Here is a 55006-nt window from a genome sequence, read left to right on the forward strand (position 1 = left end):
TTTTTCACTTTCCATATATTTCATATCATTATTTTGATATTTTATTTTTATTTTACTACATTTTTTTTCTTTATTTAGCATTACTTCTTTATCTATTGCTATTATTTTATTTACCATTGCTGTTCTATTTAAATCTTTAATTTCTTCATTTAATAAATTTTCAATTTCTATATCTTTTTTCCCAATAATATATTCTTTATCTTTTTTATAATATGCATTAGCAAAAGCGCTATTACAGTCTATGTATTTTCCATTTATGTCTTTATAAAATATACAATCAGGAAGAGCATTTATTATTGTTGTTAATAATTCTTTTTGTTTTATTATTTCTTCCTCATATTTTTTTCTTGGTGTATGATCTTGTAAAATCCCAAGAAACATTTCTATATTTCCATCATTTTTTATAGGAGCTATATAACATTCTATAAAAGATTCCTCTAAGTATCCGGAAAATACTTTAGCTCTTTTTTCTTTAATAACTTCTTTATAGTTAGATTCATATTCATGTGCCATTTCTTTTGGATATAAATCTGATAGCGTTTTTCCTAATATTTCATCTTTATCTAAATTTAAAGTTTCTGCATAATACTTATTAACAAAAATAAATTTTCCATCTATACTTCTTAGCCATAAACAATATGGTATATTATCTAATAAAACTTCTAATAAATTATCCTTCATTTATTTCCTCCATCATATATTCAAACAATTTAATTTTACATATAATATACCTTTTTTACAAGTTTTAAGTGTATTATATAATATATATTTATATAATATTATTATAAACGGAGGAATTGATGATGGAAATTAATATAAAAAAATTATTTAAAGACTATAAGCCTTATATAAATGATCATAAATCTATGAAGAAATATGCAGTTTTAATACCTATAGTCAATATAGATAATACAAATTTTATATTGTTCGAAGTTAGATCTAAAACTTTAAACTCTCAGCCTAATGAAATTTCATTTCCTGGTGGAAAAATTGAATACGGTGAAACCCCTAAATCTGCATGTATAAGAGAGACTTGTGAGGAACTTGGAACTATCAATGCAAATATAGAAATCATAAGTGAACTTGATCTATTTGTAAATCATGCTCAGATGATTATTCATCCATTTATTGGTGTTGTAAAAAATTTCAGTTCTCTAGTTCCAAATCTAGATGAAGTTGATCATGTGTTTTTAGTTCCCCTAACACATTTAATACAAAATAATCCTGTTACATATAAAAATGAAGTTAAAGTTATTCCTAATAAAAACTTTCCTTATGAATTAATTCCTCATAAAGAAAATTATAAATTTCAATCTGGATACTATGACTCTTTATTTTATACTTACAAAAACTATGTTATCTGGGGAATAACAGCAAAAATACTAGAAAACTTTCTGAATATAATTTCCCCAATATAAAAAGAACTCCATAAATTACGGAGTTCTTTTTATGTTTAATTATGCATTTGTAATTTCAGTATCTTTATTTTTTAAATATTCATTTATAGCTTTTGCTGCTTTTCTACCTGCTCCCATAGCAGATATAACTGTAGCTGCACCAGTAACTGCATCTCCTCCAGCAAATACACCATCTTTAGAAGTTATTCCGTTGTCATCAGCTACTATACATTCCCATTTATTTGTATCTAACCCTTCAGTAGTAGATGTTATAAGTGGGTTTGGAGATGTTCCAAGAGCCATTATAACTGTATCTACTTCCATTATAAACTCTGAGTTTTCTATAGCTTGAGGTCTTCTTCTTCCAGATGCATCAGCTTCACCTAATTCCATCTTAACGCATACCATACCTTTAACCTCACCTTTTTCATCAGTTAAAATTTCAACTGGATTAGTTAAAGTATCAAATATTACACCTTCTTCTTTAGCATGATGAACTTCTTCAAGTCTTGCTGGAAGTTCCGCTTCTCCTCTTCTATATACAATATGTGTTTCAGCACCTAATCTAGCTGCAGTTCTTGCTGCATCCATAGCAACATTTCCTCCACCTACTACTGCAACACTTTTTCCAGATCTTACTGGAGTCATATAATCTTCTTTATACGCTTTCATTAAGTTAACTCTTGTTAAAAACTCATTTGCAGAACATACTCCGTTAGCATTTTCCCCTGATATACCCATAAACTTAGGAAGTCCAGCACCTGAACCTATAAATACAGCTTCAAATCCTTCTTCATTTAATAATTCATCTATAGTTATAGTTCTACCAATTATTATATTTGTTTCTATTTCAACACCTAAGTTTTTGATATTTTCTATTTCCGGTTTAACAACATCATCCTTAGGTAATCTAAATTCAGGTATTCCATAAGTTAAAACTCCACCTGGTTCATGCATAGCTTCAAATATAGTAACATCATATCCCATTTTAGCTAAGTCACCTGCACAAGCAAGTCCAGCAGGTCCACTACCTACAACAGCAACTTTTTTATTATTTGCATCTTCTGTTACAGCTAAATCAAAGTTATGTTCTCTAGAGTAATCAGCAACAAATTTTTCTAATTTACCTATTGCCACTGCCTCTGATTTTATTCCAAGTACGCATACTCCTTCACATTGACTTTCTTGTGGACAAACCCTTCCACATACAGCTGGAAGTGAACTATCTTTAGCTATTGCTTTCGCAGCTCCTTCTATATCTCCTTGCTTTAACTTTCCAATAAATCCTGGAATATCTATTTCTACTGGACATCCAGATACACATCTTGGTTTTTTACACTCTAGACATCTGCTTGCTTCTTTAATCGCTTCTTCTTTGTTATATCCTAGACAAACTTCATTGAAATTTTTAACTCTAACTTCAGCTTCTTGGTGTCTAACTGGTACTTTAACTTTACTCATGATTAATTACCTCCGCATCCGCATCCGCCATGATGATGCGTATCCCCTTCTTCTATTTTTAACGTAGCTCTTCCTTCTTCTGTTTTATACATAGTCTGTCTTCTCATAGATTCATCAAAGTTAACTAAATGTCCATCAAATTCAGGTCCATCTACACATGCAAATTTAATCTCTCCCCCAACATTAACTCTACATGCTCCACACATTCCTGTTCCATCAACCATTATAGGGTTTAAACTTACAGTTGTCGGTATATTTAATTCTTTAGTTAACATACACATAAACTTCATCATTATCATAGGTCCTATAACTACTGCATGATCATATTTTTTACCTTGATTTTCAACTAAATCTTTTAAACAGTCAGTAACTCTACCATTAAATCCATATGTACCATCATCTGTACATACATAAAGGTTTCCAGCAACTTCTCTCATTTCATCTTCTAATATTAATAAATCTTTTGTTCTAGATCCCACTATAACATCTACATCTATACCATTTTGCTTAAACCACTTAACTTGTGGATAAACTGGAGCAGCCCCAACTCCACCTGCTATAAAAATTATTTTCTTATTTTTTAATTCATTTATATTTTCTTCGATAAACTCACTAGGCATGCCTAATGGTCCAACAAAGTCAGCTACACAGTCTCCTTCTTCAAATGTTTCAAGTTGCTTTGTACTAGCTCCAACAGTTTGAAACACTATACTTACAGTTCCCTTATCAGTGTCATAGTCAGCTATAGTAAGAGGTACTCTCTCACCTTTTTCATCATTTTTTACAATAACAAATTGTCCCGGTTTAGAAGCTTTTGCAACTCTTGGAGCTTCTATATCCATTAAATAAATGCTATCTGTTAGATTTTTCTTTTTAACAATTTTACTTCCCATAACTCTATCTCCATTCTGCCAAATAATTTATATTTTAATTTTAAATACCACCGCATATAATATCAATTCCCCAATTGATAACATTTTCCTGTTATACATATACGATTTCATGTATATAAAATTAATTAGCTTATATATCATTTACATCTATATTATACATAAAAAAACAGCCTTTGTGGCTGTTTTTTTAAAATATTTTCCTATTTTTCTATTATTCCATTTAATGAGAATGTTTTTGACTCTATAATCTTAACATTTACAAGAGTTCCTATTACATCTTCACTCTCACATTGGAAGTTAACTAGTTTATTTTGTCTAGTTCTTCCTGTAAATCTATTATCATCTGTTTTACTTTTTCCTTCAACTAAAACTTCTACTGTTTTTCCAACATAAGAATCACTTATTTCTCCACAAATTTTATTAACTTCTGCTAATACCCTGTTAAATCTTTCATGCTTTATATCTTCAGGTATTTGGTTATCCATTATAGCAGCAGGTGTTCCTTGTCTCTTTGAATATATAAATGTAAATGCTGCATCATATCTTACTTTCTTTACAACATCTATAGTATCTAGTAAATCATCTTCTGTTTCTCCAGGGAAACCAATCATTAAATCAGTAGAAAATGCTATTTCTGGTACTTCCTTTTTAGCCTTTTCTATTATTTCTAGATAATAATCTTTAGTATAGTGTCTATTCATTTTCTTTAATAATCTAGAGCTTCCACATTGTACTGGAAGATGTAAATATTCACATACTTTATCACAATCTCTAATAGCATATATAACTTCATCTGATATGTCTTTTGGATGAGATGTCATAAATCTGATTCTTTCTATACCTTCTATGTCATTTACCATTCTTAATAACTGGTCAAATCTTATTGGATTTTCTAATGTTTTCCCGTAAGAATCCACATTTTGTCCAAGTAGTGTTATTTCTTTTGTTCCATTAGCTACTAATTCTTTTATCTCATTTAGTATATCTTCTGGAGTTCTACTTCTTTCTCTACCTCTTGTGTATGGTACTATACAATAAGTACAGAAGTTATTACATCCATACATTATATTTACAAATGCTTTAAGTTCAAACTTTCTATTACTTCTAAGTCCCTCTACAACTTCTCCATCTACATCCCATACATCAACTAATGTCTTTTGAGAGTCCATAGAGCGCGCTAACAATTCTGGGAATTTATATAAATTATGTGTTCCAAAAACTAAGTCAACATGTCTATATTTTGTTTTTATTTCCTCAACAACATGACTTTGTTGCATCATACATCCACATACAGCTATCTTTAAATCTGGGTTTTTTCTTTTTAAGAACTTTAATTGACCTAAATTACCATAAACTTTAAGTTCTGCATTTTCTCTTACTGCACAAGTATTATATATAACTAAATCACATTCTGCCGCTGTTAATCCTTGTGTATATCCCATTTCATCAAGCATTGCACATAATTTTTCAGAATCATGTTCATTCATTTGACATCCAAAAGTTTGTATCATATATCTTGGTTTTCTTCCGTGTATTGCATAGAATCTATTAGTTGTTTCAGATATAGCTTCTATAAATCTATCTTGTTCTTGTATTTTCTCTATAGGAACGTGTACTTGTTTTCTTTTAGCCACAACTAGCCCTCCTTAAAATTACTTCATTAATATCATATTATCGATTTTTTGAATTTAAAATTAATTATACCAAATTTACAATGTATTTTAAAGATATCATTCAACATTTATTAGTATATATTTTTATTAAATACAAATACTATTATATAACTGTTCTAAGCATTAATAAATAATAAAGGATGAAAAATTATGATTGTAGTTTTAATTAGAAGCATATTTTTGTATATAGCAGTTTTAATTGCACTTAGAGTTATGGGAAAAGGTGAGATAGCTGAAATGAATTCTTTTGATTTAGTTATAACACTGTTAATTGCTGAAGTAGCTGCTATCCCAATGCAAGACAATGAAATTCCAATAATTTATGGAATTTCATCTATTACAGGTTTAGTTTTTATGCAAATTATAATCTCCTATCTTACTTTAAAATTTAGAAGTGTTAGATTATTGTTAAATGGAAAACCTGCTATATTAATAGATAAAGGCAAAATAAATTACAATGCTTTAAAACTAGAAAGAGTTACTATGGATGAGCTTCTAGAACAACTTAGAGTTCAAGGTTATTTTAATTTAAAAGATGTTTATTATGCCATACTTGAAACAGATGGAAATCTTAGTATAGTCCCTACTCCTAGCTACGAAAAAGTTCCTAAAAAAAACTTTAATCATTTACCTATACCTTTGATTTTAGATGGTCAATTAATAAAGTCCAACCTTGATAGTATAAATAAAAATACAGATTGGCTTTTGTCAATTTTGAAAAAATATAATATTGATTCTATTTGTGATACTTTAATTTGTATACTAGACGAAAAAGATAGTTTTTTTATACAAAAAAAATAACTTCTTAAGAGGTGATATATTGAAATCTATTATATTCACTGTAATTTGGACTATCTTATTAGTTTTATTTGGAATTTTTTTATCTTTTCAAGCCGAAGAATTTGCAACTAAATATATACATTCTCTTGATAAACTTGAAATGTATGTAAAAGATGAAGCTTGGGAAACATGTAGCGATTATACTAATAAATTAAAATCCAATTTTGAAAACGATTCTAAATATTGGTTTAAACTCTTAAATCATTGTCATCTAGGTGATATTGAACTCTCTTTTAATATATTATCTAATGGTATTTATTTAAAAGACATAGGTACATGCTTAGATGAAATAGAATCTATAAAAATATATCTTCATCGTATGATAGAATCTGAAAAACATAACCTTGACCATATATTATAAAAATAAGGTGTCCTGAATTTTAAAATTCAAGACACCTTATTTTTATTTACTCATTTCTTTTGATTTTTCTATACAATCGCCTATAGCTTTTATAATCGCACTTCTAAATCCTTCTGCTTCTAAAGTTTTAACTGCTTCTATTGTAGTTCCTCCTGGAGAACATACCATATCTTTTAACTCCCCTGGATGTTTTCCTGTTTCAAGTACCATTTTAGCAGACCCCATAACAGCTTGTGCTGCAAAAGTATATGCTTGGTTTCTTGGCATTCCAGCTACAACTGCAGCATCTGCCATAGCTTCTATAAACATAAATACATATGCAGGTGCTGATCCACTAGCACCTATTACTGCATCTATTAAGTATTCATTTACTACTTCTGCTTTTCCAAATGAACTAAATATATTTTTAACCATAGTTAATTCTTCATCTGTTATATTTTTATTCTTACAAAGAGCACTCATACCTTCATTTACAAGAGCTGGTGTATTTGGCATAGTTCTTATAACTTTTTTGTCCTTACCTATAACTTGCTCTACTGATGCAATAGTTTTTCCTGCTGCTATAGTTACTATTATCTTATTATTATCTATTAACTCTTTTACTCCTTCTAAAACCAAATCATATATATTTGGTTTAACCGCTACTATAACTATGTCACTATTTTTTACCACTTCTTTAGAATCTGTAGTTACATTTATTTTATATTCATCTTTAACACTTTCAAGCGCCATAGTATTTAAATCCGAAGCATACACACTGCTTCCTTCTACTAATCCTGACTTAACTATTCCACCTATCATAGCCTTGGCCATATTTCCAGCACCTATAAATCCTATTTTCTTTTCCATCTTTTTCATTCTCCTTTTGTGTTATAATTTTATCATCTTGATTAAATAAATATAGGGTTTGTTTAAAAGATTATTTATCCTAAAAACATACCCTATTTATAAACTATTTTAAAAAGTTTGCTCAGTTCTTCCTATTATTTCATCTTGAAGAGCCCTACTTAAATTATTAAAATGATCACTATATCCAGCAACTCTTACTATTAAATCTTTGTATTCATCTGGATTTTTTTGTGCTTCTAATAATATTTTTTTATCAAATACATTAAATTGTATATGATGTCCATCCATGTTAAAATAAGCTCTAACTAAATTCGCCATATTATCAAGTCCTTGTTCACCTTCTACCACAGCTGGAGCAAATCTTTGATTCAATAATGTTCCGCCTGTTTTTAAGTGATCCATCTTAGAACAAGATTTTATAACTGATGTAGGTCCAAATGTATCTGCACCTTTTTCCGGTGAAATCCCTTCTGATAATGGTTTTTGACTCAATCTTCCATTAGCACTAGCTCCCATAACTTCTCCAAAATATACATGACAAGTTGTAGGCAACATATTTATTCTATATTCAGCCCCCATAGGAGATTTTCTTCCTGTAACTTCATTATAAAACGTATTAAATACATCTTGCATTAAATCATCTGCATAATCATCATCATTACCATATTTAGGAGTTTTATTAACTACCATATTATATATAGCTTCATGACTTTTGAAATTATCGCTTAAAGCATTTAATAACTCATCCATACTAAATTTTTTCTTATCAAATACATTATATTTTATAGCCGTTAAGCTATCTGTTATAGTTCCAATTCCAACACCTTGAATATATTTAGTATTATATCTTGCACCACCTGCATTATAATCTTTAGCATTTTTAATACAATCATCTACTATAACACTCATTAGCGGTGCTGGCATATGTTTTGAATATATTCTTTCTATTACATTATTACCCTTTACTTTTATATTTACAAAATGGTTCAGTTGTAATTTAAAAGCTTTAAATAATTCTTCATAAGATTTAAATTCTTTAGCATCACCAGTTTCTATTCCTAATTTTTTATTAGACATAGGATCTGTACCATTATTTAATGTTATCTCAAGTATTTTAGGTAAATTCAAATATCCAGTAAGTATATATGCTTCTTTTCCATAACATCCAGTTTCAACACAGCCACTAGTTCCGCCACATCTAGCATCTTCTATAGTTTTACCTGCTTCTAGTAGCTCTTGTATAACTGCTTCTGTGTTGTAAAATGCCGGTTGTCCCCATCCTTTTCTAGATATTTCGCAAGCTCTTTTTAAAAACTTACTAGGAGTTTTTCTACTTATCTGAACATTTGAACTAGGCTGCAATAATTTCATTTCATCCATTACATCTAGTATTATATAACTAACCTCATTTACTCCATCTTTTCCATCTTCTGTTATACCTCCTGTGTTTATATTTGCAAAGTCAGTATAAGTTCCACTTTCTTTTAATGTAACTCCAACTTTTGGAGGTGCTGGTTGATTATTAAATTTAATCCATAAACATTCTAGTATTTCTTTTGCAGTATCTCTATCTATTTTATCATTATCTACATCATTTTCATAAAAAGGATTTAAATGTTGATCAAATCTTCCAGGACTAAAAGCATCCCATATATTAAGTTCTGTTGTAACTCCAATGTGTACAAACCAGTACATCTGAACTGCCTGATGAAAAGTCTGTGGTCTATTAGTTGGAACAACATCACAGTTTGCTGCTATTTTTAATAAATCAGCTTTTTTAGATTCATCGACTTCTTTAGATGCTAATTCTCTAGCATATTCAGCATAACGTTTTCCGTAAATCATTATTGCATCACAAGCTATAGACATACCTTCTAACTGAGCTTTTTTATCATAAGCTTCTTTATCATTTACAAAATCTAATTTATTTATTTCTTCTTTTATTTCATTTTTAAAATCTAAAAATCCCTTCTTATATATATTGCCTCCACAAACAGTATGTCCTGGTGCTCTTTGCTCCATAAATTCAGTAAATATACCATTCTCATAACATTCTAACCATTCTTTTTCCATAGAATTAACTATTTTTTGTCTTACCTGTCTATTTTTCCAAAACGGTATTATTTCATTCTCATGTATTTTTTTCACATCATCACTAACTTTAAAAGATATAATATCTCTCTTATCCATTATGTCTAAATCTTCCATAGTATGACAACATAATTCAGGATAAGTAGGTGTACTTTGTGGTGAATCTCCTTTTTCCCCAACTATAAGTTCCCCTTCATTTATACAAAGTGTCCTATTTTCCATGTAATGTTTAAATGCTAAAGCTCTAAGTACTGGAATTTCTACACTACCTTCATATTTTTTATATCCTTCAGTCATAAGTATAGCTCTTTCAATAGTTATAAATGGTTGTGTGTCTACACTCTGTTTTCTTAATTTTTTAGTTCTTTCAAAGCTTCCTCTTTCCATACAATTATCCCCCAATCTTTGTATCAAAGTTATTTTTTTTAAATAAGTCTTTAATTTCCTCTAACTTTTCATCTGAAGGCCTACTTAAATTTGCTCCTTCATACTTCATATAAAGCTTTTTATATTTATGCATCCCTATATTATGGTATGGCAATAAATTCACTTTAGTTATATTTAAAGGTTTTATAAAATTTATTATTTTAATAATTTCCTCATTATTTTTATCTACATTAATACCTTCAATTAAAGGTATTCTTATATTTATATTTGCACCATTTTCGCTTAATTTAATTAAGTTATTTAAAATCAATTTATTGGATTTCTTAGTAAATAATTTATGTTTTTCATCATCTATTAATTTTATATCATATAAAAAAGTATCTACAAAAGGTAATAAAACTTCGTAATTTTCAAATTTTGCATACCCACAAGTATCTACTACAACATTTATACCTTTTTCTTTACAAGAAATAGCTATTTTTTTTACATAATCTATATCTTGGGTCATTACTTCTCCTCCTGATAATGTAACTCCCCCACCTGATTGTTCATAAAATGCCATATCTTTTACTAATTCTTTCATTAAATCTTTTACGTCATAAGTCTTGCCTACTATTTCCCTAGCATTGCTTAAGCAATAGTCTAGACAAGTTTCACAAAATTCACAATTTTTTTTATCTAAACATATTGTACTACATTCTTTATATATAGCTTTATGAGGACATTTTTCAATACATACTTCACACTTTACACATTTCTCCTCATTATATAATACTTCTTTATTATAACTTTGACTTTCAGGATTGTGACACCATATGCACTCTAATGGGCACCCCTTAAAAAATACAGTAGTTCTTATTCCATCCCCATCATGTAAACTGTATTTTTGTATATTTAAGATTAATGGATTTTTCATTTAATCACCTGCAAATATTATTTTTAATTATCATTGAATGGATTAGGTGTTGCTACAACTAATATTTTCACCATTTTATTTGTATAATTTGCCCAATTATGATTTCGCGAAGAATTGTAATGTATGCTATCGCCAGGATAAAGTTCATGCTGTTCTCCCTCTAAAAATAAAGTTAGCGTTCCTTCTAATACGTATAAAAATTCTTCACCTTCATGCATATAAGCCTGTATATCTTCATCTGTATTATTTGGAAGTATATCTATAAGTCTAGGTAGCATTTTCTTTTCTTTTAAGTTGTTTGATAAATTATATTGAATACATCCTGATGTACATATATTAAATACTTCTTTTTCATAACTTCTAATTATTGGCTTTTTTTTGGTTCTTGGTTTTAAGAAGAAGTATGATAGTTCAACTTCAAATACGTCAGCTATAGTCCCTAATGTATCTGTTGCAATACTTGTTAAACCTCTTTCTAATTGTGATAAAAATCCAATAGATAAACTAGTCTTTTCACTTAAATCTTTCAGTGTCATTTTTCTTTGTGTTCTTAAATGTTTTATCTTAGCTCCTATATGTTCATTCATATTTAACCCCTCCTTAGCAAACCATTTCCTTAATTTAAATATACTATATTGTTATAAAATTGTCTATCTTTTTTTATTAGTTGATGAAATTTTTTTAGTAATATTGAATTTATCAAATTTTGATTACCTTGCTATTTATTTGGGAATATATATTTAAATGAGAGGTGATTCTATGAACGATAATTTTAAAGATGCAAGCCTTGTACAAGCTATAGCTGTTTTTATAATTTTAATATTCAGTTTGGTAGTTGGAGTTGTTGTTTTAAAAATTGATTTAACTATTGTATTACTTATATCATTATTCCTTGTAATTTTATTTTCAATGATAAATGGTTATTCCTTCGATTATATAAAATCAGGTATGGCAAATAGTATACATAGAACTTATGATGCATTACTTATTTTTATACTAATAGGAGCTAATATAGGAATTTGGATATTATCAGGTACTATTCCTAGTCTAATATATTATGGTCTTAATATATTATCTCCTAGAATTTTTCTACCAGCAGGTCTATTAATATGTAGCTTAACTTCACTTGCTACAGGCACTTCTTGGGGTACAGTATCAACGGTTGGAATAGCTCTTTTAGGTATAGGGCAAAGTTTAGGTGTTCCACTACCACTTACTGCAGGCATGATTGTTTCTGGAGCTTTTTTCGGTGATAAAATATCCCCTATGTCTGATACTACAAACTTAGCTGCAGCATCAACTAATACTAATCTTTATGACCATATAGAATCCATGTTATATACAACTATCCCGTCATACATATTAGCATTAATTTTATATACTATCATTGGACTTAATTATAAATCTACTAATATAGATTTTACTCAAGTTAACTTAATTCAAAATACGCTTAAATCCACATTTAATATATCTTTTTTAACACTTATTCCAATTTTAGTGGTTGTAATTCTTAGTATATTAAAAAAACCAGCTATAATTTCTATGTCTATAGGTATATTAGCCGGTTTAATAGTAGCAATATCTATTCAAGGTAGTTCTTTAAAAGATGCCTTCACAACTTTAAATTTAGGATATACAACCCCTACTCATATAGATATTGTTGATAAGTTAATACTTAGAGGTGGTATTCAAAGTATGATGCCCACTTTTTCATTAGCATTTATAGCTCTATCTCTTGGTGGAATATTAGATGAAGTTGGTTATCTTAAAGTATTGGTTGAAAAATTTTTATTAAAAGTCAAACGTATAGGAAGCTTAATAAGCATAACTATATTATCTTGTATATTGAGTAATACTATAATGGGAGAAGCTTATCTTTCAATAATCTTAAACGGAAGGTTATATAAATCTAAATATGATGAGTTAGGTCTTCAAAATCGTATGCTAAGCAGGTCTTTAGAAGAAGGTTCTACCTTAACTACTGGACTTATACCTTGGACAACTGCTGGAGCATTTATTAGTGGTACCTTAGGAGTTTCAACTTTATCTTATGCTCCATTCGCATTTTTTAATTTATTAAATCCGTTAATATCTATTTTATTTGCTTATTTAGGATTATTTGTTTTTAAAATAAATACTGAAAATAAAAAACTATAGGATAATCATCCTATAGTTTTTATTTTATTTGAATCTTCTTTTTTCATACTACAAACTATAAATCCTATAATAGTTATTACAATCGAAAGTATATATAATATTTCAAGACCAAATACATCTATTCCAAGACCTACTGGTAATTTTATAACCGCAGATGATATCCCTATAGCCATTGAAGTTATAGTTAATGCAGTTGCTTGTATTTCGCTTGAAAATTTTTCTTTTATATACCCAATATAAGCTACTAGCATAATTGAAAATGCAAGAGCTGTAAGTGGCGCTGTAAGTATAAACATAGTTGGAGAAGTTGCAAATAAGCAAGTTACCCATCTAAGTAAAAATGTTAATATACCTATTTTAAATACTTTTTTATATCCATATTTTAAAACTAACTTATTAATTTTTGCCATAAAGAATATTTCAGGTAAAGCTGTAAAAATTACTAATGTTCCAATATCCCCTTGACTTGCTCCTAGATCTATTAAATATAAACCTTGATATGCATTGGTAACCTCACTAATACTTATAGTACATATAACTATAGCCAATAGCCATAGATATGATTTATCTTTTATTAATTCTTTTAAATCTTTTTTTAATGTAGAACCTTCCATTTTTTCTACTTCATCATACTTTTTAGAATTCAAAAATGGAAGTACTAATAACGATGCTACAAATAAAACTATATAAACTAAAAATATTATTCTAGAATTTGAACTTACTTTTATAAGCTGTCCTGTTAAAAAGCTTATTAACGCGAAACCTACAGAACCTCCACTTCTTATTATTCCATAATTTATATTATTATGTTTACAATAATCAGTGGTTATATTATCAGCTAAAGGTGATATCGCATATCTAAATGCTTCAGCCAAAGTAGCTACTAATAGTAAAACTGGAAATAACTTAACACTAGAGTACATTCCCATTATCAAACAATTTATAGCTATACATATTCCAAGTATTTTTTTATCTTTTTTAGTCACGTCTGTTATAATTCCCCATAGTGGAACTACTAGTATACCTATTATCGATGGTATAGATGTTATGATTCCTATTTGTGCCACTGATAGGCCTAATGATCCCTCTAAATATGGAACTATATATGGTATGAATGCTCCTAGTCCACCATATATAAGTACATAATATAAGTAATATTTTGTCATGTCTTGCTCCCTTCAATCTGTTAAATACACTCCATTATACCATATTTTTATCAATAAATGCTAAAAAAGACCTATATATAGGTATAAACCTCTATATAGATCTTTTTACTAATTAGATTTAGCTTCTAACCAGTTTTTACCTTCAACTAATCTGGCAACTACCATAGCGCATACAGTATTTCCTGCTGAGTTTAATAGTGTTGCTGGTGCATCTATAACTGTACCTAAAACAGTTACTATAGGTAACATTTCTGGAGAAAATCCAAATACACTTAAAATTAGCATCTCTCCTATTACTCCTCCACCCGGAATAGCTCCTACAACAGCACCTACTAAAAACGATACAACGACTATACTTACTAATGTAGAAGGATTAGTAATATCCATTCCAAATATTCCCATTAAAAATGTAATTTTTAATACTCCACCTATTACAGAACCATCTTTATGAATATTTGCACCTAATGGTATAACTGTTTCTGCTATATCATCTGGTACTCCCATATTTTTAGCTGAAACTAAATTTACTGGTATACATGCAGCACTTGAGCAAGTTGCTATTGCTGTAACTGTTGGCCCAACTGCATTTTTCCAAAATATCTTTATTCCATCCACTCCACCTGCAAAATATGCATATAAAGTATAGAATCCAAAATAATATATAACTGTTATTCCTAAATATAATAAAAACGCAGTTACATATCCTGAAAGTATTTGAGCTCCCAGTTCACCTATAATAGATGCAAAATAGCATCCAAGTCCTATTGGAGCATAATACATTACTATTTTAATTATATTACCAATAACTACAGATCCTTCTTCAACAAATTTAGCTATACCTTTAGCTTTTTCTCCTGCCATTGCAGTTGCTAATCCAAATAATACAGCAAATACTATAAGTTGTAACATATTTGATTTTGAAAATAATAGATTGAAATCACTTACTGTTATAGTTTTTACTATTTGATCTAAGAAACTAACTTTTTCAGTTTCTATAATCTCTGTACTTCCTGCTATAGAAGTAAACATACTTGAATCTAATCCTTTAGTTGGATCTAATATTACCGCTCCTATGATACCAATTACCGCCGCTATAAATGCTGTTATTAAAAATACTATAACTATATTGCCCATTATCTTACCAAGTCTTTTCATAGTGTTCATGTTAGCTATTGCTGATGATACACTGAAAAATACAAGTGGTACTAAAGACATAAATAATAGATTTAAGAATAAATCACCAAATGGCTTTAAGACTGTAGCCTTAGGTCCTAAAACTACACCTACAATTCCACCTAATAATATCGCTCCAAGCAATATTAGTGATGATTTGTAATTTTTAAAAAAATTTTTCATTTGTTTTCTCCTTCTGCTTTTCTCTCTTAATGACACAATGAGTTCCATTATATTATTTTTTTACAATGTACATTACTTAAAATGCTTTTAGTATTGTAAAAAATGCTATACTATATATAGTATATTACAATTTAGTCTATTTGAGGTATATTTAATGGTAAATATTTAAAATTTATTAATTATAAATATGAAAGGTTGTTTTTTATGGATATAAATAAAGAAAATATATATAAAATTGGATACTTAAATGATAATTTTAAAATATTTCACATAAAAGATATGAAAGATATTAAATTTGATTATCATCATCATGATTTTAATAAAATAACAATTTTAATTTCTGGAGATGTTGATTATTTAGTAGAGGGTAAATCATATAAATTAAAACCTTGGGATATTTTATTTATAAGCAATACTGAAGTTCATAAACCAATTGTAAATCCAGATAAATTTTATGAGCGAATAGTAATTTGGATTAATCCTGAATATATAGAAAAACATAATATATATGGTGATAATTTATTTACTTGTTTTAATATATCATCACAAAATAAGTCTAACTTGCTTAGACTTAATCAATGTGACTTAGAGAATGTAAAAAATATATTATTTAAAATTAAAAATGCTGATACTTCTGATGATTTCGGCCATATTATACTTAAAAATTCTTTATTTATACAATTTTTAGTACTTATAAATAGATTATTTTTAAAAACTGATAGTACATCAGATGATGTTGAATATGATGAAACAATTCAGCAAATATTTAATTTTATAAATGATAACTTAAATAAAGATTTATCAATAGATACTATAGCTAATACATTTTTTATGAGTAAATATTATCTTATGCGCAAATTCAAATCTCAAACCGGTAGTTCACTACATAGTTATATAGTTCAAAAAAGGCTAATCTATGCTAAATCCTTAATTAAAAAAGGCTATCTTATGAGTGATGCATGTATTGAATGTGGATTTAAAGATTACTCTAGCTTTGTTAGAGCTTTTAAAAAAGCTTATGGAGTTTCACCTAAACATTATCTCGATAGAATAGGTGAATTTGAAAAAAATCCTTTTGATATAGAATAAAAGATGCTTAAATAAACTATTTAAGCATCTTTTATTCTTATTTACTATAATTTTATGTACTGCCCTATTCCTTTTTCAATAGCCTTTTCATAGATTTTATTAGCTACTACCATGTCAAATAATCCCATACCTACAGATTTGTATAGTGTAGTCTTTGTGTTAATATCTAATTCTTTATTACTGTTTAAAAAATCTCCCATATTTTCTATATCCTCAGATTTTATAAGATTCTTCATGATAGGGATACATAAATCTCCACTTTCTTCTTTCGCAAAGTCAGTATCTACTATAACTTTATCAACAACTTCAAACAAAGCATCTGGTAATTCTCTCATATCTGGCTTGTATGAACCAATTGCAATTATATGCTTTCCTTTTAAAGATTCCTTATCACTGTTTATTACAGGCTGATATGAAGTTGTAGCAGTTATTATTACTTCACTGTTTTTTACTAATTCACAAGAGCTTCCCACTACTATTATATTTACATCTTTTAAGTATTTTTCTAATTCTAATTTCAAATTATTAGCTTTTTCTTTTGTTCTATTATATAAATATACGCTTTTTATATTTCTAGCACTACAAGCATATAGCACTTGGTAAAAACCTTGTACCCCTGTTCCAATTAAACCTATACTATTTACGTCTTGTCTTGTAGTATGTCTGATACCTACTCCACCTACTGCTCCCGTCCTTGCTGCTGTAAGCATTTTCCCGTCCATCATACAAAGTATTTCTCCAGTATCTATATCATTAACAATCATTACTCCATCTATAACTGGCTTATTTATTTTTGCATTATCAGGTGATACTGTAAGTATTTTTGTTCCAAATGCTTTATTTATAAAACATGGCATATATAGTGATGTTAAATTTTTATTTTCTACCTGTATCCTATCAGGCATGTTAAAATCTTTATCTGAGTATATTTTGTAAGCTTCTTCAACCGAATCCATAAATTCATCTAATGTTATTGATTTTATTATATCTTCACTATTTAAATATATCATTGTAATCTCCTTTTAATATATATTGATATTATTATAACATTTTTAATTATTCTATTAAATATTAAGATTAAGTAAATAAAAAATATACGAGTTAAATATTTAATTTAACTCGTATATTTTTATTCCTTAATCTACTTTTATATAATCACCTGATACGTATCCATATCCTCCGTTATATTTTATTTTATGCCATCCATTTTTACTTTCTACTATTTCTACTTTCGCTCCATTTTTTAAATTTCCTATTACTGAATTTTTAATTCCATACCCACTTCTTATATTTAAGCTTGTTGCATTCACCGTTCCCGTTTTATTTGCTGTTACTGGAGGATTCGTTGAGCCATCTATGTTTATGTAATTGCCTGATACATATCCATATCCTCCGTTATATTTTATTTTATGCCATCCGTTCTTACTTTCTACTATTTCTACTTTTGCTCCATTTTTTAAATTTCCTATTTTAGAGTTATTTGATCCATATCCACTTCTTACATTTAAACTTGTCGCTGTTACTACTCCTGTATTTTTAACTTCCGGTTGGTCTGGATTCACTGGTGGATTTACTGATCCATCTACTTTTATATAATCTCCTGCTACGTATCCATATCCTCCATTATATTTTATTTTATGCCATCCATTCTTACTTTCTACTATTTCTACTTTTGCTCCATTTTTTAAGCTTCCTATTTTAGAGTTGTTTGCTCCATACCCACTTCTTACATTTAAACTTGTCGCATTTACTGTTCCTGTATTTTTAACTGCTGGCTCATCTGGATTTATCGGTGGGTTTACTGATCCATCTACTTTTATATAATCTCCTGATACGTATCCATATCCTCCATTATATTTTATTTTGTGCCATCCGTTCTTACTTTCTACTATTTCTACTTTTGCTCCATTTTTTAAACTTCCTATTTTCGAGTTATTTGATCCATATCCACTTCTTACATTTAAACTTGTTGCATTTACTGTTCCTGTATTTTTAACTATTGGCTCATCCGGATTTATATTTTCATCTATCTTAATATAATCTCCATATATATATCCATATCCTCCATTGTATTTTATCTTATACCATCCATTTTGGCTATTTACAATTTCTATCTTATCACCACTTAATAAAGTCCCTATTACAGAATGATTTGTTCCATACCCACTTCTTACATTTAATCTATTTGCTGTTACTACTCCAGTATTAATAACATCTGGATTACTAGGAACATCTGGATCTACGGGTTCTCCACTGATTTCTATGTTTTCTTTTAAATATTTCTCTACACCATTGGATATTCCTGCTGCCAGTTTATCTTGATATTTACTATTTGATAAGTTGTATGACTCATTTGGGTTGGTTATAAATCCACTTTCAAATAATGCTGATGGCATATTAGTTTCTCTTAATACTGCAAAATTAGAATTTTTAACTCCTCTATTTCTAGCTCCTGTATTGCTTATAGCATTAGTTTGGATATCTTTTGCATATGGTTGATACTCACCTTTATTTGTGTGATAATAGGTTTCTATACCACTTGCACTTGTTGCCTCTGATGAATTTTGATGTATTGATAGAAATACATCTGGAGAGTATTGATTTGCCATATTAGCTCTCTCTCCTAATGATATAAACACATCACTAGTCCTACTCATCTTAACTTCTATGCCCTTAGATATTAAATTTTGTTGAACTTTTTTTGCAACGGCTAAGTTAAGATTATCCTCGTAATTTCCATTTCCTACAGCCCCACTATCTCCACCTCCATGCCCTGGATCAATAAATACTTTATAATGATCTCTATTTGCTTTTGGTATAGCTGCAAAACTATATGAATTGATTTTTTCTTTTGGAACATAAATTTCTATTATATGTACTTTATCTCCTATTTTTTGACTCAAAAATACAGTACCCGGATTTATTGGGGTAACTACTCCATTTTCATTTATGCTGACAGTATCTTCATCAGAAGCTTCCCAATTTGGATTATCTGATAAAGTTAAACTTTCACCTTTTCTTAAAGATATTCCGTCTTCAACTATAATATCATCCTTATTATATTTATCTATTACAGATGAAAACTCTGACTCTATATTTTCATTAGCACTTACTGTAACTATATTTCCTACAGCTGTAGCTGATATCATTCCAAATGCAACTATATGTTTACTATATTTATTAAGCCTTTTTATCACTTTTAAACACTCCTCTGCCATTATCTTTTTAATACTATCCCGTATGCATATATTTTTACATATTTCATCTAATACTTTTATTTTATCACAATTTCAACCTATTGATAAATTCTAATAAAAGATAAGCTCATTATAAAATAATGAGCTTATCTTTTATTAGAGTTTACCATTTAATTATATTTACAAGTTTTCTTAGTTTATCTTCATCAATTTCCCCAAATGGATTTTTGTCTACCCTTACAGCTGTACCAAAATGGAAGTCATTATTATTAGTAGAAGCTTTTATATTTTCTATATTTTCAAAACTTAAACCTCCACCTAATAAAATGTTTATATGTCCTGCATTTTTTCTCATTTCCTTTATTTTCTCTATATTCTCAGCTATATTACCTTTACCTGCTGATGTCAATACATTAGTTATTACGTCATATTTACTTAATACTTTAATAGTTTTAACTACATCTGTTTCATCTATAGCTCTATGATATGTCACATCTAATCCTTTAGATACTTCTAATAATTTTATTAATTGATCTTCTCTTACATTATTTTCACTATCTAACATACCAAATACTACCCCATTAGCACCTATCTCTTTTACCTTCTCTATATCGTTTATCATTATATTTATATCTTCATCACTATAAACAAAACTTTTAGCATGATGTCTTATCATAACATTTACCGGTATATTAACCTTATTAACAACAGCTTGTATAAGCCCAAAACTAGGTGTTAATCCGCCTTCTGTTAAAGCACTTACAAGCTCAATTCTATCAGCACCACATTTTTCTATAGCTATGGCATCTTCCACACTCATTCCAATAATCTCTAACATTTTTCCTCCTTAGCTAATTCATAAATCGCATTTGCAAATATTTTAGCATTTAATATAATGTCATCTATATCCATGTACTCATCACTATTATGAGCTATTCCTTTTTGCCCAGGAAATGATGGACCAAATGGAACTATATTAGGCATAACCTTAGCATAAGTTCCCCCACTTGTAGTGGTTGGAGTTCCATCTAACCCTGTAACTCTCTCATATGCAGCTTGTAGCCTTTTAACCATATATGAATCTTTATCAAAATTAACCGGATTAAAGTTTTTTTCCACACTTAAACTTAAATCATTATTTAGTCTTTTTTCTATTTCTTTTGTTATATATTCTATTTTACAAGTCATAGGATATCTAACTCCAAAATTTAAAACAAGTTGATTTTCATCACAAATTAATTTATATGGATTTAAATATAATTTCCCAGTTAAATCATCTTCAAAACTTATTCCCAATTTATCACCATAATATTCATTATAAAAATTAGTATTTATAAATTTCATAAATCCATTAACTTCATCATTTCTTATAAAGTTTTCATCTATTAAATATTTTATCATATTAGTTATAGCATTTTCTCCAAGTTGAGGTGCATTAGCTGGAGCTTGGCTACCAATAGCGCTTATCGTTACTATATGCTTACTCATTCTTATATTTATTTTTTCATTTATACTTATATTTTTTTCATTTATCTTTTCTTTACAAATTTTTTCTTCTAAATAATATATAATATCTTCATGAATATAATCTTTAGGTATATCTATATGACAATTAGCTGGTACCATATTAGATCTAAAATCTCCATAAATTTTAAGACCATCTATATTTACTTTTTTTCGTATGCTCAGCTTAGCTATACCTCTTTCCCCGTAGACAACTGGGTATTTACAATCTGGAGTAAACCCCATTATCGGTGGCTTCTCTTTACTTAAATAATGAGATATATCATTAAATCCTGTTTCTTCATTGGTTCCAAATATTATTCTAACTTTTTTATCCAATTTAATATCAGTTCTTTCTATAGCTTTCAAGCCATATAAAGCACTCATTATAGGTCCTTTATTATCTAAAACTCCTCTTCCATAAATCCTTTCATTGTCTATTTCTCCTTCATATGGTCCATATTTCCATCCATTACCTTCAGGTACTACATCTAAATGTCCAACTACAGCTATATATTCATCACCTTCTCCAAGTTCAGCATATCCCATATAGCCATCTATATTTTTAGTTTTAAATCCTAATTTTTTTGAGATTTCTAGTGCTTTATCCAATGCCTTTCCAACATTTTCACCAAAGGGAAATCCTTCTACTGGATCTCCCTCAACACTAGGTATTTTTACTATATCTATAATATCATTTATCAAGTCGTCTTTTAATTCATTTATTTGATTATTTAAGATATCCATAAATTCCCCTCAATTCTTATTTATTCTATAGGCGCTTTAATTCTAGTAGCATATGCATTCATCCATTCTTCAGAAGCTACCTCATGTATACTTTTCCCATCTATTCTATTACTAACATATACAGTAGGTTCATGGTCCTTTGTTGCTACTGAAAAACTAAAATTAGGTATATTTGTACCTACTCCCCATTCACCTTTGTTATTCATTGCAACTAATGATAAATCACCAGCTTTTCCTCTTCTTCTTATTAACTGTTCATCCAGTTCATTAACCGCTTTATCACAAGCTTCTTGAGGTGTTAAACCTTCTTTCATAAGTCTAACAATTTCATAAGATATACACCCTTTCATAAGGTCTTCTCCTAAACCTGTAGCCGTCGCTCCACCTACTTCACTGTCAACATAAAAACCTGACCCTGATAGTGGAGAATCTCCCACTCTCCCGCTTTTTTTCATAAATAATCCACTAGTAGAAGTAGCTGCACACATTTTACCATCATTATCTAATGTAACCATTCCAACAGTATCATGACCTACATAAGGACTTAGCCCTTGGTCTACTGTCTCTTTTCTTTTTTTATTGTAATGTTGTTTAGCTCTATCTGTTAACATATTTTTTCTTTCAAATCCATTTTTATGAGCATATGCTTCCGCTCCAGTTCCTACTAAAAAGCAGTTTACTTTTTCATTACTCAACTTCCTAGCTATAGATATAGGGTTTGCAAAATCTCTTATACCCGCAACGGCTCCTATAGAAAATGTATTACCATCCATATAAGCTGCATCAAGTTCTACTTCGCAATTTTCATTTGGAAGACCTCCATAACCTACAGATTTATAAAACGGATAATCTTCTACTCTTTTAATTGCAAGCTCTATTGCATCCCCAGCATCTATTCCTTCTTTTAATTTTTCAGAACCATCTGTTATTCCTTCTATAGCCATTCTCCAAGTTGCTATTATTCCCCACATATTTTTACCCTCCTAATTTTTAACAAAAGCCTTGGTTTCCCAAGGCTTTTTTGTTTTTAGAAACAAATTTTTTCTTTTAATTTAGATATATCTTCATTTTCAGCAAGTTTTTTTGCCATTTCGCAAATATTTTTTAATGAATCATTAAGCCCTATACCACCCTTTTTAGGTGTCTTAACTATTAATACTTCATTTTTAAAATTATCTAAAATTTCAGTATTTTCAACAGACATTGCGGCAAAAGCTTTTATATCTGTACTATTGCTTATATTTTTAGCTAATATAGCTGACATTTTTGCAAAATTTTCATAGTTAAATGCAGGTCCACATACAACTACATCTGGATTTATTTTTTTTACCATAGCGACCATCTTTGCAGTTACTTCATCTTGGTTATTTATAAAATACTCATCTCCACAATAAAGACTTGCTACAATTTTTGAGTCAAACTCTTTCAAAAATTGTTCCATCATAACTCCTGGCCCTAATGGAGTAGTTTTTCCTCCTGGTGGTATACTAGCTTTTTCCTTACCACCTGCTCCAGCTTGTATCTGGTCTAATATAATTACTATTTTAGTCAAAGTTTTCATCCCCTAAATTTAAAATTCTAAATCATCAAATGATAAATCATCTTCCTCTTCAACTTGATTTTGCTCTTCTGCTAAATATTGCTTGTCCAATATTTTTATAAATGGTAAGTACATAAAACATCCTACTACTAATAATATAATTTGAAGAAGAGATGCTTGCCATCCACTTACTAAGAATCCACTAAATATAATAGGAGTTGTCCAAGGTATTTGAACCCCATTAGTTAATGGTACTAGTCCTGAATCCATACAGAAGTATGTTACTATTTGATTAAACATTGGTACAAACATAAATGGTATTAATAATATTGGATTTAACATTATTGGCAATCCAAATATCACAGGCTCATTTATTCCAAATATACCTGGTAATAAAGATAACTTCCCTAATTCTCTTATACGTCTACTTCTACATACAAGTAACATTACTATTAATAAAGAAAGTGTACTTCCTCCACCTCCAAATGTAGCAAACATATCTTGGAATTGTCCTGTTATTATATTTGGTAACTCTTGTCCAGCTTGGAAAGCTTCTAAATTTTCAGCTGATAATAATTTTAATATTGGATTATAAACTGCTCCAACAACACTTGATCCATTTATTCCAAAGAACCAGAATAAATGCAAGAATATATAAGATATTACTGTAGCTGTTAATGTATTTCCTAATTTTAATAATGGCATTTGTAAGAACTGGTAGATAAATTCATGAATGTTTCCGTATGGAGTTAATTCGAACCCAGTTTTTATTAAAAAGAATATTATCATAATTATAGCACTTGGTATTAATGCAGCAAAAGACTTGGCAACAGTAGGAGGAACTCCTTCTGGCATTTTTATAGTCCAACCTTTATTAACAACCCATTGGAATATTGCAACTGATACGAAAGAAGTTATCATACCAACAAACATACCTTTAGATCCCATCCATCCTAGAGGTATCCCGCCTACTTCATATACAACATCCATACCTTCTGGTGTATATGGTATTGTAAATGGTGTTATTATGAAAAATGCAACTAATGCAACTGCAGCAGCTTGTATAGCATCTGCTTTAATTTGTTTAGCGTATGAAAACGCTATCCCTATGATTGCAAGAATAGTCATTACGTCAAATGTAGACTTTGTTACATGTCCTAATCCACTAGCCCAGTTTTCCCCAAAAAATTGAGCCCAAAACTCATTCCATCCCGGTATCGGGAAATTCGATATTAATAAGAAGAAAGATCCTACTATTAATAGTGGTGATGATACCAAGAATCCATCTCTTATTGCTACTAGATACTTATTTTTACCGATCTTTTCAGCCATCGGCATAAGCACCTTTTCTAAAGTTGACATAAACTTATTCATGTTTACCCCCTAATGTAATATGTAATTTTATATAAAAGAAGCTAATTGACAATTATAATTAATTTAAATTAGCTTCTCTAATATCAACTTTGATTTTAACCCTCATATCCCCTTGATTATATAGTTTTATAATTTACTATTTAGTTTGACGAGCTTTTATCATTTTTATAGCTGTTTTTAAAACCTTTTCCCCATTCATAGAACCATAATCCATACTATTTATAACATCTACTGGAATTTTTTCATCAAATTTTCCTTGAACCTCTTTTAACATAAATTTGACTTGTGGCCCAAGTAATATACAATCTGGATTTCTCTGTTCTACTATTTTATCTATCTCTGAGTATGGAAATGCTTCTACTTCTATTGGTAAGTTATGTTGCTTTGCAACATTTTGCATTTTACTCGCTAATAAGCTCGTTGACATACCTGCACTACAAAATAAGTATATTTTTTTATTCATTCTAATTACCTCCTAAAAACCTTATATATATTTTAATATTAAATCTTACTTACTATTTTTTAATCCTATTTCTTTTCTCAAGTCTATAATTTCTTTCACTAAATTTCTTTCACTTAAACAAGTCATTAAATGATCTTGAGAATGTATTAAAAGCATACTTATTTCTACATTTTTGCCATCTGAATCTTTATTAATTAAGCAAGTCTGTATTTTTTGAGCCTCTAATATTTCTTCATTTGCATTTTCCATATATTCATCACTCTTTTTAAAATCATTTTTCTTTGCATAATGAAGAGCTTCATATATATGTGACTTAGCATTTCCAGCATGTATTATAACCTTTAGTATTTTTTCTTGATAGTTCATATTTTCACCGCCTTACTTAAGGTCTTTTAAAATATTTGTTAACGTTTTCTTTAACTATATTTTACAATATATTTTAAAAAAAGGAAATAGTATTTTTTATTTTTTTTAAATATTTTTACAATTTACTTTAATTTTATGTTTTACTTTACTTTTTATTATTTTTTCAAGGGTTATGCGACTTTTATTTACATTAGTTCCTAGGGTTATATCTATATTATAGCTTATTTTATAATTATGTTTATATTTATTTACTTATGCCTGTACATATTTTTTAAAGTAGTTTCAAATATTAAATAAATTGCATATATGTATAATGATAGGGTACGCCTATTAAATAACTTATATGGAGTGTTTAAAATGCATAAAAACTGTGACTACAACAATTATAAAACCCCTAAATATGAATCAAAATACTATTATTGCGATGATTATAAAGAAAATAATTCTAATAATCCTATGTTTTTCTATTATCCATGTGAATTAGATTTATACAATAATTTAAAAAACTGCATCGGTAAAGTAGTTGGATTTAAGTTATCTTGCAGTGATTGCATATTAAGAATTAAAATTTGTAAATTAACACCTTGTAGTGTATGTGGAACAACATCTTCTGGAAAAGGCCCTATATTTATAAAATTATCAGCTATCGATTATGTTGACTTTGGTAAAGAAGTTTATGTTAATCCATTATGTAATATAAATATATCAGAAATTTTAACTTTACCTGGAAAAGGTACAATGGGTCCTCAAGGTCCTAAGGGGGACACTGGAACAGTTGGTCCTCAAGGTCCTAAGGGTGATACTGGCTTAGCTGGTCCTCAAGGTCCTAAGGGGGACACTGGCTTAGCTGGTCCTCAAGGTCCTAAGGGGGACACTGGTTTAGCTGGTCCTCAAGGTCCTAAAGGTGATACTGGTTTAGCTGGTCCTCAAGGTCCTAAAGGTGATACTGGTTCAGCTGGTCCTCAAGGTCCTAAAGGTGATACTGGTTCAGCTGGTTCTCAAGGTCCTAAAGGTGATACTGGCTCAGCTGGCCCTCAAGGTCCTAAGGGGGACACTGGTTCAATCGGATCTCAGGGTCCTAAGGGGGAAGCTGGTGCAACCGGTGAAAAAGGCCCTAAGGGGGACACTGGTTCAACCGGCTCTCAGGGTCCTAAGGGAGAAGCTGGTGTACCCGGTGAAAAAGGTACAACTGGAGAAGCTCCTAGTAAAGTAAAGCCTGTACCTTATGCTCCTGAGAAAAAAAAGGCAATTTCTCCAAGTAAAAAAAAACCTTATAATAAATAAAAATAAGAGCGCTTAATAAGCGCTCTTATTTTTATTTATTACCCTAATTTACTATATATAAATTCATACATATCTACAAACTCTTTAGCTAATTGTAAAAAATTCATGGTAGTCATCAGATGATCTTGAGAGTGTACTAAAACAACACCCATTTCTGTCTTTTCTCCACTAGCTTCAGCTTGTATTAACTCTGTTTGAAATCTATGCGCCTTATTTAAAGTTTCACCAGCTTCTTTTAATAATTCTCTAGCTTTTTCAAAATTTCCTTCTTTAGCTTCAGCTAAAGCTTCATGTGCACTGCTTTTAGCATCTCCTGCATGTCCTATTATTCCAAATGATATTTCAAATATTCTTTCATTCATATTTCATTACCTTGCCTTCCCCTATATATTCCTATAATTAGTTGTTGTTATATTATTATCTTCAAGAAACTTTTTTAGCTCATTTGAAGTTAATATTTCATGTTCTAATGTTCTTTCTATTGAATATGAAGTAGATTTTGATAAAAATGCATCTACAAAAGCTGGATGACTCATAATATCAACAATCTCATATTCTTTTATTTTTTTTATATTTTTTTTAAAATAGTCAGCTTCTACATTACTACTATAAAAGCTGCCTATCATGGGAACTATTTTATCGTATTCAAGACTATATTCAAATCCACCTCTTATAGGTAAATCATATTTTTTCAATATTTTTTCTATTACGGGTTTAAATTCTATCAATGTATGCACATGATGATGGCTATCTAAGTGAGTTATTTTTATGCCTGAATTTATAGCTTTATCTATTTGAGCACAAAATTCTTCATATAACTCATCTAAATCAATTTCTTTAGCTTTTTCTTCATTAATCCTTCTAAAGAAATATCCATTTTCATCTACTAAAGTTTTATGTGTATTTAAAACAGGTTTATAGCAACTTAAAGTCATATGTACTCCACATCCAAGGTTTTCATTTTTTTTCAAAAGCTCTAACGCTTGTTCAAACCCAGGCATACCAGTCATTATTGTACAAGAATTTACAATCCCATTTTGATGCGCAGATATTATACCTAAATTTACAGCCTCGCAATATCCAAAGTCATCTGCATTTATTATTAATTTAGTCATTAAGTTCACCTACCTTTAATTCTTCTATTTTCTCTTTAAATTGAGGTAAATAATCTTCATGAGCTACTAGCATTTCATTCATAATAGTTTCTGCTAATTCATCACTAGTAACAAGAGGATTTATAGAAAGTGCTTGTATAGATGTATCATAATCTCCTAAAACAGCAGCTTTAGCTGTTAATATTTCAAATGACTTTATTTGATTTAAAAGCCCGACTGTTCCTATTGGCATTTCTCCTATAGTTAAAGGCATCGGCCCATCTTTAGTTATAAGAGAACTAACTTCCACTGCATGATAATAACCAATATTTTTTATAGCACCTTTATTTAGAGTATTTACAACCTGAATATCTTTTTTATCATTATACATAGAATTTATTAAGTTGCAAGCTGCATCACTATAATATGCTCCACCTCTTTTTTCTAATTGTGGTGGTTTTATATCTAAATTTTCATCTTTATATATTTCAAATAAATCATTTTCTAAAGCCTTTACCACTTCTGCTCGAGTCTGCCCTTTTTCAAATTCACTTAACTCATGTTGTAACATATCTTTAGTTTTATAATAGTATCTATGATATGGACAAGGAATAGCTCCTAGTGATTTTATAAATCTTGGATTAAAAGGAGATGTAGATTTTATATTTTTCATACTCATTTCTGAATTTGCAAATTTTCCTATTGCTTCATTTGTTATATCTAATCCATTTAAACAAACTTTTATTCCATATACCATGTGATTTAGTCCAGCAAAAGTAACATCTAAATCATCTTTATCAACCTGTAAAGCTTCTGCAACTCCTGCTTTTACACCTATAGGTACATTGCAAAGCCCCACAAATCTTTTGAAATTAGTATGAGTAAATACCATTTCAGTTATTATACCTGCTGGATTTGTAAAATTTATAAGCCAAGCATTTGGACAAAGTTCTTCTATATCTTTTATTATATCCAGTATAACTGGAACCGTTCTTAATGCTTTAAAAAATCCCCCAGGCCCATTAGTTTCTTGCCCTATAATACCATGTGATAAAGGTATTCTTTCATCCTTTATTCTAGCATCTAATAATCCTACTCTTAACTGAGTTGTTACAAAATCTGCATCAACTAAAGCTTCTCTTCTATTCAAAGTAGTATGTATCTTCATATCTATCCCATATTTTTGAACCATTCTTTTTGCTAATTTTCCAACTATATCTAATTTTTCTTTTCCCTCTTCAATATCAACTAGCCATAATTCCTTTACAGGTAATTCACTATGTCTTTTTATAAACCCTTCAACAAGCTCCGGTGTATAGCTAGATCCTCCACCAATTGTAACTATCTTTAATCCTTTTTTCATTATATCCATAGGTGCAAAGATACACCTTCCCCCTTCTCCCCAAACTCAGGTAAAACGTTTACATACTAAAAATATCATTTTTCGATACAAAAATCAATATATATTTTAAATTTTATTTTATATTTCATTTATTTTTCTGTTTTATCTGCATCAAATTCAATATTAAGTTTTTTCCTTATAGCATCTAGTGTTTTCATGACATTTATAGATAGTTCATGCGAATTTATTTCAGACTCTATTTTTTTATTTTTCACAGTATTTATGAACTCCTTACTTTCATAATACATATTCAATTTATTATTAGAATCAAATAAAATTTCTCTATCTCCATTATTTTTATATAATTCTACTTTATTTGGCTTTGATATATAATCTATAACTATGCTACCTTCTTCTCCCATTATTTCACTTTTAATATGTGAATTATGAATTTTAGAATACACAATAGTAACATTAAAATTTTCATAGCTTAAAATTGAAACTCCACTTCCATCTACTTCGTTTTTTAAATAAGTAGCACTACTTTTTATATTTTGTGGAATTCCAAATAAGTCAATCGCTGGATACACACAGTATATACCAATATCCATAAGTGCACCCGTCGAAAACTTAGGGTTAAATATATTTGGAGTTTCTCCATTTAAATATAAATCATATTTTGAAGAATACTGGCAAAAACTAAATATAACATTTCTTATTTCACCTATTTTACATAAATTTTCTTTTATAGATTTATAACTTGGCATACTTATAGGAATAATAGCTTCCATAAGTGCAGTGTTTGTCATTCTAGATAATTCTATAAGTTTAGTCAGTTCATTTAAATTAGAAGTTATTGGCTTTTCACATATAGTATGTACTCTACTCTTCAATGCAATTTCTGCATATTTAAAATGTAAAGAATTTGGAGAAGCTATATATATCAAATCTATATGTTCTAACATTTCTTCATAATTTGTATATACATGTTTCACATTATTTTCTCTAGCAAAATTTTTACCTTTCTCACTTGTTCTAGAGTATACCGCGTAAATTTCTACACCTTTAATTTCTCTCATTGATTTTATAAAATCACTAACAATCCACCCAGTACCTATTAAGCCTAACTTCATGTTATACCTCCATTGTTTCCCCTAAAATATAATCATTTTTATTTCTATTATATTTTTCATATAAAATATTAGGATTTTGTATAATTTTATTTTTATTTAATCTAGTTAATTTTTTTAAAAAACATTCTAACTTCATAGCCTCACTTTTACTTTTGCTAATCCAGTATATTTCTAAGTTTTTAAAACCTTTAGCTCTAGTATATTTACAATTTATACCAGTTTCATGTTCTTTCATTCTTCTTTTTATATCGCTAGTATATCCTATATAATATGTATTATCTTTACAAGTTATTATATATGTATAGTACATTTAAACCTCCAAAAAATAAATTAGACAGCTAAAAAGCTGTCTAAAATTTAATATTTAACAGAATATAAATATAATCCTTTTGCTGGTGCCGTATCTGATGCTTTACTTCTATCTTTTACTTCTAACATTGTTTTTATATCTTCTGGAGTTTTTTTGTGTAATCCTACATCCATAAGTGCTCCAACTATTATTCTAACCATGTTATATAAAAAACCATTACCTTCTACATAAATATCTATTATATCTTTATTTTTATTAATAGTTATACTATGTATATCACGTACATTTGATTTTTTCTTTGATTTTGAAGATGCAAAACTAGTAAAGTCATGTTCTCCTATTAAATAATCACTTGCTTTTTTCATTAACTCTATATCTAGTGGTTTTTCTATATGCGTACTGTATTTTCTTAAAAATACATCATGATGCTTTGTATTGCTTATTTTATATAAGTATACCTTTTGTTTAGCATTGTATCTAGCATGGAATCTATCATCAACTTCTTTAACTTCTTTAACAACTATATCTTCCGGTAAGTACTTATATAAATAATCATTCATTTTTTGTACTGATAAGTTTGAACTTGTTTTAAAATTAGCAACTTGATTATATGCATGAACTCCCATATCAGTTCTTCCAGAACCAACTATTTCTATATTTTCATCTGCCATTTTACTAAGAACTGATTCTATTTTTCCTTGTATAGTGTTTTCATTATCTTGCAATCTTTGAAATCCTTTATATCTTGAACCATCATACTCTACAACTATTTTAATATTTCTCACTTTATTCCTCTTTCTATACTGATTCTATTAGTATATTTTTAAGTGTGAATGTAATACATGTACCTTCACCTTTTTTACTTTGTATATTCATTTGTCCTCCATGAAGCTTTACAATCTCATTACTTATAGCAAGTCCTAATCCACTTCCTGCCTTATTATAATTTTCTTGGAAGAATTTATCTAATACCTTTTCTAAATTGTGTTCTTCTATTCCTTCTCCATTATCTATAACTTTTATAGTAGTATATTCTACATCTTGAGTTACTATAACTTTTATATAGCCTTGTGCTTCTGTAAATTTCAATGAGTTCTGAACTAAATTTATAAGAACTTGTCTTAATCTATTTTTATCACCTTGTATCATTTGGATTGCATCTATATCTAACTCACAACTTAAATGTATATTTTGTTCATTTGCTTTTACCTTAAGTTGATTTATAACCCCTATAGCTAAAGATGCAGTATCAACCATATCAATTTGTAGTTTTATTCTATCTGAAGATAATCTAGAAAAATCTAAAAGTTCTTCAACAAGTTTTATCAATCTCTCAGTTTCATCTTGGATTATACCTAGCCCTAAATCTAATTCTTCTTTTCCTATACCTTCATAACCCAGAGTTTCGCTCCATCCCTTTATAGAAGTTAATGGAGTTCTAAGTTCATGTGACACCGAAGATATAAATTCTTCTTTCAATTTCTCACTTTTGTCAATTTCTCTAGCCATATGTTCAAAAGTTTCTGCTAGTTCACCTATTTCATCATCTATTATAGTTCTTGGTTTCAATTTTATATTATAGTTTCCATGGGCTAACTCATTTGCAAATTTCTTAAGTTCACTTAATGGATCAATTAAAGTATATGCAAATTTTAAACTTATAGATATAGCTATTAATAATATAAATATACCTGCTAAAATAAGACCTAAAACTATCTTAAATATAGTTTTATCTATTTCTTTTAATGAAACAGTATATCTTACTACACCTTCTATCTGATTATTTAACTTTAACGGAACAGATATACTCATTACATGTTCACCTGTATTTGCATTTTTATATGTACTAGTTGTGACAATATCTTTTAATGCTTGATCTACATCTTCATAATGAGCTTTTTCATTACTTCTAAATCCATACTGATCTATTATTATATTTTTATCTGTATTAATTATTTCTACTCCTAATTGTGTATTCGTATCTATATCCTTTTTTTCTAAAATATTATTTATTTTTTGCTCAAAAGAACGATCACCCATATATCCACTGTATATGTTTTGAGTACTACTAGCTTGATGTTTCAGAGTTTGTCTTACAGAGTCATAGTAATAGTTTTGAGCATAAAATATAAATAGACCTTCAAATAAAGTTACTGTAATTATTATTATTATAAAATAATTTTTTATTATCTTTTTTCTAAGCCCTTCAAAGTGTATCACTACTCATTTTCCTTTCTCCAACAGTAACCATATCCCCAAACAGTTTGTATAAACTTAGGTTTTGATGGATCATCCTCTATCTTATTTCTTATTCTTCTTATATTTACATCTACTATTTTAAAATCGTATAAATAGTTAGTTCCCCACACCTCATCAAGTATTTGGTCTCTACTTAAAGATTGTTTTTCATTAGTTATTAAAAACTTAACTATAGAAAATTCAGTTGGAGTTAATTCTATTTCATTATTAGATTTAAATAATTTTCTTTTTTCTAAATCTAAGATAAACGGTCCACTTTCTATAACACTCTTATTTTTACTATTTGCTTCTCTATTTATTCTTCTTGAAAGTGCACTAACTCTCATAAGTAATTCTTTTATACTAAAAGGTTTAACTATATAGTCATCTGCTCCAGATATAAATCCTTCTATCTTATCTTCCTCTTGAGATTTGGCTGTAAGCATTACTATTCCTACTGCATCAAAATTAGTTCTGATATATTTGCATACTTCTATCCCACTCATATCAGGTAACATTACATCTAATAAAGCTATAGAAATATTTTTTTCACTTCCCATTTTATCTATTGCTTCTTGTCCCGTCCCTGCTTCTATAACTTCATATCCTTCTCTTTTTAAGTTTATACTTACAAAACTTCTTATTCCAATTTCATCTTCTAAAACTAATATTTTTTCATTCATAATATTGCCTCCCTCCAGACTAATAAATAACTGAGAAGTTTTCTTTTATAGCTTCCTCAGATATATTCAAATCCTTAAAAACTTTAGGACTATTTACCTGTAATATAAATGATTCTGAATCATTTTCTAATATAATAAACCCTCCATTATTTGTTGTTGGACTTTTACTTTCATCTAGTTTATTCTTAGAAATTTTACTTATTGTAAATAATTTCACCGGTTCTGTATGATGTAAATCATAATAGAAAAATTCTGATTTATTATCCTTGTAATTTTCTTCTACATATACTTGATTTGCTAAATTATTAGGCAAACTTAATTTAAAGTTACTTTTATAATTATAATATATTTGACTTACAAATACCGTATTTGAATGTTCTTTAGTTTTTCCATTCCAAATATGCCAACTAACGTTAGCGGAAGTTTTATAACTATATTTTGAATTACTATTTATTATAGGTATTTCAGCTATTCCATCGTTATTAATATCTTGAACTGGTATATAATATGGTTTTTTTGTAATTATATTATTTTCATCAAAAGCTTTTTCAAGCTTTCCATTTTCTAAATATAATATTTGAGTAGTATAAAAATCATTACCTGTAAATGATTTTGTATCTACTACTATTCCTTTACTATCTTTTCTAACTTTTTTAACATTTATATATACACTCTCTAAGCTTTTAACATCATTAAATAAATCAACATCTTTTAATCTTATATATTGATCAAAGTACGTTAGGCTAACTGCCATTACATGTGTTTTAGGATTGAAATTAGCTATTATTATATCTAATTTACCATCATTATCTAAATTTTCTACTATTACTTTCATTTCAGTAAATTCATCTTGATTTTCAATCCAACTTGGATTAAATTTAGTTAGCCTAGTTATTTTATTATCTTTAAACTTACATATTTCCATAGTTGCTTTATCATCTTTTTTAGTTAATAATATTATCTCTTTATATCCATCATTATCTAAGTCGTAAAAATTGGCATACTCAATACTATCTCCGTCTACAAAATAGTTATCCTCTACTGAGTAACTACCATTTTTACTATCATTTAGGATAGAGAAACCAACCTTACTACTACCTTCATCTAAATCTTCTTGCTTCTCAAAGACTATGGTTTCATCTATATTGTTATTATCTAAATCAACATCATTTATAGATGCAACTTCAGATGAGTTTTTAGGAAATGTAATAATTGATCCTTTATCTAAAACTTCATTTATTTTTAAATATGCATTTGATTCTTCTTCATTGTATATAGGTTTTTTTATTAACTGTTCTGGCGACTCTGTACTGGTACATCCAACATTTAAAAAACCAGTACACAATACTAATACAATTAATTTAAATAACTTCATTTATTTGTCCTCTCTAGTTTTTAAATATGCCTTGAACTTTTCTATATTTTCTAGTTCCTTTTTTTCTATATCCTCAGTAACATTTCCTCTACCTAGTCTATCTGCAGTAGATAAAAGAGCCACTTCTTTATAATCTATATCTTTCATCATATCTTCATACGTGAAAAATGGCAGGTTTTTATCAAAAAATAATGGCTGCATATGATATCTAACCAATTTAGATACAGTATATTTTAATTTTTCATTATCTGTTAACTTGTCCAATATTATTTTGGAAATTTTTTCACCCTCAATATCATGATTATAAGAAGTTATTCTTCCTTTTCTAACTTTCGTAGTTGTAATTTTACCTATATCATGAAGTAATGCGCCCCACATAAATGCAAGTCTATCACTTGAATATTGTTTTAATTTAGAAGCATTATCAATTACCATTAAAACATGATTCAAAACATTTCCCTCTGGATGATATTTGATATTTTGTTCGATATGTTCAAGTTCAGATAAGTATTTTATAAGATCTATATTATAATGCTTTTCTAAAATCAAATTTTTTACATATATAGATGGTTTTTTATCATTAATTAAATGATTACTGATTTCTTTAAAGATTAATTCATTGTCCATTTAATTCGCTCCTTGAGTTATAAAATTTAATATTTTTTAAGCAAGAACTTAGTTTTAACTAAGTTCTTGCTTAAAATCAAGTTATTCTTCAGAGTTATTTGTATTTTCTACAATTTCGTCCTCTTTAATCTCTTTTATTATTTCATTTCGTGAAGCTTTACTATTTTTATTTTTTTTAGTGGATTTTTTGTTTTTAGGAAATAAATTTAACTTTAACTTTATTCCACCTTTATTAGATTTATTGTTAGAATTTATTTTCATCCCATATTGTTCTTTATCTTTTTCTGGAACCAAATCATTTAATACGATCTCAGCTTCTCTATCTTCTTTATCCATAATATCATTTAATACAACTTCTTCTACAGGAACTTCTTTTATTTGATTTTTAGTTTTATTAACTCTTTTTCTTGATTTTGTTTTATTACTCTTTTTTGATGCTATTCTCATATATTTATCCCCCTAAAATTTATTTGTATATTACATGTATATTTCAGAGGGCTTGTAATTATTTGTTATTATTTATATGTTTTGGCGGCTTAGGTCCTATATATTGGTATATATATGTTTTTAATCTACCATTGTATAATTTTCTCTTTTTTGTAGCTTTTTTATTAAATGCATTTTCGAAATCCTCATATGAAGTCACCATATAATAAGACCACGTTTTAAGTTCCTTAAATGCGTACCCTAAATCTTTATATAACTTTTTAACAGTTTGTTTATCTTCAAGTCTTTCTCCATATGGAGGATTTGTTACTATAAATCCAAACTTTTCTTCACTTTCAAAGTTTTTAGCATTGAAAACCTTAAACTCTACATAATCTTCAACACCTGCAAGTTCTGCATTTTTTTGCGCTATCATAACAGCTTCTTTATCTATATCATAACCATGAATTTTAAAGTCTATGTCTGTATTCATTTTATCAAAGGCTTCTTTTCTTGCATCCCACCATATCTTTTTATCCATAGTTGTCCACTTTTCAGATACAAACTCACGATTAAGCCCTGGAGCCATATTAAGACCAAGCATTGCAGCTTCTATTACAATAGTACCTGACCCACACATCGGATCTACAAATGTTCTTCCTGGTTGCCAAGGTGTTAATTGTACCATAGCCGATGCCATAGTTTCTCTTAATGGTGCTTTAGTCGATACTTCTCTGTATCCTCTTTTGTGAAGTGCCATTCCACTAGTGTCTAAAGCTATTGTTACAATGTCTTTATGTATAAAAACTTGTATTGGATACTTTTCTCTAGTTTCCGGTAACATTCCATCTTCTTCATAACTTATTTTTAAACTTTCAACTGTAGCTTTTTTAACTATTGCTTGTATATCCGACGTAGAAAATAATTTTGATTTTATTGATGAAGCCTTAGATACAGGAAATTCCCCACCATATGGAATATACTTTGACCAATTTATAGCCTTAGTATTTTCAAACAAATCATTAAAAGTTGTAGCTTCAAACTCTGCAACCTTCAAAAGTACTCTTTCAGCTGTTCTTAACCATAAGTTAGACATAGCTATTCCTTTTTCATCTGTTTTATATGTTACTCTTCCGTCTTCTGTTTTTATTATTTCATATCCTAAGTTTGATATTTCATCTTTAAGTGTTTTTTCTATTCCAAAAAAACAAGGTGCTATTAATGTATAATTTTTCATTCTTTCCTCCTAGTGCTTAATTCCATCATTCATGCTACCCATTCGATAGCCTAGCAAGTCTAAGGTTACGTATTTAAACCCTATTTCTTTTAACTTATTATGTGTATTTTTTAATAAATCTTTATCAAAAAATTTATTTATTTCACTTTCTTCAACTTCTATTCTAGCTAATTTATCATGTGCCCTTACTCTAAACTGTTTAAAACCTAAGTCTTGCAAATACTCTTCACTTTTTTCTATCATTCTAAGCTTATCATTTGTTATAGTTTCACCATACGGTATTCTAGTAGCTAAACAAGCAAATGCAGGCTTATTAAATGTAGGTATATTTAGTTCTTTTGATAAAATTCTTATATCATTTTTAGTTAATAAGCTATCTTTTAGTGGACTTTTTATTTCTAGTTCATCTAAAGCTTTAAGACCCGGTCTATAATCACCCAAATCATCTAAGTTAGTTCCATCTAAAATATAATTTATATTATTCTGTTTTGCTATATTTTTCATATTTGTAAATATCGCTTTTTTACAATAATAACATCTTTTCTCATCATTATCGACAAACTCTTTAATATCAAAATTATCAATTTTAAAAACTATATGTTTAACTCCTAAAGCTTTTGTATATGACTTAGCTTCTTCTATTTCTCTATTTGAATGCATCATAGCATGTATTGTTACTGCTATACATTTATCTCCTAGTATATCATTTGCTACTTTTAATAAAAAAGTGCTATCTACACCTCCAGAAAATGCAATTGCTACACTTCCAAGTTCTCTTAATTTATTTTTTAGTGTCTCTAACTTGTTTGAAGTATCCATATCCCTATACCTCCCCCATTTTCTAATACACTTAATTATATACAATATGTAACTTTTAATCAAACTTTTTAAAATATGTGTCGATATTGTAATATTTTGTTTTATTTGAGTTTTTTACCTACCTGTTATATTATAAAATTTATAGGGGAGGGGTATTATGACTATAGAGTTAAAACATTTAGAACATTTACTTAAATGCAACAAACATATTAAACTTCAATTTATCGAAAATACTACTTTTTTGGAAATTAAAAATTTATCTAAGATAATTTTAAAATTAGAGCTTAAAAGCAATAATTTAGAAGATAATGCAAGTATTATTTATGATGCTATTACTAATTTAAATGATATTACTTTATATATTCCCAAAATATATATTCCATAAAATAAAAGAGGGGTTATTTTAAAAACCCCTCTTTTATTTTTGTAATTTTTCTTTTTTATAGTTATAAATGCTAATAATTAAGTTTCCTATAATAATTATTGATACTAATTTAAAAGTATTATCAAAAATACTATTTCCTCTTTTCAAGTAGCCCATATACATAATTGCAAAGTAAGTTATACTTGCAATTATTTTAATAATAATCACTTTCTTAACATACATTAATGCCTCCGTATTATCTAAGTTCTTTATTTTTATATAATTTTAGACTAATCATCATAGATATGCCTAAAGCAACTATACTAGCTAATACCAATACAATGGGTAATCCTATATTGTTTATCATATCTGTAATTTTCAACATAATTGTCAAATCTTCATTTATGATAGTTATAAATCCGGTTGCAGCTCCTGCTATTGACATAGCAACTATTAAAACTATCAATCTCCCTTTTGTTGTCCCGAATCTAATAACAATCGGAGTTATAATAGATACAACAACCACTGATGAAATTATTCCTATAATTAAATATACTTGTATAGGCATTTCATTTTTGTTTATTAAGTTTATAAAAAAATATATTGTTGTCAAGCAAATCATAACTATTGTAGATACAGATATTCCTAAAACATATCTAGATACTACATATTCACTTCTTTTTACAGGAAGTGATACTATTAAATTATCTACTCCATGCATATCCTCATATGCGAGTACTTGGTATAAAACTAAATAGCTTCCCATCCCAAATAGCATACTTAAAAATGAAGGACTAACTACAGCTATTAAAGTCCATACAATCCCTATAAACCAAATATTTTTAAAAACAGAATTTAAATTATTAAAACTCATTTTTGTAAGATTTATTATATTAATCATATTTTAACACCCCTTTGTATAATACATTAGTATATCTTCCAAGTTTACCTTGTCATAAATCACTTCTTCTCCGAAAATTTCATAAGCATTTTTTACATTTGATATTAATCCATCAAATCCAAAAGAATTTTTAGTGTATGATATAAATTCCTTCTCAGTATCACTGTCTAGTAATTCTTTTTTTCCTCTTATTATTCTGTGATTTTCTAATATACTTTCCCTATCACCTTCTAATATTATCTTTCCCTCATATATAAAAACAAGGTAATCTGAAACTTTATCTAAATCAGATGTTATATGCGTAGAATAAAATACAGTAGCTTCTTCTTTTTCTATATGTTCTTGCAATATTTCTAAAAATTCATTCCTAACTAAAGGGTCTAGGTTTGCAGTAGGCTCATCCATTATTATTATTTGAGGATGATGAGAAAGAGCCATAACTAATTCAAATTTCTTTTGTTGCCCTTTTGAAAGTTCTTTATATTTCTTATTTTCATTTAACTTAAATTTATTTATATACTTTTCATATAAATCATCATCCCAGTTTTTATAAAAAATAGACACACTCTTTTTTATATTTTTAAGATTAGCTTCATGTACATAACCTGGAATATCCCCTACATATCCAATTAGTTGCTTTATATCTGTATCACTTTGACCATTTTCTTTTCCAAGTATTTTTATACTTCCACTATCTTTAAATAACATGTTCATAATTAGCTTTATTGTTGTAGTCTTCCCTGAGCCATTAGGCCCTATAAATCCAGTTATATAACCTTTTTCTATATCTAATTTGTTAATCTCTAGTTCAAATTCATTTAACTTTTTATTTAAATTTCTGATTTCAATAGCTTTCATAGTTGTTCCTCCTAAACTTCTTCATATATACTTTTAAAAATCTCCATACCCTCTTCTAATGTCATACCTGCTGATTTTGCTTGTTTTATTATAAGTTCTAATTTATTTTCAATTTCATATAAAGTTATTTCTCTTAATCTATCAGTATTTTGCATAGATACAAAAGTACCTTTTCCAGTAATAGTTTCTAAAAATCCTTCTTTTTCTAGTTCCTCATAAGCTCTTTTTATAGTTATAATGCTTACCTTTAATTCCTTTGCTAAATTTCGTATAGATGGAAGACCGTCACCTTGTTTTAAAGTTGAATCTAAAATTTGATTTTGCACCTGATTTTTTATTTGTTCATAAAGTGGAATTGATGATGTATTACTTATACTTATATTCAATCTTGCACCTCTTTTCTATATATAATATGAACACTGTGTATAAAGTGTGTATATTATATATATACACTTTATACACACCTATTGTCAACTTAATTTATAAATTCAGTACAAAAAAATGAACTCTTGTATAGAGTTCACTTTTTTATTATCTATTTAAAAGTTTTTCTTTCCATTCTTCTTCTTTAAATCCTATAAGCACATTTTTACCATCAAATGCTATCGGTCTTTTTATAAGCATCCCATCACTTGATAATATTTGTAAAAGCTTATCTTCACTTTCAGTTTTAACTATATCTTTAAGTCCCAACTCTCTATATTTTACTCCACTTGTATTAAAGAATTTTTTCAACTCATATGTACTTAATTTATACATAGCTTCTAACTCTTCTTTACTAGGAGGATTTTTTACTATTTCAATTTCCTCAAAGTCTATATTATTTTCATTAAGCCAAGCCTTGGCTTTTCTAACTGTAGATCATTTAGAATATCCATAGAATTTTAACATAATTATCACTTTCCTTTACTTTCTTTTTTTATATTATTACACTAATTTTGAAAGTTTAAAACATTTTTATTCATTCCATGGAACTACTTCAACTTCTCCATACCATCTATCTTTTAATCTATTTGAATACTCACCTTTATAATTTATAATATGCAGTACTGATAATTCTACATATCTCGTTCCAATTTGAAGTATATCCCACATATCTTCAACTGTTAAATTAGCTCTTTTTGTTCTCCTTGTTGGATGTACTATTATATTCCTAAAGTAGGTAAATATATCTACTCCATCATCAAACTTAATTTTTATATACTGATTAAATATCTCAAGTTCTTCTTTTCCATAATATATACTGCAAGTATCTAATAACAATCTAATATTATCAGATGTTGTATTTTTTTCAAATTCCAAATCACTTAAAGTTTTAGTCTTTTCAACTATCACTACATACGAAAGCGTTTCCAATGCTATTTGTGTAGAAATAACGTTATTTTCTATACTTATATTATCCAGTGATTCTATATACCAATCTATAACATGTCTTAGTGCTTGTCCATAGTATGGATCATGTAGCTTTTTACACATTAAACTTATATATTTTTCAATATTATGATGATTCACTACAGTGTCAGACCAAGTTGGTACATACTTAAATGGAGTTATCATAGATTCTTTCCATAATCTAAAGTTGTTTTTATCATCCTTATATCCTTTTACTAAACATATCCCAATATATCTACCAGCTAAGAAATTTAAAGCATCTGATATCTCATCTAATAGTTTAAATATATAAGTTGACTTGAATTGTTTCCCATCTTTTCTTTTAATTCTACCTATATGTGTTATTATATTGCCATTTTTTTCTCTTAATTCTTCATATAGTTCCTTTTTATAGTCATATCTTTTATCTATAATAACCTCATATCCACTTATTTCAAATTCTATTCGCCCAGCAAACAACTTATCATGGTGTTTTATTAATGTTCCTTGTTTCTTATCGAAATTTACAATATGAAAATCTATAAAATCTACAAATTTATTTTTAGATTTTACAATTCCATTAGTTACATATCCATTTATATAATTATTGATTATGTTATTTATACTAATATTAATCGGTTGATATCCGTGTAATTCTATAATTCCTTCTAAGTATTCATCTTTTATTATTTCTAAATCTTTGCTTTCATAATCTAGTATTTCCGCTTCAAAATTTATATAAGTAGGGGGACTAATTTTATAGTAAATCCGACCCTTACATTTATATAGCTTATCTAGGTAAATGCAAAAATTTCCTTCATGAATAACTATATCCTCATCAATACCATAACTTAGGTATGTTGAGGATATAGCTTCTTTTACTACCTTCATGTTTTAGCCCACCTTCATTAAACATAGTTGTCTTAATATTATAACATATATGATAAATAAAAAACATTCATTTAATACTTCTATTTTCATTCAAATTAAATAGACTTTCTAAATATTTTTTATAATATTAATCTCTCTGATAATATATAATTCAAATTTTCTATTAAATGTTTTTTTGTTTTACTTCCAATAATGGTTGCCTGTAAATCCTTCGTGTCAATTATAAACTCTAATTTATCATTAATACTTAAACTATCATTGTCTCTGCATTGATTTAATGGAGAACTTATAGTTGTATATAGACCTAATTTTTTTGCAGCTCTAATAGCACAATAGTATTCTTTTCCAACCAATTGAGTTTTATTTTCTAATGCGCTTTTATTGTAAATATTATATGGCATTTGAATGAACTTAAAATGGTTGTTTAATCCTTTAACTTCTCTAGCTATATCTAAAACTTTTTCTAAAGATATATACCATGGAGAATTTTCGTCACATATAAAAGCTTTCCATGTAGACATCCCATAAAATTGTATATTTCCTTTTTCTACTTGCTCTTCATAAAACTCTACTAAAACTTTTAATTGTTTATAAAATTCTACTTCGCCTAATACATACATTGATATTTCGGGATTATGTATATAATGAATATCTATTGTATCAATTCCTAAATTTCTTTTACTTAATTCTATTGTAGTTTCATAAAAGTAAGGAGCTAATGTATGCATATGTCCATCAACTATATTTACATCTTCTATATTTAATATTCCCTCTGGTATTAGTATTTCTTCTAAATAGTCAATTGCCTTTACATCTATTTCACAATCCCCATATATTTGTCCTCCTTTTGTTGCTATTACTATTTCGCCTCTTTTTATGGTTTTTCTTTTATTTATTAATTTATTTAAAACAGCACCTACATCTTTTTCTGATTTCATCTCTCTATAGTTTACAGATGTATCTATAAAGTTTACTCCATTTTCTAACCCATAAGTTAATGTATCTATATATAAGTTTGAATGTTCATCTGTAAATTCACCTAGATGAGTTCCCATTCCAAATAAAAGTGAGTAAAATTTTTCTGTATTCTTTATGTAGTTTTTATGTATTCCTCTATTTTTAAAATATTCTTTAGTTTCTTTTAAATTTGCATATCCTTTTATCATTATATAACCTCCAAATTATACTTTTATATCTTAAAATTGAATATAACTTTAAGTGTATATAATACCCTTTATGAAACTTATTTTTTCTAATTTTTTAATCTAATTTCATCCCATTTTTAGTCATTATACGCTCAGAAACAAAGTTTTCACTCATACACTTGATTTTATACCTAAGTAAAAATTACATTTTAAAATTTTCAAGTTAAATAAATTAAATCTTTACAAACTAAACTTATAGAACTTTTTCATACGACTTATATTGTCCATTTTCAGAAATTTGTTGAAATCCAACTGATTCAAATAAATTTGTTGAACGTTTATTATATAGATATATTTTAGGAACATATATTGATTTAAATTCTAATTGCTTTCCTCTTTCCAATAATTTAAGTATGACTTTTTTTCCTATTCCTTTTCCCCAATAATTTTTATCGCCTATAACTATCGGCATGTTATTCTTTGATATAGCTACATCCCCTATAGTTTTGTAGTTTCCATTTTCTAAAATCTGTATAAAGTATAATTCACCTATTGACTCTAAATATTTGTACATTCTATATATAGTATCTAAACTATACACTTTATCAGTTACACCTTCTGAAAAATAAAGAATATCTTTATCCTGATACCAAGGTAGTGCAATTTTCCATTGACTATTATCTAGAGAAATTAACCTTATATTATCAGATACAAGTATAAATTTAGGCTTCATTTTTATCCATTCACTCTTCAATAAATCCATATATACTACATCAGAAAACTCGCCACATCTACTATCAAAATACGATTGTCTTATAATTCCGATTTCTTTAAATCCTAACTTTTTATATAAATTCTGAGCTCTTTTATTATCTATCATAGTTGTCAACTCAATTTTATTTAAATTTAAATTTTTAAACATAAATTCTATAAAGCAACTTAATGCATCCTCTCCATAGCCTTTACCTTGCTCACCTCTTTCACATATTTTTATACCAAATTCAGATTTTTGATTTCTAGCATCATAACAATTGTAATTTATCTCACCTATAGGTTTTAAATTTTCTTTTTTGCAAATTATAAAGCATTTTTTATCTCTATCATAAAAATTTCCATTTTGTAATTCTACTTCAACCTTACCCTTTATAAATTCCAAACTTTGTAGTGTTCCATAAGCTAGTCCTGAATCTCCCATCATATCCCCATCGTTCCACCATTTATGTAAAATCACTTCATCTCCATCTTCAAAAGGTCTTATAATTGTTTTATTTCCAATAATCATTTTGCCTACTCCTCCTTTTTAAATCTGTGAATCTTCATATTCTTGCTTTGAAATATTGTAAAATAAAGATAAAATCTCCTTATTATTTAAATGTATTAAATTTTGTTTCTTACTAAATTTATATTTAAAACCACATTTTTCAATAACACGCTTAGAGTTATTATTACCATCTTCATGTCCACACCAAATAAAATCTAAATTTAAATCATTAAAACCATATTTAATCACTTCCATTACAGCTTCTGGTACTATTTCATTTCCCCAGTAATTAGGATTTAATACATATCCAATTTCTCTTTGTCTTTTATTTTTCATATTATCTATTGGTCCTTTATCGTGAAATCCAAGGCTTCCTACAACTTTACTTTCACATTTTAATACAATTGCATATGTGTCGTCTTTTTCTATAAACTTATTGATTATTTCTTTACTTTCTTCCTCATTTTCATGTGGTTGCCATCCAGCATTAGGGCCTACCAAATTATTTTTTGCATATTCAAAAACATCTTTACTATCGCTTTCTTTAAATTTTCTAAGTAATAACCTTGTCGTTTCTAAATCCCTCATATATCTACTCCTATATTCCATATTTTTTCTACTATTATAACTATTCTTCAAAGAGACCGCATATCCTATATTTATAATGATTAATATAAAAATGTAATTTAAAACCTTTATTAAAACACGAACTTTTTTATTATTTTACATATTTTAATACATATATTATAATTATTATTATAAGTTTCACTACAATTAGGAGGGGTTTTATGTTTAAAATCTATAAAGGGAATATAATTTTCACACAAAATAAAGATAATTTCAAAATAATAGAAAATGGATTTATAGTAGTTAAAAACGGAAAAATAGTTAATGTTTATGATCAGCTCCCAAATGAATATAAAAATATAGAACTAGTTGATTATAATGATAAAATAATAATCCCTGGAATGAACGACTTACATGCTCATGCTCCTCAATTTAGAAATCTAGGAATGGCTATGAGTAAAGAACTAATCCCATGGCTTAATGATTATACATTTCCAGAAGAATCTAAGTATGCGGATATAGAATATGCAGATAAAATGTATAAACAATTTGTAAAAGAAGTTTGGAAAAGCGGAACTACTAGAATAGCTGTATTTGCAACTATACATAAAGAATCTACAATTAGACTTATGGAAATTTTTAAGAATTGTGGAATTGGCGCATTTGTAGGAAAGGTTAATATGAACATAAATTGTCCTGATAACCTTTTAGAAAATACCCATCAATCTATTTTAGATACAAAAGAAATTTTAGATATGAATTTAGAAAAAGATTCATTGGTAAAACCTATAATAACTCCAAGATTTATCCCTAGCTGTGATAGTGAACTTTTAAGAGAATTGGGGAATTTAGCAATTAAATACAATATAGAAACTCAATCGCATTTATCCGAAAATCAAGGAGAAATAGAATGGGTTAAAAATCTTCACCCAAAATCTAAGTTTTATGGAGATGCTTATAATAAATTCAATTTATTTGGTCAAACCAAAACCTTAATGGCTCATTGTGTTTACTCTTCTGATGAAGAACTATACCTTATGAAAACTAATAATGTCATGGCTGTTCATTGCCCTACTTCAAATTTAAATTTAGCCAGTGGTATTATGCCAATTAGGAAATTTTTAGATAAAAACATAGATATTTCTCTTGGATCTGATATTAGTGGAGGCCATGACTTATCAATATTTAAAGTTATTGTTCATACTATACAAGCTTCTAAACTTTGGTGGGTAAATTCTGATAAAAAACTTGATTTTTTAAGTCTTTCTGAAGCATTTTATATAGCTACTAAAGGTGGTGGTAGTTTCTTTGGCAAAGTTGGTAGCTTCGAAGAAGATTACGAATTTGATGCTTTAGTTATCGATGACAGCCAATTAAATCATGATAATTATAACTTAATTGAAAGGTTGGAAAGATTTATATATATTGGAGATGATAGACATATACTTCATAGATATGTTCGCGGAAATAAAATAAATGAGCCTAAGTTTTAATTAATCTAATATTGATTTTAGCTAAATTATATTTTTGCATATATTTACTACTATAAAAATTTACTTAGTGTAAATACTAATTTTAGAAAACTATATAATAGTTTATTTAATTTTATTAAAAAGGAGTTTTAATATGTCTAAATTTACAGGCGTAATCAAATGGTTTGATAACGATAAAGGATTCGGTTTTATATCAGCTAACGATGGTGATGATGTCTTTGTTCACTATTCTAACATCAAAGAAAATGGACACTGTAAGGACTTACACGAAGGTGAGGAAGTTAGTTTCGATGTCATAGAAGCTCCTAAAGGTCCCTCTGCTATAAATGTTCATAAAATGTAATTTTAAAATTCTTACTGTATATTTAATTTTTAATACAGTAAGAATTTTTTTATAATAAGCTCTGCTTAATTTAATGTCTATTATGAATTTTATCTGCAATATCATTTTTTATATTGTTTATTTTATCTTTAGTATCACTTGTTTTATCATTAACTTTGTTTTTTGTATTATCTATATTTTTATCTACTTCATTAACTTTATCTTTAGCATTATTTATATTTTTATCTATTTGATCTACCTTAATGTCTACCTTGTCTTTTGCTCCATCTGCTTTACTCTTTATTTCATTCATTTTTTTTGAAGATGAATTAACCTTATTTGATACATCGTTTAACTTTCCATTTACTTTATTTTTTGCAGAATTTACATCACTTGCAGTATTATCTATCTTATTATTTACATCTTTAAGTTTTGAACCCATACCGCTAGCTATATCAGTAGTAGAATTCAATGCATCATTTGCATCTTTTAATGTTGACTTAGTAGTATCTACTTTTTCAGAAAAACGATGTGCAAAATCCGTTAGTGAATTCACATGTGAATCTGTGTCTATTTTATCGAATTTTCCTCTTATTTTTTCACCCACTTCAAGATTTATACTTGTTTCTTGAGTTTTTGGTTTTTCTTCTTGTGTTTCCTTTATATCATGACTAGCACAACCAGTCAAAATTACAGTCGATAGTAGTGTTGTTATAATAAAAATTTTCTTTTTCATATCTTCCTCCATTTTTAATTAGAATTCTAACTTTTTTTATTGTTTTATTATTTTACTACATTTTCATTATTTTGTATATATCTAAATTATTTTTTTATTTGGATAAATTAATCATAAAAGGCACTAATTTCAAAATTGAAATTAGTGCCTTTTATGATTTTTTTAATAATTATAATTTTTAGTATATCTTTCCTGGATTCAAAATATTTTTATGATCAAATGCTAACTTAATATTTTTTATAATATCCATATAAGCATCACTCTGTGACTCATGTAAATATCCTTTTTTAGCATATCCAATACCATGTTCTCCAGAAACCTGTCCGTTAAGATATCTAGATTTTTCATACATTTTTTCAAAAGTCTCAGATAATTTCTTGTCCCATTCATTTTTATCTAAATCATCTCTTAAAACATATATATGAAGATTTCCATCACCTGCATGTCCAAAACTTTTTATTCTTATATTAAGATTTTCTTGAAGTTCATTAGTAAACCTTATAAATTCAGCAACTTTATCTCTAGGAACAACTACATCACATTCATCCATCTCTGTTGTTGTGGCTTTTATAGCTTCAAGAAATGCTCCTCTAGCTGACCATATAGAGTCGTTTCTCTCTTGAGTATCTGATATAAATACATCATATGCTCCACAATCCAAGCAAAGTTTAGCTACTTTATCATACTCTTTTTCAATATCTTCTTTACTATTTCCATCAAATTTTAATAATAAGTATGCATCTGAAGTATTGTCAGGAAACTTTTTACCTAAAAACTCTTCTGATGCAAGTATTACATCTCTTTCCATAAATTCTATAGCAGTTGGTATAGATTTTGATTTTATGATTTTAGGAACGGTTTCTATTGCAGTTGCTAAGTCAGGAAAAGGAACAAGTAAACTTATATCTTTTTTAGGTAAAGGTAGCAATCTAAGTATAGCCTTAGTTACTATCCCTAATGTACCTTCTGATCCTACTATTAAATCTTTTATACTATAGCCTGAGCTATTTTTTACAACTTTGCCACCAACATTTATAATTTCTCCATTAGGAAGTACTACTTCTAATCCTCTTATATAATCCCTTGTAACTCCATACTTAACAGCTCTCATACCTCCTGCATTAGTATTAATATTACCTCCTATAGTAGCACTTTTTTCACCTGGATCTGGTGGATAAAATAAATCTTTTTCTGTCACATACTGACCTATAGTCATAAGTAATACACCTGGTTCTACTGTTAACGTTAAATTTTCTTCATCTAACTCTAATATAGAATTCATTTGACTTAAATTAATCATTATACCACCATAAATTGCAACTGCTGCTCCAACTAATCCTGTACCTTGCCCTCTAGGTGTAACAGGTATTTTATTTTCATAAGCATACTTCATTATTTTAGAAACTTCATCAGCATTATGAACATTAACTAATACTTCTGGATATTTTTCAACTCCACCTAGTTCATCATGTGAATAATCTTCATTTATGTCTTCTCCAACTATAACATTTTCATAACCACATAAATTTAATAAAAATTCAATATCTTTTTTATCTATTTTTTTATACATTCCAATTTCCCCCAATCCTTATTCTATTGTAACTGCTACTTCTGACATTAATGTTTCAGTATCTAACTTTTCTAGTTCTATATCTTTAATAAGTTTAGGTATTATATCATATATATCTCCAACTATGGCATAATGAGCTGTATCGAAAATAGGTGCTTTATCATCCTTATTAATAGATATTATACAATCTGAGCCATTCATCCCTGCTACAAATTGTATAGCACCTGATACTCCACAAGTTATGATAAGTTTAGGCTTAACAGTTCTACCGCTTAACCCAATTTGTTTTTTTGCATCTATCCATCCAGACTCTACTAAAGGTCTTGTTCCCGCTACCTGTCCCCCTAGTAAGTCAGCTAATTTATACAGCATATCCATATCTTCTTTTTTCTTTATTGCTCTACTTCCAACTATTATAACTTCTGCATCTTCTATTCCTACTTCTTTGCTTTTGTTATTAACTTGTAAAACATCTATTCTAGAATCTAATTTATCCTTAGCTATATGGCATACAGTAACTTTTCCAGTTGGATTTTCAACTTTTTCTGGTGCTGTAAAAATTTTATATCTAACAGTTGCAAATTGTGGTCTGTGATTTGGCGTATGTATATGTGCCATTATATTTCCACCAAAAGCAGGTCTTATTTGATCTAAGTCAGTATTTTCTTGAACGTCAAGTATTGTGCAATCAGCTGTAAGACCTGTTTTAAATCTAGCTGCAAGTCGTGGAGCTAAGCTTCTACCTAATGTTGTCCCTCCAAATAGCAATATCGTCGGTTTAACTTTATTTATAAAATCTCCTACACATGCTGTATACGGCTCTATTCTAAAGTTTTCTAAAACTTTATCATCATAAATAAATACTTCATCAACTCCATAGGAAAGTAATATATCCGCTTTGTTTTTTATATTTTCTCCAACAAATACACAATAAACTGGTTGATTAATTTTATTAGCCATTTCTTTAGCTTTACCTATTAATTCAAATGTTACTGGATGTATATCACCTTTATGATGGTCAACATATACTGCTATACCATTCCATTTATCTTTATCAATTTCAACAACTTCATCTTCTACAAATTCAAATACGCCTTTAGGTCCTGTTTTTACACATAACTTACACATTTTACATCCAGCACCTATTTCTAATTTACCATTATTTATTTCTATAGCCCCAAAAGGACATATGTCTAATACTGTTTGAATATCTTTAACATTATCTTGATTTATAACTATTTTAGCCACTTTCAATCCCCCCTATAATAACTTTAATTCTTTTATTTTATTAAATAATTTAGATGAAATTTCAGTTTCATCCCCTATCCATACTTCTTTTTCTATATCTGATTTTGGTGGGAATATTTTTAAAACTTGAGTTGGCGAACCATTAAGTCCATAATGTTTTTCATCTTTATCATCAAAATCTTTAAGACTAATCATAGGTATCTCCTTATCTTGCGTTTCCATCTTCAATCTAAAAGATGGCAATCTTGGTTGGAAAATGTTATTTTCAACAGTTATTAAGCAAGGAAATTTAATTTCACAAATTTCTCGTGTATTAGGCATATCTACTTCCACTACTATACTATTTTCTTTGGTTTCTATTAATTTAGTTACATTTGTAACATGCGGTATATTTAAAAATTCTGCTATTTCTGGTCCAACTTGTGCAGTATCACCATCTGTAGTTTGCTTACCACAAATTATTAAATCTGTATTCCCAAGTTTCTTAATTCCTTGTGATATTGTATATGAAGTTGCAAGTACATCGGCTCCAGCAAATTTTCTATCACTTACTAAAGCCCCTTCATCAGCTCCCATCATAAAAGCTTCATGTATTACTTGCTTTGCTTGAGGCGGCCCCATACTTAAAACTTTGACTTTGGCATCGTTTTCTTTTTTGATTTTTAAAGCGGTTTCTAAAGCATACAAATCGTATGGATTCATTTTAGAATCTACTCCATCTCTTTTTAGTACACCTGTTTTTTCATCTACCTCTACTTCTGATGTTCCTGGAACTTGTTTTATACATACTAATATTTCCATATAATTACCCCCTTTACTTTACTATAACTGATACTCCATCTGGTATAACTGCTACTTTTGCAGATTTACCTTTTATGTCAAAAGCCATTTTTAGAGCTTTATCAAAGCTATCGGCATGTCTCATGTGCATATTTTCAATCATCTTAGAATCACATAAATCTGTAACTATTATTACAGTAAATTTTTCTAATATTCTTGCTAATATTTGAAACTCCCATTGATCTGGCATTGTTTTTTCTTTTGGAATTTTTCTTACCTTCTCAAGTATTTCAGTGGGTGAAGATGCATTTGCCACACTATCATAAAAAGACTGTCCACCATGTCCATCATTACAAGCAGATATCATGATTATAACTCCACCTTCATTACATGTTGCCTCTGCCGCCGTCATACCTTTAACAGTTTGATATATATTTTGGTCTAGTGGATACCCTCCATTTGTACTAACTAAAATATCAGCATCTACTGAATTCACCTTAGATAATTGAGTTACAAAGTCGCATCCAGTTTTATGAGCTTTAGCTACATCTCCTGCAAATGCACCTATAACTTTTTTATCCTTATCTATAACTACATTTAATATAAAAGCTAAATTAACATTTTTAGCTGCATATAACATGTCCCTGTGAATTGGGTTTTTTTCAAGATTACCAGTTCTAGCGTAAGGACTGTCTATAAATTCAGAACAGTGATTGTACATTATAGTTTTAGCCGATGCAACTCCTGGTAATACACTTTTTCTTCCTCCTGAAAATCCTGCAAAAAAGTGTGGTTCTATAAATCCTTCAGCTATTAGCAAATCAGTTTCTATTATCTCTTTATTAACTATTAAATCTCCTCCTGAAGGAAGTGTTCCTACTCTAACCATAGATTCTTCATCTGTTGCAAAGTGCATTATTATTTTTTCATTATCTACTATTTCTTCTCCCATTTTATACACAAGCTCATCTCTTGTACTAGGTCTATGGCATCCAGTTGATATTATTATTTTTATATCTATGTCAGGATTTGAATTTCTTATTTTTCTCAACATTATAGGTAATGTTATTTTGCTTGGTACTGGTCTTGTATGATCACTAGTTATTATTACCATACTATTTTTATTTTTCACCAAATCTTCTAATTTCTGACTTCCAATTGCATTGTCAAGAGCACTTTCAACTATTTCACTTTCACTAAATTGTGGTTTAAAATCATGTGCTTTAGACTGCAAAATTTTTATAAGGTTTTCATTGGGTATATTTATCTTCATACCACTTTTTGAATAAGGTACCGTTATTTCCATTCGTGTCCCTCCTATTTGAAATGTGTTTTTGTAAATCGTTTTCCCAATTGCCATAAATTCAATTTTTCATAATCTAATATAACAATTTAAAAATTTCATATAAATATAATTTCCCATTGGTACTATGGTCATACCAATTTGTACTTTTATAATAATAAATTTTTCTATTTATAGCAAGTATTGTTTATGTATTAACAATTTAAATATTTTAATTTTATTTTTAATTTTAAATATCATTTTACGACATTTTTAATAAAAAAAAATAAGTTTCAAATAATCTTGAAACCTATATTTTATCAATAGTATTTTTAATTAAGTCTAAATGCTCTTTCATGTACATATAAGCTTTTTCAGGTTCTCTAGATACTATCGCATCGCATATTTGCTTATGCTGAACATTTAATATTTCTTCTTCATGATAATAATTCACTATTTGCTCTCTTGAATTTTCAATAAAATTTTCTAATAAATTTGAAGATATTGCATATAAGCTTTTTATTAAAAAATTTTTGCTCATACATGCAATTTTATGATGTAAGTCCTTGTCTAATTCACTTTTATCAAATTTTCCATCCTTTTTCATAAGATATTGTGAAATCATTTTCAATTCTTCAATCTCGTCTTCCGTACCTCTTATAGCCGCTAATTTTACAGCTTCTAACTCTATCATACTTCTTAGTTCTAAAATATCCTCGTAACTTCCATTGTTTAATGTAAACATCATGGATAAAGGTTGTATAAGTGAGGCCTCTATATTATTACAAATAAAGTTTCCTTCACCTTGCTTACTTTCTATTATTCCCATTGTTTCTAATACTCTAAGTGCCTCTCTTATAGATGTCCTACTCACTCCCATATTTTCAGATAATTCACGCTCAGATATAAGTTTATCTCCCTTTTTAAGTTTTCCTGTCAAAATCATATCTTGTATCTGATTTATTACTTCTTGATATATTTTTTTATTAGTTATATTTTTAAACAAAAATTCATCTCCTTATACATTAAATATTTATTAATATATTATACTATAATTTTTTCTAAAAAATATAAAATACTATCTAAAATACAAAGTATCATAATCTATTGCATTTTAAATAGTATTTTTATATTTTATTTCTTTTCTATGTCTAATTCCGGTAAATATACTTCATTTTTAGATCCGCCCATGTTAAATTCAGGTCTTATTGTAATATAGCCACCATCTATAAATGGTATATCTACTACAAATTGTCCCTTTATATCATATCCTATTGAATCTAGTGCAAAATTATTACTGTCTAACTTTAATCCCTTTGGTACTGTAAATACTAAATATCCATTACATTTAGGCTTTATACCTTTATGATATATATTCCAATTAGAGTCACTTTCTTCAAATGGATATTGAGTCTCTATCTTGATTGATGAATTTGAAATTATTTCTTTATTTCCATTTTCATACATATCAAAGTTTAAGTATGCATCTTCTAATTTAAAAGTGTACTTAGTTGGATTATTGATTTCAAATTTCAAATTAATTCCCTTTTCATCTTCATATCTACTATCTAATTCAAAACCAACTTCAGTATCATTATTTTCCAAATAATCATACTCGTGTTTTAAGTCGCTAAAAATTATATTACTTAATAAGTTAAATATTATAGTAATTACAATTATAATTATTGATATCTTAAAAAATTTAATATAATTTATTTTATTATATTTTTTATTTATAATTTTTAAAGATATATACATAGATATTATAAATATTAACATTACTAAAATAAAGATTATAAACCTACTTGTATTTATTAACTCAG

General features: G+C 28.1%; 57 protein-coding genes. 9 read left to right on the top strand and 48 right to left on the bottom strand.

Annotation, left to right across the window (positions count from 1 at the left end):
- Positions 1-681: PAS domain-containing protein (locus tag ACRCYC_RS11305; RefSeq protein WP_438619242.1), on the bottom strand; the 681-nt coding region annotated here is incomplete at its 3' end.
- A 119-nt stretch (positions 682-800) separates the two neighbouring features.
- Between ACRCYC_RS11305 and ACRCYC_RS11310 the strand changes: the two genes are divergently transcribed.
- A complete protein-coding gene (locus tag ACRCYC_RS11310; protein WP_438619243.1) occupies positions 801-1418 on the top strand; it encodes an NUDIX hydrolase in 618 nt (205 codons plus the stop codon).
- 39 nt (positions 1419-1457) lie between these two features.
- On the opposite strand, the gene gltA is transcribed toward ACRCYC_RS11310, so the two are convergent.
- The 3 genes from gltA to miaB form a co-directional block, all read right to left on the bottom strand.
- Positions 1458-2858: an NADPH-dependent glutamate synthase gene (gene gltA, locus ACRCYC_RS11315; RefSeq protein ID WP_438619244.1), complete on the bottom strand. Its 1401-nt coding sequence runs from the start codon at positions 2856-2858 to the stop codon at positions 1458-1460.
- Positions 2859-2860: 2 nt separating this feature from the next.
- Entirely contained in the window at positions 2861-3751 is an 891-nt protein-coding gene (locus ACRCYC_RS11320) for a sulfide/dihydroorotate dehydrogenase-like FAD/NAD-binding protein (RefSeq protein WP_438619245.1), read from the bottom strand.
- Positions 3752-3951: 200 nt separating this feature from the next.
- Positions 3952-5385 (bottom strand): tRNA (N6-isopentenyl adenosine(37)-C2)-methylthiotransferase MiaB, encoded by a 1434-nt coding sequence (miaB, locus tag ACRCYC_RS11325; RefSeq protein WP_438619246.1) that lies wholly within the window; start codon positions 5383-5385, stop codon positions 3952-3954.
- Positions 5386-5574: 189 nt separating this feature from the next.
- Between miaB and ACRCYC_RS11330 the strand changes: the two genes are divergently transcribed.
- Both ACRCYC_RS11330 and ACRCYC_RS11335 read left to right on the top strand, forming a co-directional pair.
- A complete protein-coding gene (locus ACRCYC_RS11330) occupies positions 5575-6225 on the top strand; it encodes a DUF421 domain-containing protein (protein ID WP_438619247.1) in 651 nt (216 codons plus the stop codon).
- Between the two features lie 19 nt (positions 6226-6244).
- Positions 6245-6625, top strand: coding sequence for a DUF4363 family protein (locus ACRCYC_RS11335; RefSeq protein WP_438619248.1), 381 nt, complete (start codon positions 6245-6247; stop codon positions 6623-6625).
- 42 nt (positions 6626-6667) lie between these two features.
- Here the strand turns inward: ACRCYC_RS11335 and proC are convergent, their stop codons facing one another.
- The 4 genes from proC to ACRCYC_RS11355 all read right to left on the bottom strand — a co-directional run bounded on the left by proC (position 6668) and on the right by ACRCYC_RS11355 (position 11455).
- Complete coding sequence (proC, locus tag ACRCYC_RS11340; protein WP_438619249.1) at positions 6668-7474, bottom strand: pyrroline-5-carboxylate reductase; 807 nt, start codon at positions 7472-7474, stop codon at positions 6668-6670.
- A 108-nt stretch (positions 7475-7582) separates the two neighbouring features.
- Positions 7583-9952: a trans-4-hydroxy-L-proline dehydratase gene (gene hypD / locus ACRCYC_RS11345; RefSeq protein ID WP_438619250.1), complete on the bottom strand. Its 2370-nt coding sequence runs from the start codon at positions 9950-9952 to the stop codon at positions 7583-7585.
- 4 nt (positions 9953-9956) lie between these two features.
- Positions 9957-10868: a trans-4-hydroxy-L-proline dehydratase activase gene (locus tag ACRCYC_RS11350; RefSeq protein ID WP_438619251.1), complete on the bottom strand. Its 912-nt coding sequence runs from the start codon at positions 10866-10868 to the stop codon at positions 9957-9959.
- 23 nt (positions 10869-10891) lie between these two features.
- Entirely contained in the window at positions 10892-11455 is a 564-nt protein-coding gene (locus ACRCYC_RS11355; protein ID WP_438619252.1) for a helix-turn-helix domain-containing protein, read from the bottom strand.
- 172 nt (positions 11456-11627) lie between these two features.
- On the opposite strand from ACRCYC_RS11355, the gene nhaC reads away from it, so the two are divergent.
- Positions 11628-13025, top strand: coding sequence for a Na+/H+ antiporter NhaC (nhaC, locus tag ACRCYC_RS11360; protein WP_438619253.1), 1398 nt, complete (start codon positions 11628-11630; stop codon positions 13023-13025).
- A gap of 5 nt (positions 13026-13030) precedes the next feature.
- On the opposite strand, the gene ACRCYC_RS11365 is transcribed toward nhaC, so the two are convergent.
- Together ACRCYC_RS11365 and ACRCYC_RS11370 are read right to left on the bottom strand one after the other, a co-directional pair.
- On the bottom strand, positions 13031-14191 hold the full coding sequence (locus ACRCYC_RS11365) for an MFS transporter (protein WP_438619254.1): 1161 nt from the start codon (positions 14189-14191) through the stop codon (positions 13031-13033).
- A 108-nt stretch (positions 14192-14299) separates the two neighbouring features.
- Entirely contained in the window at positions 14300-15547 is a 1248-nt protein-coding gene (locus ACRCYC_RS11370; RefSeq protein ID WP_438619255.1) for a dicarboxylate/amino acid:cation symporter, read from the bottom strand.
- A 204-nt stretch (positions 15548-15751) separates the two neighbouring features.
- Between ACRCYC_RS11370 and ACRCYC_RS11375 the strand changes: the two genes are divergently transcribed.
- The gene (locus ACRCYC_RS11375) at positions 15752-16636 is read left to right on the top strand and encodes an AraC family transcriptional regulator (protein WP_438619256.1); all 885 of its coding nucleotides are present in this window, start codon (positions 15752-15754) and stop codon (positions 16634-16636) included.
- Positions 16637-16680: 44 nt separating this feature from the next.
- Here the strand turns inward: ACRCYC_RS11375 and ACRCYC_RS11380 are convergent, their stop codons facing one another.
- The 9 genes from ACRCYC_RS11380 to ACRCYC_RS11420 form a co-directional block, all read right to left on the bottom strand.
- On the bottom strand, positions 16681-17646 hold the full coding sequence (locus ACRCYC_RS11380; RefSeq protein WP_438619257.1) for an ornithine cyclodeaminase family protein: 966 nt from the start codon (positions 17644-17646) through the stop codon (positions 16681-16683).
- Positions 17647-17772: 126 nt separating this feature from the next.
- Positions 17773-19833 carry an SH3 domain-containing protein gene (locus ACRCYC_RS11385; RefSeq protein WP_438619258.1) on the bottom strand — a complete coding sequence of 687 codons (2061 nt, stop codon included), beginning with the start codon at positions 19831-19833 and terminating at the stop codon, positions 17773-17775.
- A gap of 163 nt (positions 19834-19996) precedes the next feature.
- Complete coding sequence (locus ACRCYC_RS11390; protein WP_438619259.1) at positions 19997-20671, bottom strand: copper homeostasis protein CutC; 675 nt, start codon at positions 20669-20671, stop codon at positions 19997-19999.
- Positions 20665-22083 (bottom strand): dipeptidase PepV, encoded by a 1419-nt coding sequence (gene pepV / locus ACRCYC_RS11395; protein ID WP_438619260.1) that lies wholly within the window; start codon positions 22081-22083, stop codon positions 20665-20667. Before pepV ends, ACRCYC_RS11390 begins: the two co-directional genes overlap by 7 nt.
- Before the next feature lie 20 nt (positions 22084-22103).
- Positions 22104-23054 (bottom strand): N(4)-(beta-N-acetylglucosaminyl)-L-asparaginase, encoded by a 951-nt coding sequence (locus ACRCYC_RS11400; protein WP_438619261.1) that lies wholly within the window; start codon positions 23052-23054, stop codon positions 22104-22106.
- A gap of 56 nt (positions 23055-23110) precedes the next feature.
- Positions 23111-23644, bottom strand: a complete 534-nt coding sequence (locus ACRCYC_RS11405) for a GrdB-related putative oxidoreductase (protein ID WP_438619262.1) — start codon at positions 23642-23644, stop codon at positions 23111-23113.
- 9 nt (positions 23645-23653) lie between these two features.
- Positions 23654-24997 carry a PTS cellobiose transporter subunit IIC gene (gene celB, locus ACRCYC_RS11410; protein ID WP_438619263.1) on the bottom strand — a complete coding sequence of 448 codons (1344 nt, stop codon included), beginning with the start codon at positions 24995-24997 and terminating at the stop codon, positions 23654-23656.
- 136 nt (positions 24998-25133) lie between these two features.
- Positions 25134-25460 carry a PTS sugar transporter subunit IIB gene (locus ACRCYC_RS11415; protein ID WP_438619264.1) on the bottom strand — a complete coding sequence of 109 codons (327 nt, stop codon included), beginning with the start codon at positions 25458-25460 and terminating at the stop codon, positions 25134-25136.
- Positions 25461-25505: 45 nt separating this feature from the next.
- Entirely contained in the window at positions 25506-25826 is a 321-nt protein-coding gene (locus tag ACRCYC_RS11420) for a PTS lactose/cellobiose transporter subunit IIA (protein ID WP_438619265.1), read from the bottom strand.
- Between the two features lie 357 nt (positions 25827-26183).
- Between ACRCYC_RS11420 and ACRCYC_RS11425 the strand changes: the two genes are divergently transcribed.
- Positions 26184-27110 (top strand): hypothetical protein, encoded by a 927-nt coding sequence (locus ACRCYC_RS11425; protein WP_438619266.1) that lies wholly within the window; start codon positions 26184-26186, stop codon positions 27108-27110.
- Positions 27111-27148: 38 nt separating this feature from the next.
- On the opposite strand, the gene ACRCYC_RS11430 is transcribed toward ACRCYC_RS11425, so the two are convergent.
- The 13 genes from ACRCYC_RS11430 to larE all read right to left on the bottom strand — a co-directional run bounded on the left by ACRCYC_RS11430 (position 27149) and on the right by larE (position 38394).
- Positions 27149-27472 carry a PTS lactose/cellobiose transporter subunit IIA gene (locus tag ACRCYC_RS11430; RefSeq protein WP_438619267.1) on the bottom strand — a complete coding sequence of 108 codons (324 nt, stop codon included), beginning with the start codon at positions 27470-27472 and terminating at the stop codon, positions 27149-27151.
- A 21-nt stretch (positions 27473-27493) separates the two neighbouring features.
- Entirely contained in the window at positions 27494-28225 is a 732-nt protein-coding gene (locus tag ACRCYC_RS11435; protein ID WP_438619268.1) for a carbohydrate deacetylase, read from the bottom strand.
- On the bottom strand, positions 28218-29567 hold the full coding sequence (locus ACRCYC_RS11440; protein ID WP_438619269.1) for a 6-phospho-beta-glucosidase: 1350 nt from the start codon (positions 29565-29567) through the stop codon (positions 28218-28220). The genes ACRCYC_RS11435 and ACRCYC_RS11440 overlap by 8 nt, the downstream gene beginning before the upstream one ends.
- 128 nt (positions 29568-29695) lie before the next feature.
- A complete protein-coding gene (locus ACRCYC_RS11445; RefSeq protein ID WP_438619270.1) occupies positions 29696-30679 on the bottom strand; it encodes a Gfo/Idh/MocA family protein in 984 nt (327 codons plus the stop codon).
- Position 30680: 1 nt separating this feature from the next.
- The gene (locus tag ACRCYC_RS11450; RefSeq protein ID WP_438619271.1) at positions 30681-30989 is read right to left on the bottom strand and encodes a GIY-YIG nuclease family protein; all 309 of its coding nucleotides are present in this window, start codon (positions 30987-30989) and stop codon (positions 30681-30683) included.
- A 47-nt stretch (positions 30990-31036) separates the two neighbouring features.
- Positions 31037-31774, bottom strand: a complete 738-nt coding sequence (gene truA, locus ACRCYC_RS11455; protein ID WP_438619272.1) for a tRNA pseudouridine(38-40) synthase TruA — start codon at positions 31772-31774, stop codon at positions 31037-31039.
- Positions 31775-31787: 13 nt separating this feature from the next.
- The gene (locus tag ACRCYC_RS11460; RefSeq protein WP_438619273.1) at positions 31788-33209 is read right to left on the bottom strand and encodes a sensor histidine kinase; all 1422 of its coding nucleotides are present in this window, start codon (positions 33207-33209) and stop codon (positions 31788-31790) included.
- Complete coding sequence (gene walR / locus ACRCYC_RS11465; protein ID WP_438619274.1) at positions 33209-33910, bottom strand: cell wall metabolism DNA-binding response regulator WalR; 702 nt, start codon at positions 33908-33910, stop codon at positions 33209-33211. The genes ACRCYC_RS11460 and walR overlap by 1 nt, the downstream gene beginning before the upstream one ends.
- Positions 33911-33929: 19 nt before the next feature.
- Positions 33930-35285: a hypothetical protein gene (locus tag ACRCYC_RS11470; RefSeq protein ID WP_438619275.1), complete on the bottom strand. Its 1356-nt coding sequence runs from the start codon at positions 35283-35285 to the stop codon at positions 33930-33932.
- On the bottom strand, positions 35286-35912 hold the full coding sequence (locus ACRCYC_RS11475; protein WP_438619276.1) for an HDIG domain-containing metalloprotein: 627 nt from the start codon (positions 35910-35912) through the stop codon (positions 35286-35288).
- Between the two features lie 81 nt (positions 35913-35993).
- Positions 35994-36359 carry a hypothetical protein gene (locus ACRCYC_RS11480; RefSeq protein ID WP_438619277.1) on the bottom strand — a complete coding sequence of 122 codons (366 nt, stop codon included), beginning with the start codon at positions 36357-36359 and terminating at the stop codon, positions 35994-35996.
- A 58-nt stretch (positions 36360-36417) separates the two neighbouring features.
- The gene (locus ACRCYC_RS11485; RefSeq protein ID WP_438619278.1) at positions 36418-37575 is read right to left on the bottom strand and encodes a THUMP domain-containing class I SAM-dependent RNA methyltransferase; all 1158 of its coding nucleotides are present in this window, start codon (positions 37573-37575) and stop codon (positions 36418-36420) included.
- 9 nt (positions 37576-37584) lie between these two features.
- The gene (larE, locus tag ACRCYC_RS11490) at positions 37585-38394 is read right to left on the bottom strand and encodes an ATP-dependent sacrificial sulfur transferase LarE (protein WP_438619279.1); all 810 of its coding nucleotides are present in this window, start codon (positions 38392-38394) and stop codon (positions 37585-37587) included.
- Between the two features lie 157 nt (positions 38395-38551).
- Here larE and ACRCYC_RS11495 point away from each other — a divergent pair, with 157 nt between their 5' ends.
- On the top strand, positions 38552-38779 hold the full coding sequence (locus ACRCYC_RS11495; RefSeq protein ID WP_438619280.1) for a hypothetical protein: 228 nt from the start codon (positions 38552-38554) through the stop codon (positions 38777-38779).
- Between the two features lie 33 nt (positions 38780-38812).
- Here the strand turns inward: ACRCYC_RS11495 and ACRCYC_RS11500 are convergent, their stop codons facing one another.
- From ACRCYC_RS11500 to ACRCYC_RS11540, 9 genes are all read right to left on the bottom strand, one after another.
- The gene (locus ACRCYC_RS11500; protein WP_438619281.1) at positions 38813-39001 is read right to left on the bottom strand and encodes a hypothetical protein; all 189 of its coding nucleotides are present in this window, start codon (positions 38999-39001) and stop codon (positions 38813-38815) included.
- 13 nt (positions 39002-39014) lie between these two features.
- A complete protein-coding gene (locus tag ACRCYC_RS11505; RefSeq protein ID WP_438619282.1) occupies positions 39015-39659 on the bottom strand; it encodes an ABC-2 transporter permease in 645 nt (214 codons plus the stop codon).
- Positions 39660-39662: 3 nt separating this feature from the next.
- Positions 39663-40517, bottom strand: coding sequence for an ABC transporter ATP-binding protein (locus tag ACRCYC_RS11510; protein ID WP_438619283.1), 855 nt, complete (start codon positions 40515-40517; stop codon positions 39663-39665).
- A gap of 11 nt (positions 40518-40528) precedes the next feature.
- The gene (locus ACRCYC_RS11515; protein ID WP_438619284.1) at positions 40529-40903 is read right to left on the bottom strand and encodes a GntR family transcriptional regulator; all 375 of its coding nucleotides are present in this window, start codon (positions 40901-40903) and stop codon (positions 40529-40531) included.
- A gap of 145 nt (positions 40904-41048) precedes the next feature.
- Positions 41049-41408, bottom strand: coding sequence for an arsenate reductase family protein (locus ACRCYC_RS11520; protein WP_438619285.1), 360 nt, complete (start codon positions 41406-41408; stop codon positions 41049-41051).
- Positions 41409-41474: 66 nt separating this feature from the next.
- Entirely contained in the window at positions 41475-42779 is a 1305-nt protein-coding gene (locus ACRCYC_RS11525; protein WP_438619286.1) for a hypothetical protein, read from the bottom strand.
- A gap of 119 nt (positions 42780-42898) precedes the next feature.
- Positions 42899-43945 carry an aldo/keto reductase gene (locus ACRCYC_RS11530; RefSeq protein ID WP_438619287.1) on the bottom strand — a complete coding sequence of 349 codons (1047 nt, stop codon included), beginning with the start codon at positions 43943-43945 and terminating at the stop codon, positions 42899-42901.
- Positions 43946-44177: 232 nt separating this feature from the next.
- Positions 44178-45206: a GNAT family N-acetyltransferase gene (locus ACRCYC_RS11535; protein ID WP_438619288.1), complete on the bottom strand. Its 1029-nt coding sequence runs from the start codon at positions 45204-45206 to the stop codon at positions 44178-44180.
- An 18-nt stretch (positions 45207-45224) separates the two neighbouring features.
- On the bottom strand, positions 45225-45773 hold the full coding sequence (locus ACRCYC_RS11540) for a GNAT family N-acetyltransferase (protein ID WP_438619289.1): 549 nt from the start codon (positions 45771-45773) through the stop codon (positions 45225-45227).
- Between the two features lie 200 nt (positions 45774-45973).
- Between ACRCYC_RS11540 and ACRCYC_RS11545 the strand changes: the two genes are divergently transcribed.
- Both ACRCYC_RS11545 and ACRCYC_RS11550 read left to right on the top strand, forming a co-directional pair.
- Positions 45974-47245 (top strand): amidohydrolase family protein, encoded by a 1272-nt coding sequence (locus ACRCYC_RS11545; protein ID WP_438619290.1) that lies wholly within the window; start codon positions 45974-45976, stop codon positions 47243-47245.
- Between the two features lie 133 nt (positions 47246-47378).
- Positions 47379-47588: a cold-shock protein gene (locus ACRCYC_RS11550; RefSeq protein ID WP_438619291.1), complete on the top strand. Its 210-nt coding sequence runs from the start codon at positions 47379-47381 to the stop codon at positions 47586-47588.
- Between the two features lie 70 nt (positions 47589-47658).
- On the opposite strand, the gene ACRCYC_RS11555 is transcribed toward ACRCYC_RS11550, so the two are convergent.
- The 7 genes from ACRCYC_RS11555 to ACRCYC_RS11585 all read right to left on the bottom strand — a co-directional run.
- The gene (locus ACRCYC_RS11555) at positions 47659-48303 is read right to left on the bottom strand and encodes a hypothetical protein (protein ID WP_438619292.1); all 645 of its coding nucleotides are present in this window, start codon (positions 48301-48303) and stop codon (positions 47659-47661) included.
- 178 nt (positions 48304-48481) lie between these two features.
- Positions 48482-49873, bottom strand: coding sequence for an FAD-binding oxidoreductase (locus tag ACRCYC_RS11560; protein ID WP_438619293.1), 1392 nt, complete (start codon positions 49871-49873; stop codon positions 48482-48484).
- A gap of 18 nt (positions 49874-49891) precedes the next feature.
- Complete coding sequence (locus tag ACRCYC_RS11565; protein WP_438619294.1) at positions 49892-51121, bottom strand: FAD-binding protein; 1230 nt, start codon at positions 51119-51121, stop codon at positions 49892-49894.
- Between the two features lie 12 nt (positions 51122-51133).
- Complete coding sequence (locus ACRCYC_RS11570; RefSeq protein WP_438619295.1) at positions 51134-51922, bottom strand: electron transfer flavoprotein subunit beta/FixA family protein; 789 nt, start codon at positions 51920-51922, stop codon at positions 51134-51136.
- Between the two features lie 13 nt (positions 51923-51935).
- Positions 51936-53207: a nickel-dependent lactate racemase gene (larA, locus tag ACRCYC_RS11575; protein ID WP_438619296.1), complete on the bottom strand. Its 1272-nt coding sequence runs from the start codon at positions 53205-53207 to the stop codon at positions 51936-51938.
- A 286-nt stretch (positions 53208-53493) separates the two neighbouring features.
- On the bottom strand, positions 53494-54189 hold the full coding sequence (locus tag ACRCYC_RS11580) for a FadR/GntR family transcriptional regulator (RefSeq protein WP_438619297.1): 696 nt from the start codon (positions 54187-54189) through the stop codon (positions 53494-53496).
- Positions 54190-54317: 128 nt separating this feature from the next.
- On the bottom strand, positions 54318-55006 hold a 689-nt coding region (locus ACRCYC_RS11585; RefSeq protein WP_438619298.1), incomplete at its 5' end, for a hypothetical protein.

The sequence above is a fragment of the Paraclostridium sp. genome (genome assembly GCF_051657365.1).
Taxonomy (GTDB): Bacteria; Bacillota; Clostridia; order Peptostreptococcales; family Peptostreptococcaceae; genus Paraclostridium.

What these genes read in the sequence shown, in the direction of transcription:
- proC (WP_438619249.1), bottom strand. Translation starts at nt 7,474, where the DNA reads ATGGAAAAGAAAATAGGATTTATAGGTGCTGGAAATATGGCCAAGGCT.
- ACRCYC_RS11440 (WP_438619269.1), bottom strand. Translation starts at nt 29,567, where the DNA reads ATGAAAAAAGGATTAAAGATAGTTACAATTGGTGGAGGATCTAGCTAT.
- ACRCYC_RS11320 (WP_438619245.1), bottom strand. Translation starts at nt 3,751, where the DNA reads ATGGGAAGTAAAATTGTTAAAAAGAAAAATCTAACAGATAGCATTTAT.
- ACRCYC_RS11310 (WP_438619243.1), top strand. Translation starts at nt 801, where the DNA reads ATGATGGAAATTAATATAAAAAAATTATTTAAAGACTATAAGCCTTAT.
- ACRCYC_RS11445 (WP_438619270.1), bottom strand. Translation starts at nt 30,679, where the DNA reads ATGAAGTTAGGCTTAATAGGTACTGGGTGGATTGTTAGTGATTTTATA.
- gltA (WP_438619244.1), bottom strand. Translation starts at nt 2,858, where the DNA reads ATGAGTAAAGTTAAAGTACCAGTTAGACACCAAGAAGCTGAAGTTAGA.
- hypD (WP_438619250.1), bottom strand. Translation starts at nt 9,952, where the DNA reads ATGGAAAGAGGAAGCTTTGAAAGAACTAAAAAATTAAGAAAACAGAGT.
- ACRCYC_RS11420 (WP_438619265.1), bottom strand. Translation starts at nt 25,826, where the DNA reads ATGAACTATCAAGAAAAAATACTAAAGGTTATAATACATGCTGGAAAT.
- ACRCYC_RS11505 (WP_438619282.1), bottom strand. Translation starts at nt 39,659, where the DNA reads ATGATTAATATAATAAATCTTACAAAAATGAGTTTTAATAATTTAAAT.
- ACRCYC_RS11400 (WP_438619261.1), bottom strand. Translation starts at nt 23,054, where the DNA reads ATGTGGGGAATAATAGCAACTTGGAGAATGGCTATAGAAGGAATAACA.
- ACRCYC_RS11525 (WP_438619286.1), bottom strand. Translation starts at nt 42,779, where the DNA reads ATGAAGGTAGTAAAAGAAGCTATATCCTCAACATACCTAAGTTATGGT.
- ACRCYC_RS11555 (WP_438619292.1), bottom strand. Translation starts at nt 48,303, where the DNA reads ATGAAAAAGAAAATTTTTATTATAACAACACTACTATCGACTGTAATT.
- ACRCYC_RS11545 (WP_438619290.1), top strand. Translation starts at nt 45,974, where the DNA reads ATGTTTAAAATCTATAAAGGGAATATAATTTTCACACAAAATAAAGAT.
- ACRCYC_RS11405 (WP_438619262.1), bottom strand. Translation starts at nt 23,644, where the DNA reads ATGAAAACTTTGACTAAAATAGTAATTATATTAGACCAGATACAAGCT.
- walR (WP_438619274.1), bottom strand. Translation starts at nt 33,910, where the DNA reads ATGAATGAAAAAATATTAGTTTTAGAAGATGAAATTGGAATAAGAAGT.
- ACRCYC_RS11365 (WP_438619254.1), bottom strand. Translation starts at nt 14,191, where the DNA reads ATGACAAAATATTACTTATATTATGTACTTATATATGGTGGACTAGGA.
- ACRCYC_RS11435 (WP_438619268.1), bottom strand. Translation starts at nt 28,225, where the DNA reads ATGACTAAATTAATAATAAATGCAGATGACTTTGGATATTGCGAGGCT.
- ACRCYC_RS11375 (WP_438619256.1), top strand. Translation starts at nt 15,752, where the DNA reads ATGGATATAAATAAAGAAAATATATATAAAATTGGATACTTAAATGAT.
- larE (WP_438619279.1), bottom strand. Translation starts at nt 38,394, where the DNA reads ATGGATACTTCAAACAAGTTAGAGACACTAAAAAATAAATTAAGAGAA.
- ACRCYC_RS11570 (WP_438619295.1), bottom strand. Translation starts at nt 51,922, where the DNA reads ATGGAAATATTAGTATGTATAAAACAAGTTCCAGGAACATCAGAAGTA.
- ACRCYC_RS11330 (WP_438619247.1), top strand. Translation starts at nt 5,575, where the DNA reads ATGATTGTAGTTTTAATTAGAAGCATATTTTTGTATATAGCAGTTTTA.
- ACRCYC_RS11470 (WP_438619275.1), bottom strand. Translation starts at nt 35,285, where the DNA reads ATGAAGTTATTTAAATTAATTGTATTAGTATTGTGTACTGGTTTTTTA.
- ACRCYC_RS11480 (WP_438619277.1), bottom strand. Translation starts at nt 36,359, where the DNA reads ATGAGAATAGCATCAAAAAAGAGTAATAAAACAAAATCAAGAAAAAGA.
- ACRCYC_RS11390 (WP_438619259.1), bottom strand. Translation starts at nt 20,671, where the DNA reads ATGTTAGAGATTATTGGAATGAGTGTGGAAGATGCCATAGCTATAGAA.
- ACRCYC_RS11355 (WP_438619252.1), bottom strand. Translation starts at nt 11,455, where the DNA reads ATGAATGAACATATAGGAGCTAAGATAAAACATTTAAGAACACAAAGA.
- ACRCYC_RS11550 (WP_438619291.1), top strand. Translation starts at nt 47,379, where the DNA reads ATGTCTAAATTTACAGGCGTAATCAAATGGTTTGATAACGATAAAGGA.
- nhaC (WP_438619253.1), top strand. Translation starts at nt 11,628, where the DNA reads ATGAACGATAATTTTAAAGATGCAAGCCTTGTACAAGCTATAGCTGTT.
- ACRCYC_RS11495 (WP_438619280.1), top strand. Translation starts at nt 38,552, where the DNA reads ATGACTATAGAGTTAAAACATTTAGAACATTTACTTAAATGCAACAAA.
- ACRCYC_RS11430 (WP_438619267.1), bottom strand. Translation starts at nt 27,472, where the DNA reads ATGAATGAAAGAATATTTGAAATATCATTTGGAATAATAGGACATGCA.
- ACRCYC_RS11450 (WP_438619271.1), bottom strand. Translation starts at nt 30,989, where the DNA reads ATGTACTATACATATATAATAACTTGTAAAGATAATACATATTATATA.
- ACRCYC_RS11380 (WP_438619257.1), bottom strand. Translation starts at nt 17,646, where the DNA reads ATGATATATTTAAATAGTGAAGATATAATAAAATCAATAACATTAGAT.
- ACRCYC_RS11530 (WP_438619287.1), bottom strand. Translation starts at nt 43,945, where the DNA reads ATGATAAAAGGATATGCAAATTTAAAAGAAACTAAAGAATATTTTAAA.
- larA (WP_438619296.1), bottom strand. Translation starts at nt 53,207, where the DNA reads ATGGAAATAACGGTACCTTATTCAAAAAGTGGTATGAAGATAAATATA.
- ACRCYC_RS11425 (WP_438619266.1), top strand. Translation starts at nt 26,184, where the DNA reads ATGCATAAAAACTGTGACTACAACAATTATAAAACCCCTAAATATGAA.
- ACRCYC_RS11485 (WP_438619278.1), bottom strand. Translation starts at nt 37,575, where the DNA reads ATGAAAAATTATACATTAATAGCACCTTGTTTTTTTGGAATAGAAAAA.
- pepV (WP_438619260.1), bottom strand. Translation starts at nt 22,083, where the DNA reads ATGGATATCTTAAATAATCAAATAAATGAATTAAAAGACGACTTGATA.
- ACRCYC_RS11415 (WP_438619264.1), bottom strand. Translation starts at nt 25,460, where the DNA reads ATGAATAAAAAAATATACTTATTTTGTAGTGCAGGTATGTCAACGAGC.
- ACRCYC_RS11540 (WP_438619289.1), bottom strand. Translation starts at nt 45,773, where the DNA reads ATGAGGGATTTAGAAACGACAAGGTTATTACTTAGAAAATTTAAAGAA.
- ACRCYC_RS11370 (WP_438619255.1), bottom strand. Translation starts at nt 15,547, where the DNA reads ATGAAAAATTTTTTTAAAAATTACAAATCATCACTAATATTGCTTGGA.
- ACRCYC_RS11350 (WP_438619251.1), bottom strand. Translation starts at nt 10,868, where the DNA reads ATGAAAAATCCATTAATCTTAAATATACAAAAATACAGTTTACATGAT.
- celB (WP_438619263.1), bottom strand. Translation starts at nt 24,997, where the DNA reads ATGAATAAGTTTATGTCAACTTTAGAAAAGGTGCTTATGCCGATGGCT.
- ACRCYC_RS11475 (WP_438619276.1), bottom strand. Translation starts at nt 35,912, where the DNA reads ATGGACAATGAATTAATCTTTAAAGAAATCAGTAATCATTTAATTAAT.
- ACRCYC_RS11510 (WP_438619283.1), bottom strand. Translation starts at nt 40,517, where the DNA reads ATGAAAGCTATTGAAATCAGAAATTTAAATAAAAAGTTAAATGAATTT.
- ACRCYC_RS11560 (WP_438619293.1), bottom strand. Translation starts at nt 49,873, where the DNA reads ATGTATAAAAAAATAGATAAAAAAGATATTGAATTTTTATTAAATTTA.
- ACRCYC_RS11500 (WP_438619281.1), bottom strand. Translation starts at nt 39,001, where the DNA reads ATGTATGTTAAGAAAGTGATTATTATTAAAATAATTGCAAGTATAACT.
- ACRCYC_RS11535 (WP_438619288.1), bottom strand. Translation starts at nt 45,206, where the DNA reads ATGATTATTGGAAATAAAACAATTATAAGACCTTTTGAAGATGGAGAT.